Below are 57671 nucleotides of genomic sequence, written 5' to 3'. Positions count from 1 at the left end.
CCTGTACAAATCCAATGTGGGAGCGAGCTTGCTCGCGATGGCGGACTAACAGACACACAGATGTCGAGGTGAACATGTACAACTGGATCGACGCCCTCGCCGACCTGCAAAACCGGGGTGAACCCTGCGTGCTGGTGACCATCATCGAAGAGCTCGGCTCGACGCCGCGCAATGCCGGCTCGAAGATGGTCATCAGCGCGAACCAGAGCTTCGACACCATCGGTGGCGGGCACCTGGAATACAAGGCCATGAAGATCGCCCGCGAGATGCTCGCCAGCGGCAAGCAGGACACGCATCTGGAGCGCTTCAGCCTCGGCGCCAGCCTCGGCCAATGCTGCGGCGGTGCCACGGTATTGCTGTTCGAACCGATGGGCCAGGTACAGGCACAGATCGCCGTATTCGGCGCCGGCCACGTCGGCCGCGCGCTGGTGCCGCTGCTGGCCAGCCTGCCTTGCCGGGTGCGCTGGATCGACTCGCGGGAAGAGGAGTTCCCCGAACAGATCCCCCACGGCGTGCGCAAGATCGTCAGCGAAGAACCGGTGGATGAAATCGATGATCTGCCTGCTGGCAGCTACTGCATCGTGATGACCCACAACCACCAACTCGACCTAGAACTCACCGCTGCGATCCTCAAGCGCAATGACTTCGCCTACTTCGGCCTGATCGGTTCGAAGACCAAACGGGTGAAGTTCGAACATCGCCTGCGCGACCGTGGATTCGACAACAGCGTCGTGCAACGCATGCGCTGCCCGATGGGCATCGGCGAAGTCAAAGGCAAGTTGCCTGTGGAAATTGCCATCTCCATCGCTGGCGAGATCATCGCCACCTATAACGCGAATTTCGGCCAGCACACCGCCAGCGCCGGATCGATTGCCAAACTGCTGCCTGCGTCACGCCGCAGCCACGCTTCGAATTAAAGAGCCACAATTTGAGAACGCCCATGACTCTGACTCGCAAAGCTTACCGCGCCGCCATCCTGCACAGCATCGCCGACCCAGCCATCGTGGGCATCGAAGCCTCCTACGAGTATTTCGAAGACGGCTTGCTGGTTGTGGATAACGGCCAGATCAGCGCCCTGGGCCACGCCAGCGAACTGCTGCCGACCCTGCCGGCTGACGTCGAAATCACCCAGTATCAGGACGCACTGATCACCCCCGGCTTCATCGACACCCACATCCACCTGCCGCAAACCGGCATGGTCGGCGCCTACGGCGAGCAATTGCTGGACTGGCTCAACACCTACACCTTCCCGTGCGAAAGCCAGTTCGCCGACAAGGCCCACGCCGACCAGGTCGCGGACATTTTCATCAAGGAACTGCTGCGCAACGGCACCACCACGGCGCTGGTATTCGGCAGCGTGCACCCGCAATCGGTGAACTCGTTCTTCGAAGCCGCCGAGCAGCTCGACCTGCGGATGATCGCCGGCAAGGTGATGATGGACCGCAACGCCCCGGACTACCTGACCGACACCGCCGAATCCAGCTACGTCGAAAGCAAGGCATTGATCGAGCGCTGGCACGGCAAGGGCCGCTTGCACTACGCGGTCACCCCACGCTTCGCACCGACCAGCACCCCGGAACAGCTAACACTCGCTGGCCAGTTGCTGACCGAATACCCGGATCTGTACATGCAGACCCACATCAGCGAAAACCTCAAGGAAATCGAGTGGGTCAAGGAACTGTTCCCGGAGCGCAAGGGTTACCTGGACGTCTACGACCACTACCAGTTGCTCGGCGAGCGCTCGGTATTCGCCCACGGTGTGCACCTGTGCGATGACGAGTGCGCGCGACTGGCGGAAACCGGTTCGGCCATCTCGTTCTGCCCGACCTCGAACTTCTTCCTCGGCAGCGGCCTGTTCAACCTGCCGATGGCCGAGAAGCACAAACTCAATGTCGGCATCGGCACCGATGTGGGCGGCGGCACCAGTTTCTCGCTGCTGCAAACCCTCAACGAAGCCTACAAGGTCATGCAGCTGCAAGGCGCACGCCTGAGCCCGTTCAAGTCGCTGTACCTGGCCACCCTCGGCGGCGCCCGCGCACTGCGCCTGGAAGACAAGATCGGCACCCTGCAACCGGGCACCGACGCCGACTTCCTCGTGCTGGACTACAACGCCACGCCGCTACTGGGCTATCGCCTGAAGCAGGCCAATAACATCGCCGAGACGTTGTTTGTGTTGATGACCCTGGGGGATGACCGGACTGTTCAGCAGACCTATGCGGCGGGGAATCTGGTGCATCATCGCTAAGGTTTTTCCGGGCATAAAAAAATATCGCGGGCAAGCCCGCGATGGCGACGACGCGGTCTATCAGATTTTCGCCGGCGAACGCCCAGGCTTCTTGGTCTGCAACAAATGCGAGAACACCGCATGCAGATCATCCGAAGCACTTTCCTCGTCGAGGTTGAGCTTGCTGTCGATGTGATCCATGTGATGCATCATCAGGTTCACCGCCAGTTCAGCGTCGCGCTTTTCGATGGCGTCGATCAACTGGGTGTGCTCGTCGTAGGAGCAGTGGGAACGGTTGCCGCTTTCGTACTGGGCGATGATCAGTGACGTCTGGGACACCAGACTGCGCTGGAAGCTGATCAACGGCGCGTTTTTCGCAGCTTCGGCCAGTTTCAGGTGGAATTCGCCCGACAGGCGGATGCCGGCACCACGATCGCCACGGGAGAAGCTGTCGCGTTCGTCGTTGACCATCTGGCGCAATTCGGCAATCTGCTCGGCGGTGGCGTGCTGAACGGCCAGTTCAGTGATCGCTCGCTCCACCAGACGCCGGGCCATGAACACCTGGCGCGCCTCTTCGACGCTCGGGCTGGCGACCACGGCGCCGCGGTTCGGACGCAACAGCACCACGCCTTCATGGGCCAGGCGCGACAAGGCGCGGCGAATGATGGTGCGGCTGACCCCGAAAATCTCCCCCAGCGCTTCTTCGCTCAACTTGGTGCCGGGCGCCAGGCGCTGTTCGAGGATGGCCTCGAAGATATGCGCGTAGACAATATCGTCCTGGGTACCGCTGCGGCCGGCTTTGCCTGCTCGCGGTTGTTTCTTTAGGGGTTGCAACTGTTCGTTCATGGGCACTCGAGTCGGAAGAACTGCGGCGAATTGACCGCGACTGTAATACGGCACAGTGGGTCGCTGGCAAGTATCGCGTAAAAAACACTGCGATTGTACACAATGGAGGGTGGCAACACGACTGTACGGCTGATTGTTGCCTCGGCTGTATCGCAACGTCTGGTTACTTTTGAGTTTAGGCTTGTTCGCAGAATCCGCCTTTGTAACGCGATCCCACAGGGTTCAGCATTGCAGCGGACATCTTCATCCGTAAAAGGAACACCACCGTCATGAACGACGCCACCCACACGCAAATCCGCCCGTTGACCGACACCTCGCCCTCGGCCATCGTCGCCGGCTTCATCGCCATGATGACCGGCTACACCAGCTCCCTGGTGCTGATGTTTCAGGCCGGGCAAGCGGCGGGCTTGAGCAGCGGGCAGATTTCTTCGTGGATCTGGGCCATCTCGATCGGCATGGCGGTATGCTCCATTGGCCTGTCCCTGCGCTATCGCACGCCGATCACCATTGCCTGGTCGACCCCCGGCGCCGCGCTGCTGATCACCAGCCTGGGCGGCGTGAGCTATGGCGAAGCCATCGGTGCCTATATTACCTGCGCGGTGCTGGTGACGATTTGCGGGCTGACCGGCAGCTTCGAACGGCTGATGAAAAAGATTCCGGCCTCCCTGGCCGCCGCCCTGCTGGCAGGGATCCTGTTCAAGATCGGCAGCGAGATTTTCGTCGCGGCGCAACACCGCACCGCCCTGGTACTGGGGATGTTTGTCACTTATCTGGTGGTCAAGCGCCTGTCGCCGCGCTATGCGGTGTTGGCAGCATTGCTGATCGGCACGGCATTGTCAGGGTTCATGGGACTGCTGGACTTCAGCGGTTTTCACCTGGAGGTGGCGACGCCGGTCTGGACCACGCCGCAGTTTTCCCTGGCAGCGACTATCAGCATCGGCATCCCGTTGTTTGTCGTCGCCATGACCTCACAGAACATGCCCGGCATCGCCGTACTGCGCGCTGACGGTTACACGGTGCCAGCCTCGCCGCTGATCACCACCACCGGCATCGCCAGTTTGCTGCTGGCACCGTTCGGCTCTCACGGGATCAACCTGGCGGCGATCAGCGCGGCGATCTGCACCGGACCGCACGCCCATGAAGATCGCAACAAGCGCTACACCGCAGCCGTCTGGTGCGGGGTTTTCTACGGGATCGCCGGGGTGTTCGGCGCGACGCTCGCGGCATTGTTTGCCGCGCTGCCCAAGGAACTGGTGCTGTCGATTGCTGCGCTGGCGTTGTTCGGCTCAATCATCAACGGCTTGAGCATCGCCATGAGCGAAGTGAAGGAACGTGAAGCGGCGCTCATCACCTTCATGGTCACTGCATCGGGGCTGACGCTGTTTTCCATCGGCTCGGCGTTCTGGGGGATTGTCGCGGGGGTGGTGACGCTGATGATTTTGAACTGGCGCAAGGCCTGAAACCACAAACCATCGACATAAAAAAACGGCGACCCTTGGGTCGCCGTTCTTTCTAGAACATCAAGCTACCGGATTGATCGGCTTTTCCGGGTACCAGACGTCCAGCAGCGGGCTGACTTCAACGCTGGTCAGCTCGGTGCGGCCTTTGAGCCAGGCTTCAACGGCAGCGCGCTGTTCAGCACTGACCGAGCCACGCTTCTGCAGGCAAACCAGACCGTAGTCGTCGCCGCCAACATAGCCCAGACCGTTGGCTTCCATGGCTTCTTTGAGGAACGCATCGAGGAAAGCATCAATGGCTTCATCAGCCAAATCTTCTTTGAAATCCAGGTTCAGTTCGAAACCCAGCTCTTGAAATTCATCGACGCACAGTTTTTTGCGCAGACGCTGGGAACGGTTAGTCGCCATTGGAACAATCCTCTTAAGTAATAACGGGCGGCACTTTAGCAGTTTAAGCCGCCGATTGCCTGACTCTCTGGGCCACCACGCCTACCGTCGGTAAAAAAATAGCCGATCAGACAGCCCACGCACGGCACAAGCTGTGACACCTTGGGGCATAATGCCGACACTTTCATGACCATTGAGGGAATTTATCTCCATGCCCTCGTCTTATTTCCCCTCGGCTGTAGGGTTTTATTTCAGATGATCAAATCTTTGCGTCCATTGCTGTTGGCCGGTTTTCTTCTCCCCCTGGCCCTCTCCGTTTCCGCCGCTCCAATCAATACCGCGTTGTCGCCCAACGTTGAAAAAGCCCTGAAAGCCAGCAAGTTGCAGGACAACGCCCTGTCGCTGGTGATGATCCCGCTCACCGGTCCCGGTACCGCGACGGTGTTCAACGCCGACGTGTCGGTCAACCCGGCGTCGACCATGAAACTGGTCACCACCTACGCGGCCCTGGAAATGCTCGGCCCGAACCACCAGTGGAAAACCGAGTTCTACACCGACGGCACCCTCAGTGGCGGCATTCTCAACGGCAACCTCTACCTCAAGGGGGGCGGCGATCCGAAGCTGAACATGGAAAAACTCTGGCTGCTGATGCGCGACCTGCGTGCCAACGGCGTCACCCAGGTCACCGGCGACCTGGTGCTGGATAAAACCTTCTTCGTGCAACCGCAACTGCCGGAGTTCAATGACGACGGCAACGACGAGAACAAGCCGTTCCTGGTCAAACCCGACTCGCTGCTGGTCAACCTCAAGGCGCTGCGCTTCGTCGCGCGCAATGACTCGGGCAAAGTGCTGGTCTCGGTAGAACCGCCGATTGCAACCATCCGTATCGACAACCAGGTCAAGGCCCTCAATTCCAAGCAATGCACCGGTGGCGTGCGCTACAACCCGGTGGCACAGGCCGATGGCAGCGTGACCGTGACCGTCGGTGGCCAGTTGGGTGAAGGCTGCAGCTCGCAGACTTACCTGTCGCTGCTCGACCACGCGACCTACACCGCCGGCGCCGTCCGCGCGATCTGGAAGGAACTGGGTGGCAGCATTCAGGGCAAGGATGTGCTGGCGCCAACACCTAAAGACGCCAAGGTACTGGCCCGGGCGTTCTCGCCAGACCTGGCGGAAATCATCCGCGACATCAACAAGTACAGTAACAACACCATGGCCCAGCAGTTGTTCCTGAGCCTCGGCCAACGCTTCCGCACCGATGCCGATGGTGACGACGCCAAGGCCGCCCAGCGCGTCGTGCGTCAGTGGCTGGCGAAAAAGGGCATCACCGCGCCGCATCTGGTGATGGAGAACGGCTCCGGCCTGTCGCGTGCCGAGCGCGTCAGCGCCCGGGAAATGGCCTCGATGCTCGAAGCGGCCTGGCACAGCCCGTATTCCGCCGAATACATCAGTTCAATGCCGATTGCCGGCACCGACGGCACCATGCGCAAACGCCTGAAGACCACTGCGATGCGCGGTGAAGCCCATGTCAAGACCGGCACCCTGAACACCGTGCGCGCGATTGCCGGTTTCAGCCGCGACGTCAACGGCAACACCTGGGTGGTGGTGGCGATCCTCAACGACAAGGCCCCGTTCGGCGCCTCTTCGGTGCTCGATCAGGTGCTGCTGGACCTGTACCGCCAACCGAAAGTGCCACAGACGGCTTCGGTGTTGTAACCCGGATCTAAAGAACACAGTAAATCCCCTGTGGGAGCGAGCTTGCTCGCGATTGCGGAATGACAGTCAGCATCAATGTTGAATGTAAAACCGCTATCGCGAGCAAGCTCGCTCCCACAGGGTCAGTGGAGTGCCCGTCTAATTCATCTCCGCCTCAACCCGATCCCTTCCTGCCTGCTTCGCCGCATACACCCCCGAATCCGCGCGCAACAGCAAGGCATCGGCGCCCTCCCCGGCCCGCCAACTGGCAATCCCGAAACTGGCGGTGACCGTACCGACATCTTCAATGGGTGAACTGCGCAAGCCTTGCCACAATTGCCGGGCCAACATATAGGCATGTTCGCCGTTGATATCCGGGCACAGCACCATGAATTCCTCACCGCCCAGGCGGCAGAACACATCGGTACGGCGCAGCCGGCGACCGATCCGTTCGCACACTGCCTGCAACACCCGATCACCGATGGCATGGCCATGCAGGTCATTGATGCGTTTGAAATGGTCGATATCGAGCATGATCACCGACAGATCCCCACCGCCGCGCTCCACCCGGGCCATTTCGGTGGTCAGACGTTCCTGAAAATAACGCCGGTTGTGGATACCGGTCAGCGAATCGGTGACCGACAACGCGCGCAGTTCTTCTTCTACCCGCTTCATATCGGAAATGTCCGAGATGTAGCCATGCCATAACACACCGCCACCGGGCAGCTCCTCCGGAGTGGCTTCGCCGCGAACCCAACGCAAACCACGTTGCGGCAGTTGCACGCGGTACTCCTCGCGCCAGGGGCTGAGGGTGTCGGCCGAGGCGCGGATCGAGGCGCGGACACGGGTGGTGTCCAGAGGGTGAATCCGGGTGAAGATCGCTTCGGCATTGAGCACCAGCACGTCGGGTTCGAGTTCGTAGATCTCGCGAATGCCGTCGCTGGCGTAGATCACACTGAAGCGTCCGTCGAACTCCATCTTGAACTGGTAGATACCACCGGGCACGTGGGCGCTGAGTTTTTTCAACAGCAGGTCCCGTGCCGCGAGCGCCTCGTGGACTCGCTTGCGTTCGGTAATGTCGATGCACACCGCCAGGTGCCCGACCCACAGGCCTTGCTCGTCGAGCACCGGCGTGGCGAGCATGTTGACCATCAGATGGCTGCCATTGCCGCGCACCAGCGTCCACTCCCGCGCCTCATGGTTGCCCTCCACGTCGCCTTCGACCAGCATCGCTTGGCAGGTTGGAACCGGTTTGCCATAGCGTGCGCTCAACTCTGCCGAGCGAGCGACCAGTTCCCGGGGCAGGTGCAGGTTTTCCAGGGTCATGTGGCCGACCACTTCGGCACTGGTATAGCCGAGCATCTGCTCGGCACCGGCGTTGAAGGTGCTGATGACGCCGCGCAGGTCGGTGGCGATGATCGCAACCTGAGTGGCGGCATTCAGCACGCCACGCAACTGACCATGGGTACGGCGCAGCTCCTGTTCTCGATCGCGCAGCTCCTGGGTGCGTTGCTCGACCAGTTTCAACGCCCGCTGCCGCTGACTGACCAGCACGTACAGCAAGGCACTGAGCATCACGCTGAGCAATCCACCCAACACCACCACACTGGTCACGGAGGAGTGGTTGGCCTGCACGAACGCGTCGCTGGGCAGGATATCGACTTGATAGTCGTGGTCGGCCATGCGCAACAGGCGCGTGGCGGACAACTCGCTGATGGCCGGCGGGTTGGGCGACTCGAACAGCACCTCGTGCTGGTCGTCGGTCGACAAATCGAGGATGCGCACCGAGAGATAATCACGGCTCGCTTCCGGCAGTCCGTCCGCCAGCAACTGGCGCATGCTGATCACAGCCATGACATAACCGTAGGGCTTCGCGGTTTTGTGGTCCTGACTGTTGTGCTGCGAGACCGGCGCGACCAGCAGCACACCTCGCGCATAAGCCGGCTCGATGCTGACCAGATGCATCGGTTGCGACACTGCCATGCCACCACGCTGATCGGCCCGCTCGAGCGTGGCACGCCGCAGCGGCTGGGCCAGCAAGTCGTAACCGAGGGGAGCGCCGAGTTTGCTTTGAGTCTGGCTATACAGCACCGCCACGTACTCATCTCGCTCGCCAGCCAGTTGCAATTGGCCGTCGGCGTTGAGCTCTCTCAGGGTGAAGCTGTTCAAGCCTTCGCCACGCACCCGACGCTCGAACGCCGCCCGCTCTTCACGGGTGATCCGCTGGGCGTAGGAATAAGCCTGGGTTCGCAGCAGCAAAGGTTGGGTGTAGCCGTCGAATTCCGCTCGGGAAACCGAATCGGAATTGGCGAAAAACCGGCGCAAGCCATCGAGGCGCTGCTCCTGATCTTCGAAACGCTCTTCGATACGGCTGTAACGTTCACTGGCCAGCAGTTGGAAACGTTGCCGCAATTGATGGTGAAACAGATTAAGTGTCGACCACGCCAGCAACCCGGTGAGCACTCCACCGACCAGCAATACCAGCAACGCGACCAGCCAGGCCGAGACATCTTCGCTGATAAAACCCAGGATCTTGGGGCGCACGGCGTGCAACGACATAGAACGCAACTCAAAACGCCAGGTGCGGGGAAGCCCTTTGGCTGTGCGTTGAGTTATAGCTATTAGCCACTAATTTGACCAGCACTGATCGAGCCCTGCAGGAGCGAGCTTGCTCGCCCCTACAGTGAATCAGCGCAGCTATTTAGCGAGCCATGATTTTCCAGGCGCGATGGATCTTGGCGTTGCGGGAAAAATCCGGATCGATGGTCTGGGCGGTGATCTCCTCGACGGCATAACGTTCGCCGAGATTGGCCTCCAGTTCGAACTTGCGGAAGTTGTTGGAGAAGTACAACACGCCGCCGGGCGCCAGTCGCGCCATGGCCAAGTCGATCAGTTGCACCTGGTCGCGCTGCACGTCGAAGACACCTTCCATGCGCTTGGAGTTGGAGAACGTCGGCGGATCGATGAAGATCAGGTCGTACTCGTCACGACTGGCTTCGAGCCACGCCATCACATCGCCCTGCTCCAGGCGGTTCTTGTCGGAAAAACCGTTCAGCGACAGGTTGCGACGCGCCCAGTCCAGATAGGTTTTCGACAGGTCGACACTGGTGGTGCTGCGCGCGCCGCCCTTGGCCGCATGCACACTGGCCGTTGCGGTGTAGCAGAACAGATTGAGGAAGCGTTTGCCGGCCGCCTCTTTCTGGATACGCATGCGCATCGGCCGGTGGTCGAGGAACAGACCAGTATCGAGGTAGTCGGTGAGATTGACCAGCAGCTTCACGCCGCCTTCATTGACCTCGACAAACTTGCCCTGCGCCGCCTGGCGTTCGTACTGCTTGGTGCCGCTCTGACGCTCGCGGCGCTTGACCACCACACGGCTCTTGTCGATGTTCAATGCCTGCGGGATGGCTGCCAGGGCATCGAACATACGGGCCGAAGCCTTTTCCGGATCGATGGATTTCGGCGCGGCGTACTCCTGAACATGGACCCAATCCTGATACAGGTCGATGGCCATGGAATATTCCGGCATGTCGGCATCGTAGACGCGGTAGCAGTCGATGCCTTCACGCTTGACCCACTTGCCCAGGGCCTTGAGGTTCTTTTGCAGGCGGTTGGCGAACATCTGCCCACCTTCGCTCAGGCGCGGCTGCTCGACCACCGGAACCGGTGCCGGCGTCGGTTTGATCGGGTTGCCGTTTTTGTTGAACTTGCGTTCCTGCGGCTCGTTCGGCGCCTGATCGTAGGCGGCTTGCTCACGCTCGACCTGGCGCTGTTCCGGAGTACGACGCTCGCCGGTGACGAATTGATCCGGCAGCACCTTGATCAGCAGCAGCTTGCACGGCAAGGCGCCGTTCCAGAACGAATACTGTTTGTGGCTGCGGATACCCATGCGTTTGCCCAGGTCCGGCGCGCCGGTGAACACCGCCGCTTCCCAGTTCAGGCAGGCCTGACGCAGGCGTTCGCCGAGGTTCTGGTAGAGGTAGAGCAGGCTAGCCTCATCGCCCAGACGCTCACCGTACGGAGGGTTGCAGATCACCAGGCCTTTCTGGTTCTGGTCCGGACGTGGCTCGAACGTCGCGACTTCACCTTGGTAGATCTTGATCCACTCGCTCAGGCCGGCACGCTCGACGTTGTTACGACCCGGTTGAATCAGCCGCGGATCGGCTTCGTAACCGCGGATCCACAACGGTGGCTTGGCCAGGCCGGCCGCTGCGCGCTCGGAAGCTTCTTCGTGCAGTTTTTTCCACAGCGCCGGAACGTGACCGAGCCAGGCGGTGAAGCCCCACTGCTCGCGACGCAGATTCGGCGCGATGTCGGCGGCGATCATCGCCGCTTCCACCAGGAAGGTACCGACACCGCACATCGGGTCGGCCAGTGCACCGCCTTCGGCCGCGATACGTGGCCAGCCGGAACGGATCAGGATGGCGGCCGCGAGGTTTTCCTTCAGCGGTGCCGCACCTTGCTGCAGGCGATAGCCGCGCTGGTGCAGGCTGTGCCCGGACAGGTCAAGGGACAGGATGGCTTCGCCACGGTCCAGGCGCAGGTGAATGCGCAGGTCCGGGTTGAGCTTGTCGATGGACGGACGGTCGCCTTGCGGGGTGCGCAGTTTGTCGACGATGGCGTCCTTGACCTTCAGCGCGCCGAAGTGGGTGTTGTCGATACCCGAGCCATGGCCGCTGAATTCGACGGCCAGGGTGCCGTCATTGAGCATGTGGTCTTGCCACTCGATGTCCAGCACGCCGTGGTACAGGTCTTCGGCGTCCTTCATCGGGAAACGCTTGAGCACCAGCAGCACGCGGTTGGCCAGACGCGACCACAGGCACAGGCGATAAGCGGTTTCCATGGTGGCCATGCCGCGCACGGCAGAGGTGTGTTCCCGCGCTTCCTCAAGGCCAAGCCCGACGGCTTCCTCGATGAGCAGGCCTTCAAGGCCTTTTGGGCAAGTGAGGAAGAGTTCGAAACGATCGGACATGGGAATTCCAGAACCTTTAGCTGAGTGACCGGGCAACGCATTGCCGGTCCGGTTTTCAATCAGGCGCTTTTCTCGAAGAGCGCCCGCGTGGCACGAAGGTGTGCCGTTCCACCCTTGCTGCCCGGGTTAAATGAGCTTAGATGCAAGGACAGATAAAAAAGTTGATGCAACAAAATGTCATAAATCGACCCTTCGTCGAATAGTACTTCCCGGCAACGGGAGCCATTCTCACTAAAGGATTAAGCCCATCATCCAGCGCAGGGCCGATCATACCGGGGTTTGGCCAATAAATACGCTAAAAACACGCTGTTACTTATGGCCTTAGCACATTAATAGTTACGTCCTTATGACAAAACGATCATTCCCTCGATGTGACGCATTGGTTAGAACTCAATACAGGTTGGCGCCGCAACGACGCCAACACCTTGGCTCGTCACGCCGGCAACGAGCCCCCAACGGCAGAGTTTTTCTGCCAGACCTCAATAGAGGTCGACGCGATAAATACAGTCAACAAGTGAGGGCAACACCCTATGAGAAGACTTAAGCGTGATCCGTTGGAAAGAGCATTTTTGCGCGGATATCAATATGGCGTTGGTGGCAAATCCCGTGAGCTTTGCCCATTTACTCTACCGTCGGTACGTCAAGCCTGGATCAACGGCTGGCGAGAAGGACGCGGCGACAACTGGGACGGTATGACCGGCACTGCGGGAATCCACAAACTCAACGAACTTCACGCCGTCGGCTAATTACAGGGCAAAACACTCCGACACGACAATCTGATTTTGTACCGAATTAACCATGCGCGTCCCATCCGGACGGCGGGCTCCGGCCCAGGGGCTCCTTCAAGGAGCCCTTTTTTATGCCCGCTCAAATTCAGCGGCAAACCTTTGTGGCGGGGGGGCAAGCCCCCTCGCCACAAAAGCTCGCTAGCGTAGCGCTGCGATTGCGTCTACCGACTCACGAATCAGCGCCGGGCCTTTATAGATAAAGCCCGAATAGATCTGCACCAGGCTCGCGCCTGCGGTGATTTTCTCTGCGGCGTGCTTGCCTTCGGTAATGCCGCCAGCAGCGATGATCGGCAGGCGACCACCCAGCTCCGATGCCAGCACCGTCACGGTGTGGGTGCTCTTGTCGCGAACCGGTGCGCCGGACAAACCACCGGCTTCTTCGCCATGCTCCATGCCCTCGACGCCAACGCGGCTCAGGGTGGTGTTAGTCGCAATGACGCCATCCATTCCGGTTTCGATCAGCGCTTGCGCAACTTGTGCGGTTTCTTCGTCGCTCATGTCCGGCGCGATCTTGATCGCCAGCGGTACATGTTTGCCATGACGCAATGCCAGTTCCGCGCGGCGCTCGGCCAGATCGGCCAGCAACTGCTTGAGCGAGTCGCCAAATTGCAGGCTGCGCAGGCCCGGCGTGTTCGGCGAACTGACGTTGACCGTCACATAGCTGGCGTGGGCGTAAACCTTGTCCAGGCAGATCAGGTAGTCGTCCACGGCACGCTCGACCGGAGTATCGAAGTTCTTGCCGATGTTGATGCCCAGCACGCCCTTGTACTTGGCCGCCGCCACGCGGGCAAGCAGGTGATCGACGCCGAGGTTGTTGAAACCCATGCGGTTGATGATCGCCTCGGCGTCCGGCAAACGAAACAGACGTGGCTTCGGGTTGCCCGGCTGCGGACGCGGGGTGATGGTGCCGATTTCGACAAAACCGAAACCCAGTTGGGCGAAACCATCGATGGCCGCGCCGTTCTTGTCCAGGCCGGCGGCCAGGCCCACCGGATTCGGGAAGTCCAGGCCCATGACATTCACCGGCATCTTCGCCGGGGCCTTGCACAGCAAGCCGTTGAGCCCAAGACGCCCGCCCGCGCCGATCAGGTCCAGGGACAGATCGTGGGAGGTTTCCGGGGAGAGTTTGAACAACAGCTGACGGGCCAGAGTGTACATGGGCGGATTTGACTCGATTGGCGGCGAATTGAGGCGGCGATTATAGCCGGGCAACGGGGTGGCAAGCGAGGCGCGTGAGCAAATCAACGGTTAATGGCATATGCCTTGCACCACTCTGGACACCAGCACCCATGCCAACGACGGAATGTGTGCAAAGACAATGGCGTCGTCCCCGGCCTGCCCATGCACGGACCCGGGACGACGTTTTTTTTGCAAGGTGAACGTACGATGAACGAACCGTCAGCCGGCCCTCTGGCCTGGGTCAATGGCAGCGATGCCCCGGAAAAAACCGAAATCAATCTCGGCTTCATGGCCCTGAGCGACTGCGCCTCGGTGGTGGTCGCCGCCACCCAGGGCTTCGCCCAACCCCACGGTTTGACCCTGAACCTCAAGCGCCAATCGTCCTGGGCCAACCTGCGGGACAAACTGGTCAGCGGCGAACTCGATGCAGCCCACAGCCTCTACGGTCTGATTTACGCCGTTCACCTGGGCATCGGTGGTGTGGCGGCGACCGACATGGCGGTGTTGATGGGCCTGAATCAGAACGGCCAGAGCATCAATCTGTCCCGCGGTTTGCAAGCGCTTGGAGTGACCAGTCCTGAAGCACTGGATCGGCACGTGCACCAAACTCGCTCAAAACTCACCTTCGCCCAGACGTTTCCAACCGGCACCCACGCCATGTGGTTGTATTACTGGCTCGCCAGCCAGGGCATTCACCCATTGCAGGATGTCGACAGCGTGGTGGTGCCGCCACCGCAAATGATCGCGCACCTGCGAGCCGGGCGTATCGACGGCTTCTGCGTCGGCGAACCCTGGTCCGCCAGCGCCGTGCAACAGGACCTCGGCTTCACCCTGGCCACGACCCAGACTCTCTGGCCCGATCATCCGGAAAAAGTCCTCGGCTGCACCCGCGCGTTCGTCGAGCAATACCCCAATACTGCCCGGGCATTGGTGATGGCGGTTCTGGAGGCCAGTCGTTTCATCGAAGAAAGCACCGAGAATCGCCGCAGTACCGCACAATTACTCAGTGCCGATCAGTACCTTGACGCGCCACTGGAATGCATCGAACCGCGCCTGCTGGGCGAATACGCCGACGGCCTTGGCCATCGCTGGCAAGACCCACACGCACTGCGCTTGCACGGGGATGGCGAGGTCAACCTGCCGTACCTGTCCGACGGCATGTGGTTCATGACCCAGTTCCGCCGCTGGGGTTTGTTGCGCGATGACCCGGACTATCTCGCGGTGGCCCGACAGGTCCAGCAACTGGACCTGTACCGTGAGGCCGCCAGTGCCGTCGGCGTCGCTTCGTCAGCCGAGGAAATGCGCAGCAGTCAGTTGATCGACGGCAAGATCTGGGACGGCTCGGACCCGGCCGGTTATGCCCGCAGTTTCAAACTGCACGCCATGAGCGACAGCTCACACCGATCCGCCAGCCGCTGACAGGAGACCACGAACATGCTGCGTATCCTGCTGATCAACGACACCGCGAAAAAAGTCGGACGCCTGAAGGCCGCCCTGACCGAGGCCGGTTTCGAAGTGATTGATGAGTCCGGCCTGACCATCGACCTGCCCGAACGCGTCGAAACGGTGCGTCCGGATGTGATTCTGATCGATACCGAGTCACCGGGGCGCGATGTCATGGAGCAAGTGGTGCTGGTGACTCGCGACCAGCCACGACCGATTGTGATGTTCACGGACGAACACGACCCCGATGTGATGCGACAGGCGATCAAGTCCGGGGTCAGCGCCTACATCGTCGAAGGCATTCACGCACAACGCCTGCAGCCGATTCTCGATGTGGCCATGGCGCGCTTCGAAAGCGATCAGGCCTTGCGTGCCCAGTTACATGCCCGCGACCAGCAATTGGCCGAGCGCAAGCGCATCGAACTGGCCAAAGGGCTGCTGATGAAAATGAAGAACTGCAACGAGGAAGAGGCCTACACCCTGATGCGCCGCCAGGCGATGAGCCGCCAGCAGAAGCTGATTCAAGTGGCGGAGCAGATTATTGCCATGAGCGAATTATTGGGTTGAACAACAAATTTCCGATATGGCACAGATCTGGCTAGGTAATCGGTACAGGTAACCAACGGCGGTTGCCCCACCTACGACAAAGACGTCGCTCACTTCATTTGCCCTTGGCGAATCGGGTGGCGGCGTTTTTTCGTTTTGGCCCCACAGCACGGGGCCGGTGGTGCGGCCGTAACGGCGCCCCACCTGCAAGCTCATGACTCCTTCCGAGACTCTTCACAGCTGAGGTGCGCGATGAATTCAAGCTTCTGGAAATCCGGCCATACACCCACATTGTTCGCAGCCTTCCTCTATTTCGACCTGAGCTTCATGGTCTGGTACCTGCTCGGACCTTTGGCGGTACAGATCGCCGCCGACCTGCACCTGACGACACAACAACGGGGGCTGGTGGTCGCCACGCCGATTCTGGCCGGGGCGGTGTTGCGCTTCGTGATGGGGATGCTGGCTGATCGCCTGTCGCCCAAAACCGCCGGCCTGATCGGTCAGGTGATCGTGATCTGCGCGCTGTTCGGCGCCTGGAAACTCGGGATCCACAGCTACGAGCAAGCCTTGCTGCTGGGCCTGTTCCTCGGCATGGCCGGCGCTTCGTTCGCCGTCGCCCTGCCCCTGGCCTCGCAGTGGTATCCGCCGCAGCATCAAGGCAAGGCCATGGGCATCGCCGGCGCGGGTAACTCGGGCACAGTGTTCGCCGCATTGATCGCCCCGGTGCTGGCGGCAGCATTTGGCTGGAGCAACGTGTTCGGGTTCGCCCTGATTCCGCTGATCCTGACCTTGATCGTCTTTGCCTGGCTGGCCAAAAACGCCCCCGAGCGGCCAAAAGCCAAATCCATGGCCGACTACTTCAAGGCCCTGGGTGATCGTGACAGCTGGTGGTTCATGTTTTTCTACAGCGTGACGTTCGGCGGCTTCATCGGCCTGGCCAGTGCCCTGCCCGGTTATTTCAACGACCAGTACGGCTTGAGCCCGGTGACTGCCGGCTACTACACCGCTGCCTGCGTGTTCGGCGGCAGCCTGATGCGCCCTCTGGGTGGCGCGCTGGCCGACCGTTTCGGCGGCATTCGGACCCTGTTGGCGATGTACACCGTCGCGGCGATCTGCATTACCGCGGTCGGTTTCAACCTGCCGAATTCCTACGCCGCCCTGGCACTTTTCGTCTGCACCATGCTCGGTTTGGGTGCAGGCAATGGCGCGGTCTTTCAGTTGGTGCCACAGCGTTTTCGCCGGGAAATCGGCGTGATGACCGGCCTGATCGGCATGGCCGGCGGCATCGGTGGGTTTGCCCTCGCGGCCGGTATGGGCGCGATCAAGCAAAGCACCGGCAGCTATCAACTGGCGCTGTGGTTGTTCGCCAGCCTCGGCGTGTTGGCCTGGTTCGGTCTGCACGGCGTGAAACGGCGCTGGAGAACCACCTGGGGTTCGGCTGCCGTGACGGCTGCGCGGGTCTGACCTCCCGATGAGCCTGCAACTGAGTTTCGCCGAAGCCAGCGCCATCGGTCCTCGCGAGGAAAACCAGGATGCCCTGCGCCTGGTCACACCGGCTCCGGCGCTGGCGGCGAGCAAAGGTTATCTGTTCGCCATCGCCGACGGCGTCAGCCAGTGCGCCGATGGCGGTCTGGCTGCCCGCTCGACGCTGCAGGCCCTGGCGCTGGATTACTACGCCACGCCGGAAACCTGGAGCGTCGCGCAGGCACTTGATCGTCTGCTGCTGGCGCAAAACCGCTGGTTGCAGGCCAATGGCCGCGGACAACCGCTACTGACCACCCTCAGTGCGCTGGTCCTGCGCGGCCGGCGTTTTACCCTGGCGCATGTCGGCGATTGTCGGGTGTATCGCTGGCACGCCGATCGATTGCAGCGAATCAGCGAGGATCACGTCTGGGACCAGCCGGGCATGCAGCATGTGCTGAAACGGGCGCTGGGACTCGATCAGCATCTGGTGCTGGATTTTCTCGACGGCGAGTTGCGCCTCGATGAAAGCTTCGTCCTGCTCAGCGACGGTATCTGGGCCGTCCTGGGCGATACCGCCATTGCGGCGATCCTGCGCGATCAACCGGATTTGCACAGCGCTGCGCAAACCCTGGTCAATGCCGCGCACTTGGCGGGCAGTCAGGACAACGCCAGCGCCTTGCTGGTGCGGGTCGATGCCCTCGGTGAAACGAGCATTGGCGATGCCTTGATTCACTTACAGCAATGGCCACTGCCGCCTGCCCTGAAACCGGGTCAGGCGTTCGAGGGCTGGCAGGTCGAGGGGATCGTCGCGCAGAGTCAGCAATCGCTGCTTTATCGCGTGCGCGACAGTCAGCAACAACCCTGGCTGCTGAAAACCCTGCCGGGCCGCCTGCACGACGATCACCAGGCCGGGCAAGCGTTACTCTCGGAAGAGTGGTTTCTCAAACGCGTGGCCGGTCGACATTTTCCTGAAGTGCATGCCGCCAGTCAGCGTCAGCATTTGTACTACGTGATGCGTGAATATCCGGGCGTTACCCTGGCGCAACGGCATGAGCAAGGCGGACCGTTGCCGCTGCCCCAGTGGCAGGACATCGCCGAACGCTTGTTGCGAGCGGTCGGCCTGCTGCATCGACGGCAGATTCTGCATCGCGATATCAAACCGGAAAACCTGTTGCTGGGGGACGATGGTGAGTTGCGCCTACTGGATTTCGGCCTCGCCTACTGCCCCGGTCTCTCACAGGACCTGCCCTGGGCTCTGCCGGGTACACCCAGTTACATCGCGCCAGAAGCCTTTCGCGGCGAAGTGCCGACGCCACAGCAGGACTTGTACGCCGTCGGTGTGACCCTGTATTTCCTGCTCACCGGGCACTATCCCTATGGCGAAATCGAAGCGTTCCAGCGCCCGCGGTTTGGTCTCCCGGTCAACGCCAGCCGCTATCGCCCCGACCTGCCGGACTGGATCGCCCATAGCCTGGAGCGCGCCGTGGCGGCGGCCCCCGACCAGCGCTTCGAAACGGCGGAAGAATGGTTGCTGCTGATCGAACAGGGCGAACGGCGCAGCTTGAGCGTACGCCCCAAGCCCTTGCTGGAGCGCGAGCCGCTGAAAGTCTGGCGGACATTGGCGCTGGTATCGTTACTGGTGAATCTGGCACTGCTGTTTTTGTTGTTTCATAGCTGAGTTTTTTACTGCACCCAAAAGATCAAAAGATCAAAAGATCTTTTGATCTTTCTGCTTCAAAACCGGGCATCGCGCCTTGAACCGGTGCACGAAAACACCCTCATCCCATGACGAGAGCCCATAAATCAGGCCCTTGCGAGAGTTGGCACAACCACTGCATTACCCCTTTCAACAGACATAAAGCGCAGGCTTCAACGACGAAGGCTGCACTTCCCGAGAGAACGGGACCAGGACAAAGGCGTCCTCGCTAGGCAACTAGCGGGACGCCTTTTTTTGTTTGCGCAAAATTTGTCGAGCATGGCCTGAACCCTGATGAGGCAGGCCTGAGCTCCCCGGAGAACCTGATGAAAAAACTAAAACTGGTGATGATCGGCAACGGCATGGCCGGGGTCCGGACCCTGGAAGAACTGCTCAAACTGAGCACGGAGCTGTACGACATCACGGTCTTCGGTGCCGAACCGCACACCAACTACAACCGCATCCTGTTGTCGCCGGTGCTGGCGGGCGAACAGACCTTCGAAGAGATCGTGCTCAACGACCTGGACTGGTACCTGGAAAACAACATCAAACTGCTGCTCAACCGCAAAGTGGTGGAGATCGACCGGGTCAAGCGCCGGGTCATTGCCGAGGACGGCAGCGAGGCCGAATACGATCGCCTGCTGATCGCCACCGGCTCGACGCCCTTCATCCTGCCCATTCCCGGCAACACCCTTGAGGGCGTGATCGGCTACCGCGATATCGCCGACACCCAGGCCATGATCGACACCGCGAAAGTCTATCGGCACGCCGTGGTGATCGGTGGCGGCCTGCTCGGCCTGGAGGCCGCCAACGGCCTGATGTTGCGGGGCATGCACGTCACCGTGGTACATATCGGCGAGTGGTTGCTGGAGCGGCAACTGGACAAGACCAGCGGCCAGCTGCTGCAAACCGCCCTGGAGGCTCGCGGCCTGCACTTTCGCCTGTGCGAGCAGACCCAGGCTTTGCACGACGCGGGCAACGGCCGGGTCGGTTCGGTGCAATTCAAGAACGGCGACATCATCCCCGCTGACCTGGTGGTGATGGCCGCCGGCATTCGCCCCAATACCGAACTGGCGGAAAAATCCGGCATTCCGTGCAACCGCGGGATTCTGGTCAACGACACCCTGCAAACCTACGACCCACGGATCTATGCCATCGGCGAGTGCGCCAGCCACCGCGGCATCGCCTATGGTTTGGTGGCGCCACTGTTCGAACAGGCCAAGGTCTGCGCCAATCACCTCGCACAACTGGGTTTCGCCCGTTATCAAGGCTCGGTGACGTCGACCAAGCTGAAAGTCACCGGCATCGATCTGTTCTCCGCCGGCGACTTCATGGGCGGTGAAGGCACGGAAACCATCACCCTCTCCGACCCGATTGGCGGGGTCTACAAAAAACTGGTGATCAAGGATGACGTGCTGGTCGGCGCCTGCCTGTATGGCGATACGGCAGATGGCGGCTGGTACTTCCGGCAGATCCGTGAGAATCACGCCATCGGCGAGATCCGCGATCACTTGATGTTTGGCGAAAACGCCTTGGGCGACGTAGGACATCAGGGCCAGGATAAAGCCATGAGCATGGCCGACACGGCCGAAGTCTGCGGCTGCAACGGTGTGTGCAAAGGCACCATCGTCAAGGCGATTCAGGAACACGGGCTGTTCAGTGTCGACGACGTCAAGAAACACACCAAGGCGGCCAGCTCTTGCGGCTCGTGTGCGGGCTTGGTGGAACAGATCCTGATCAACACGGTGGGCGGCGCCGCCGACGTCAAACCGAAAAGCGAAAAAGCCATCTGCGGCTGCAGCGACCTCAACCACGGGCAAATCCGCCAGGCCATCCGCGAGCAGCACCTGCTGACCATCGCCGGCACCATGAGCTACCTGAACTGGCGCACACCCAACGGCTGCGCCACCTGCCGGCCGGCGCTCAACTACTACCTGATTTCCACCTGGCCAGGGGAAGCCAGGGACGATCCGCAATCGCGCCTGATCAACGAAAGAGCTCACGCCAACATTCAGAAAGACGGCACTTACTCTGTAGTCCCGCGGATGTGGGGCGGTGTGACCAATCCTTCGGAACTGCGGCGCATTGCCGACGTTGCCGACAAATACAACGTGCCGATGGTCAAGGTCACCGGTGGCCAGCGCATCGACTTGCTGGGCATCCGCAAGCAAGACCTTCCGGGAGTGTGGAAAGACCTGGACATGCCGTCCGGCCACGCCTACGGCAAATCCATCCGCACCGTGAAAACCTGCGTCGGCAGCGAGTTCTGCCGCTTCGGCACCCAGAACTCCACACAGCTCGGTATCGAACTGGAACATGACCTGTTCAACATGTGGTCGCCGCACAAGGTGAAACTGGCTGTCTCCGGTTGCCCGCGCAACTGTTCGGAAGCCGGTATTAAAGATGTGGGAATCATCGGTGTGGACTCCGGCTGGGAGATGTACATCGGTGGTAACGGCGGGATCAAAACCGAAGTTGCGGAATTCTTCGTCAAACTGAAAACCGCCGAAGAAGTCCGCGAATACAACGGTGCATTCCTGCAGCTCTATCGCGAAGAAGCCTTTTACCTCGAACGCACCGTGCACTACCTGCAACGGGTCGGCATGGACCACATCAAGAAAGCCGTGCTTGAGGACCCGGAGCGTCGCAAGGCACTCAACGATCGCCTGCAATTTTCCCTGTCGTTCGAACAGGACCCGTGGAAGGAACGCCTGGAACAGCCACAGCTGAAAAAAGAATTCGACGTCATCCCCGTGAAAAACCTGGAGGTGCTGGCATGAACTGGCTGGATATCTGCGCACTGGAAGAGATCAATGCCCTGGGCTCGCGGATCATCGCCGGGCCAAAGGGAGACATCGCGATTTTTCGTACCAGCGACGACGAAGTGTTCGCCCTTGACGACCGCTGCCCGCACAAGGGCGGCCCGCTGTCCCAAGGCCTGATCTACGGCAAACGGGTGGCCTGCCCGTTGCACAACTGGCAAATCGATCTGCAAAGCGGCGAAGCCCAGGCCCCGGACATCGGCTGTGCCCATCACCATCGTACCCGGGTGGAAAATGGCCGGGTCCTGCTGGCCCTGCGGGATGCAGGCTGATGGACCGCCAGATCACCGCGTCCACCTGCTGTTACTGCGGGGTCGGTTGCGGGGTGCTGATCGAGCACGACGGCGAGCGCATCCTCGGCGTCAGCGGCGATCCGGCGCACCCGGCCAATTTCGGCAAACTGTGCAGCAAGGGCTCGACCCTGCACCTGACCGGCGACGTGACGACGCGGGCGTTGTATCCCGAACTTCGCCTCGGCAAAGGCTTGGCACGCCACCGCACCGACTGGGACACCGCCCTCGATCACGCTGCCAGCGTTTTTGCCGCGACCATCGCCGAACATGGCCCGGACAGTGTGGCGTTCTATATTTCCGGGCAACTATTGACCGAGGACTACTACGCCTTCAACAAGCTGGCACGTGCCCTGGTGGGCACCAACAATATCGACAGCAATTCACGGCTGTGCATGTCCTCGGCGGTGGTCGGCTACAAGCGCAGCCTGGGTGCCGACGCCCCGCCCTGCAGCTACGAAGACCTGGAGTTGAGCGATTGCGTGATGATCGTCGGCAGCAACATGGCCTACGCCCATCCGGTGCTGTTTCGTCGGCTGGAGGAAGCCAAATCCCGTCGACCGCAGATGAAGGTCATCGTCATTGACCCACGTCGTACAGACACCTGCGATCTGGCTGACCTGCACCTGGCGATCTTGCCTGGCACCGATGTCGCCCTGTTCCATGGGATTTTGCATCTGCTGCTGTGGGAAGACTGGATCGATCGTGACTTCATCAAGGACCACACCGAAGGCTTGGCAGAGCTGAAAAGCCTGGTGCGTGACTACACCCCGCAAATGGTTTCGCAGCTTTGCGGAATCAGTGTCGGGCAATTGCAGGAATGCGCCGAGTGGATCGGCACTTCACCGAGCTTTCTGTCGCTCTGGTGCATGGGCTTGAACCAGTCCACCGCCGGCAGCGCGAAAAACAGTGCACTGATCAACCTGCACCTGGCCACCGGGCAGATCGGTCGTCCCGGCGCCGGACCTTTCTCCCTGACCGGTCAGCCAAACGCCATGGGCGGCCGGGAAACCGGCAGTTTGTCCAACCTGCTGCCCGGCCATCGTGATGCCGCCAATGCACAACACCGTGTGGAAGTGGCGTCCTATTGGGGCGTCGAGCAACTGCCGGAGAATCCCGGGCTCTCGGCGATTGAGCTGTTCGAGCAAGTGCGCAGCGGCAAGATCAAGGCGTTGTGGATCGCCTGCACCAACCCCGCGCAATCCATGCCGGACCAGACAGCCGTGCGCGCCGCCTTACAGGACTGCCCGTTCGTGGTATTGCAGGAAGCCTTTCGCACCACTGAAACCGCGAAGTTCGCTGACCTTCTGCTACCCGCCGCCAGTTGGGGGGAAAAGGAAGGTTGCGTGACCAACTCCGAGCGGCGCATTTCCCACGTCCGCCAGGCAATCGTCGCACCGGGTGAGGCACGGCCGGACTGGGCAATTACAGTGGATTTCGCACAACGCCTGGAAAAATACCTGCGTCCCGGTCAAACCAGCCTGTTTGCGTTTGATAACCCTGCTCAAGTTTTCGATGAATACAAACAACTGACTCGCGGTCGCGATCTGGACCTGTCCGGTATCAGCCATGCGCTGATCGATCGTCTCGGCCCGCAGCAGTGGCCCTTCCCTTCGGGTGCCGTTGAAGGCACGGCACGACTGTATGTCGACGGGGTATTTGCCACTGCCAATGGGCGCGCACGGTTCGTGGCCGATCCGTATCGCGCCGCCAAAGAACAACGCGATGCACGCTTCCCGCTGACCCTTATCACCGGCCGCCTGCGCGATCAATGGCACGGCATGAGCCGCACCGGCACCGCCGCGCAGTTGTTCGGTCATGTCAGCGAAGCGCAGGTGAGCCTGCACCCCGACGAATTGCGCCGCCATCGCTTGCAGCCGGGGGATCTGGTCAGCCTGAAAAGCCGGCGCGGTGCGGTCATCGTCGCGGTCGCCAGCGATGACAGCGTGCGTCCAGGCCAGGCTTTTTTGCCGATGCATTGGGGCGACCGTTTTCTCAAGGGCGGAGTGAACAGCCTCACTTTGTCCGCATTCGATCCTTTGTCGAAACAGCCCGAACTCAAACACAGCGGTGTACGCCTGGAGCCTGTGGATTTGCCCTGGAAACTGTTCGCACTGATCGAGGGTGATGTTCAACAGCATTTTGAGGCGCTGCGACCGCTCTGTGAGGCGTTTTCCTACGTCAGCCTCAGCTTGGTTGGTCGTGAGCGCCCTGCTCTGCTTGTACGGGCTGCCAATACTTCAGCGCCTTCGGCAGAGCTGCTGAGCGAAATCGATAAAAACCTGGAACTCAATGACGGCCCAGTGCTGGCTTACGACGACCCCCGACGGGCCATTGGCAAGCGGGTGCGAATCGAGAATGGCCGGATCACCGCCATTCGACTGGCCGGTGAAACCCTTGCCCAACACTGGTTGCAGGGGCTGTGGCTCGAAGGTCGCGCGGACGAGCAACTGCGGCGCTGGTTGCTGGCTCCGCTGAGCGCACCACCGGGCAACCTCGACGCGCCCGTCAACGCGAACAAAACCCTGTGCAATTGCAAAAACGTCAGCCAGGACGCGATCTGCGCCGGCATCAGCCGTGGCCTGGACTTGCAGGAACTGAAGCAAGAACTTGGTTGCGGCACGCAATGCGGGTCCTGCGTTCCGGAAATCAAACGCCTGCTGGCTGCCAAGGCGCGGCCAATCACCGTCATCTCGTGAGGAAAACACTATGAGTGCAAAAGTCTGGCTGGTGGGTGCAGGCCCGGGGGATCCGGAGTTGCTCACATTGAAAGCGGTTCGTGCCTTGCGGGAAGCCGATGTGGTGCTGATCGATGATCTGGTCAATGTCGCGGTACTGGAACATTGTCCCCGGGCGCGGATCATCCCGGTGGGCAAGCGCGGCGGCTGCCGCTCTACCCCGCAAGCGTTTATCCATCGCCTGATGCTTCGTTATGCCCGGCAGGGTAAATGCGTGGCGCGGCTCAAGGGTGGCGATCCGTGCATTTTCGGCCGCGGTGGTGAAGAGGCGCAGTGGTTGCGTGAGCGCGGGGTCGAAGCCGAGTTGGTCAACGGCATCACTGCCGGACTGGCGGGGGCAACACAGTGCGATATTCCGCTGACCTTGCGCGGTGTGGCCCGCGGCGTGACGCTGGTCACCGCACACACCCAGGACGACAGCCAATTGAACTGGCAGGCGCTGGCCCAAGGCGGAACGACGCTGGTGATTTACATGGGAGTGGCCAAGCTCGGTGAAATCCGCGAGCAGCTATTGGCCGGCGGCATGGCGGCGGATACGCCCGTGGCCATGATTGAAAACGCGTCCCTGCCCCATCAACGGGAATGTCGGAGCGACCTGACAGCCATGGAAGAAGATGCCTGCGACTTCCAGCTCAAAAGCCCGGCAATCCTCGTGATCGGAGCTGTAGCGGCCTGTGATGAGATCAAAAGATCGCAGACTGCATTGGCTCGGTGTTCATCCTTGTAGGGATTAAAAGATCGCAGCCTGCGGCAGCTCCTACAGGGATGAACGTCGAACCACTGTAGGAGCTGCCGCAGGCTGCGATCTTTTCGGAACTGCGCCAAACCCTCGCTGAAACCCAAATCGCAGACAAAGAAAAGCCCGGCCTGAGCCGGGCTTTTCTCAGAGCTGCGAGCTAATTACTTAGCGTGAGCTTCAACCTGCGCTTCTACGCGACGGTTAACAGCGCGACCAGCTTCAGTTTTGTTGTCAGCAACTGGGCGGGATTCGCCGTAGCCAACGGACTGAACGCGGGACGACTCAACACCGTACTGGTTGGTCAGAACTTGCTTAACGGCGCTTGCACGACGCTCGGACAGTTTCTGGTTGTAAGCGTCAGGACCGACGGAGTCAGTGTGACCTTCAACAGTAGTGGTGGTGGATGGGTACTGCTTCATGAAGTCAGCCAGGTTCTTGATGTCGCCGTAGCTGTTTGGCTTGACTGCTGCCTTGTCGAAGTCGAACTTCACGTCCAGCTCTACACGAACAACTTCAGCAACAGCCGGGCAGCCATCAGCGTCAACAGTTACGTTGGCTGGGGTGTCTGGGCACTTGTCAACGTTGTCGCAAACGCCGTCGTTGTCGCTGTCGGAGCAGACTTCTGGTGCTGGAACCGGAGCAGCGGCAGGCTTGTTGCCGCCACCGAAGTTAACACCCAGACCTACGGAAGGGATGTAGTCCCAACGGCCGTTGTCCAGTTTGTAGTCAGCTTCTACGCCAGCACGAGCGTAGACGTTTTCCAGGAAGTAGTACTTCAGACCAGCGCCAGCAGTCAGGAAAGTCGACTGGTCACGACCGGTGTGGCCGTCAGCGGCTACGTTGGTCAGGCTGCCGTGCTTGACACCACCTTGAACGTAAGGACGCAGAGCGTCGCCAGCGTTGTTGAAGTGGTACTGAGCGTTCAGACCAAACTGGTCGCCTTCGATTTTCTGATTGCCGGTGTTGTTGTTCGAACGGGTGTAGTCATCGTTGTTGTAGGTGAAGTTCAACGATACGTCGTCGGTCAAGAAGTAACCGATGGAGGCGCCAGGAGTGTAGCCGTCTTCAACGTTGTTAACGCTGTCGTTGTACTTCTTCCCGTAGTTGAGCTCGCCTTCAACTGCGCCTTGGCCTTGTGCCAGTGCGCCGAACGAAGTAGCGGCAATAAGAGTACCAATGGCCAAGCCCAAGGTGTTTTTCAGTTTCATCCGTTAAATCCCCATCTGGTGATTGTGAAGCAGTCCCGCAAACCGGGGGACAACTCGGCGGCAAGTCTAACAGAACTTGCCTACACGTAAGAGATATTTGCGCTGAACTAAGTTTCAGCAATGCCTGCAAATTTCTCACGCAATTTATCTAGAGCGCGTTTGTACCGCATTTTTGTTGCACTCAAACCCATATGCATGATGTCTGCGATCTCCTGAAACTCCAGCTCTGCGACAAAACGTAGCACCAGAATTTCGCGGTCAATCGGGTTCACATACACCAGCCAGCGATCAAGTCCGCCCTTTTCCTCAGGTTTCGGCGTCTTTTCTTCGGACGCTTCCTCAAGGGGGTCAAGACTCAATGCGTCCATCAAGCGACGCTTTCGCCGTTCCTTCCGATATTGTGTGATGCACTCGTTGTACGTGATGCTATATAGCCATGTCTTGAACTTCGATTTGCCTTCGAAGTTCTTCAGGCCATACAGCACCTTCAACATGACCTCCTGACAGACATCGTCTGCGTCGCGATCGTTCCCGAGATATCGTGCACACACGTTAAATAATGTTCGTTGGTAACGCCGCATCAGTTCTTCATAGGCGCGTGTTACGTGAAACAGTTCGGTATGCGAGCGCGCGACCAACTCCTCATCAGAGAGCTCGCGGGGGTCGTAGCGCATGGATAACGATTGGGCTTTATTCAAAACAAGTCGGGCCGACAGTCAGGTCAATGTCCGCCGCAGCCAGCATCAGCAGGCATTTTGCGGCGGCATACATTAGCAGGGTTTGCCGGGTTAGCGGCTACTCACATGCTGCTCAAGGAGGATCCGATTGGAAAGAGAGACTAGCTCACCCTCATCGGTCAGCAATGTGGTTTTAACCGTGCCGATCTCTTCGATCTGGCCTTCGACCTCGCCAACACGCACTTGTTGCCCAACCTGGTACAGCTCACGCACGTAGATTCCCGCAAGAATCTGGCCGGCAATTTCCCGGCTTCCCAACCCCATGGCCAGCGCTACCGCCAGACCAACGGTTATCAATACGATCACGATCACATGGTTCAGCAGGTCAGTCTTGACCTCCAACTGGCTGATCGCAACCGAAATACTGATGATGATCACCAGGCCCTGGGCAATTCGACCAAGCCCTGAAGCATAGTCCAGGCCCACGCCTTCTGCCGCTCCACGCACCAGCCCGTTGGCCAGTTGCGCCAGCAAAACACCTACCAGCAACACCAGCGCCGCGCCGAAAACCTTCGGCAGATACAACGCAAGCATATCCAGCGTAGCTGAAACTCGCTCAAGTCCAAGCGATTCTGCGGCGGAAACCAGAAAAATAAGCAGAATGAACCAATAGACGATCTTGCCGATCAGGGTCGAGATAGGCACTTGCAATCCAGCGCGGGACAGCAGCTTGGTCAGGCCAGTGCCGCCCATCAGGCGGTCAAGGCCCAATTTGGCGAGCAATTTGGAAAGCAAGGTGTCCAGCAGTTTGGCCACGACAAAACCCAACAGCAGCACAACCAGTGCGCCGAACAGGTTCGGAATGAAGTTCGCAACCTTGGTCCACAACGCAGTCATTGCAGTGACGAGGCTCTGAGTCCAGAGATCAAGTTCCATATTCAATCAGCCTTATCAGCAGTGCGAGCAGAAGGTTTACGAAGACGGGATACCGGCGCGACATGGGCCGATCCGTTATTCAGGGCGATCATCAGTGCGGGCAACCAGCGCCCCAGCAGGCTGAACAAATCACCGGCGCCAACCTGGCGGTTGGCGGTTTTCAGCACACGCCCCAGGCACGCATCGTCGTCCCGGGTGGACGGTGAGGCCTTGAGCATGTCGCGTAAAGACTGTTCAAACGGATCGTGCATACGCACCTCTCGTGATGTCTGTGGGAGACGCGGTCAGTTTTGGTCGGGTCACATGGTTTCCCTCAGACCCAGCGCAAACGTCGGAATAACCACCACTGCCCCAGCGCCACCGAGACCATCATCAGGCAGGCGATCAGAAAGCCATAAGGGCTGGCAGAGAATGGAATTCCACCGACGTTGATCCCCAAAAGCCCGGTCAGAAAACTCATCGGCAAAAAGATCCCGGTGATGATGCCAAAGCGGTACATCGTGCGGTTCATGCGCACGCTCAACCGGCGGTCTTCCGCTTCCAGGACCAGCCCCACCCGCTCCCGGGTCAATTCCAGCTCTTCGAGGTAGCGAGTCAGGCTGTTGTTCAATTCGTTCCAGTAATCACCATCGTCCTCGACGAACCAGGGCAACTTGATCCGCGTCAACTGCCCGAAAATATCCCGCTGCGGAGCGAGGAAACGCTTCAACGCGGCGGCGCGGCGACGGATCTGCAATACCGCACCGTGCTCCGGCGCATACCGTTCGTCGGCATCGAGCTTTTCTTCTTCCTCATCGACCACTTCCGAGAGGTCACTGACCAGATCCTGCACCTTGTTGGTGAGGTACTGCGCCATGCAAAGGATGAGTTCGGAGGCTGTTTTCGGACCCTTGCCTTCGGACAGTTGCACCAGCAACTCTTCAGTGGCACGCAACGGACGCAAACGCAGGGAAATGACACGCTGGGCAGAGCCGAAGATCCGCACCGACACCATGTCTTCCGGCTCGGCACCGGGGTTCAGGTTGACCCCGCGCAAAAATAGCAGCAGTTCGCTGTCGGAAAGCTGTAAAAGTCGCGGACGGGTGTTTTCTTCGAGTAACAGGTCACAGCTGAATTCGCTCAGACCGCTGGATTTGCGTAACCAGGTCCGGGTTTGCGGATGACTGCGATCCCAGTGCAGCCACAGGCTTTCGTGGGCCTGCAGCTGCAAGTCATCGAGTTCTGTCCGGGCTATCGAACGCGCGCCGCCTCTACCATCCAGCACCAGGGCATGCACCAGCCCCCACTGCGCGTTTTCTTCCTCGAACATCCTCACCCCTTTGGTTGGCTCAACGTTTTATTCAGGCATCTTCAGCGGGATTGGCGAGATGATCACGCCATTGTTGTCCGCATAAATGTATTCGCCTGGACGGAACGTCACACCGGCAAACGTCACCACAACGTTGAGATCGCCGAGCCCGCGCCTGTCGGATTTCCTCGGGTGGCTGGCGAGGGCCTGAACGCCCAGATCGGTCTGCGCGATGATATCGACGTCGCGGATGCAACCGTAGATCACCAGCCCTTCCCAACCGTTTTTCGCGGCTTTCTCGGCCAGCATGTCACCCAGCAACGCATGACGCAGGGAACCGCCACCGTCTACCACCAGCACTTTGCCATCCCCCTTGAGCTCGACCTGCTCCTTGACCCGCGAGTTATCTTCAAAGCATTTGATGGTCACGATTTCGCCGCCGAAGGAATCACGGCCGCCGAAATTGCTGAACATCGGTTCCAGCACCTGCACCAGCTCCGGATAGGCGTCGCACAGGTCAGGCGTGATGTAATGGTTCATCGAGAAACTCCTGTAAGAGGAAGACAATCGAGGATGTCGCAAAGTGACCGGAACAGCTCAATGCGTCATATCTTAGCCGCAAGCCGATCAGAGCGAAATGCCCTTGTTAGAGCGTCAGACTCAAACCGCCGCGGTCAAATCCCGCTGTTCTCCCAACAGCGGTGTCTGCTGATCCGCCAGCCAGCGGGTCACCAACGGCCAGACTTCGGCCTGAGCGGGTTTGCTGACGAGCATTTCAACATGGCCGAAATTGTCGGCGAAACCTTGGTCTCGACCCAGGTTGATAAATTGCTTGTGCTCGGAACCAAACTGCTCGAACAGTTTGCGGCACGCCCACGCAGGATCCTGATGATCACCCGCTGCGCTCACGGCGAGCACCGGCAACTTGACCTCGGCCAAACCCGCCCACCAGTTTTTATCGGCATCGCCAAAGCGCCCGAACAGGCCAAACCAACGCATGCTTTCCAGCGCCAGGCCGATCGGCTCGTCCTCCGGGCCGCGCTTGAGCCTTGAGCCGGACAACTGGGCGAAACGCTTGAGAATGAAGCGGCCGCCCCACTCCACCGGTGGAATCTTCAAGGGCCAGTAAGTGCGGCTGACCTGGGTGCCAAAAAACGCCGCCGAGGCCACGACCGGCTCACCGATGTACTCGCCACCCAGCGCCGCCGCCAGGGTAGTACCGCCCAGTGAGTGACCGATCCAGTGCGGGGCCTGCCCGCTCTGCTCGCGCACGAACGCCCCGATGGCCGGCAAATCATAGCGAGCGTAGTCGGAGACTCGGTTCTTGCGGTAGTCGTGGTTACGCTGGGACAAGCCGTGACCGCGCATTTCCGGAATCCACACGTCGAACCCCAATCGAGCCAGATAAGCGCCCAACCCCAGGCCCTTGGGAGAAAACCAGAACCGGCGATTGGAAAAGCTGCCGTGCAGCAGGATCACTGGCACGCCGCGGGAGGACGGTTCATCGGCCAAGCCGAGACGCGTCACAGCCAGCTCGACGGTGAAGTCAGGGCTGTTGCCGGGCTTCAAACGATACACATCTTCGCTCAGATCACCGCGCCGTTCGGCGCTGATCAGGGCGACAGGAAATAGGTTGCTGCTGCTTTGCATAAGCTCTTGCACAAAAAAGGGCGGCATCCAGAGGAGCCCGCCCTACTTCAATCTCAAAAAGACCGCTCCCTGCAGGAGCGAGCCCTGCTCGCGAAGAACTTCAGGACACCACGTTTATCCAGGATAAACGCGTTATCGTTGACGTCCATCGCGAGCAAGCTCGCTCCTACAGAGAGAGCGGCCCGTTTACACCGGATCAGGCCGAAGCTTGACCTTCTGCCAGGAAGAACCAGGTTTCCAGTACGGAATCGGGGTTCAACGAAACGCTTTCAATGCCCTGCTCCATCAGCCACTTGGCCAGGTCCGGGTGATCCGAAGGGCCCTGACCGCAAATGCCGATGTACTTGCCAGCCTTGTTGCACGCGGCAATGGCATTGGCCAGCAGCTTCTTCACCGCCGGGTTACGCTCGTCGAACAGGTGCGCAATGATCCCGGAGTCACGGTCCAGGCCCAGGGTCAGCTGGGTCAGGTCGTTGGAGCCGATGGAGAAACCGTCGAAGAACTCGAGGAATTCTTCAGCCAGGATGGCGTTGGACGGCAGTTCGCACATCATGATCACGCGCAGGCCGTTCTGGCCACGGGCCAGGCCGTTTTCTGCCAGCAGATCGACCACCTGGCTCGCTTCGCCCAGGGTACGGACGAACGGCACCATGATTTCGACGTTGGTCAGGCCCATCTCGTTGCGCACACGCTTCAGAGCGCGGCATTCGAGTTCGAAGCAGTCGCGGAACGATTCGCTGATGTAACGCGACGCACCGCGGAAGCCCAGCATCGGGTTTTCTTCTTCCGGCTCGTACAGCTTGCCGCCGATCAGGTTGGCGTATTCGTTGGACTTGAAGTCCGACAGGCGCACGATGACCTTTTTCGGCCAGAACGCAGCCGCCAGGGTGCTGATGCCTTCAACCAGTTTCTCGACATAGAAGCCGACCGGATCGTCGTAACCGGCGATGCGCTTGTCGACGCTTTCCTTGATGTCCTGCGGCAGACCGTCGTAGTTCAGCAGTGCTTTAGGGTGCACGCCGATCATGCGGTTGATGATGAACTCCAGACGGGCCAGGCCCACACCAGCGTTCGGCAGTTGCGCGAAGTCGAAGGCGCGGTCCGGGTTGCCGACGTTCATCATGATCTTGAACGGCAGCTCCGGCATGGCGTCCACGGAGTTCTTCTTGATGTCGAAGCCCAGTTCGCCTTCGAAGATGAAACCGGTGTCGCCTTCAGCGCAGGAAACGGTCACGCCTTGGCCGTCTTTCAACAGCTGGGTGGCGTTGCCGCAACCTACCACCGCTGGAATACCCAGCTCACGGGCGATGATCGCCGCGTGGCAAGTACGGCCGCCACGGTTGGTGACGATGGCGCTGGCGCGCTTCATGACCGGTTCCCAGTCCGGGTCGGTCATGTCGGAAACCAGTACGTCGCCTGGCTGGACCTTGTCCATCTCGGACACGTCCTTGATGATGCGGACCTTGCCGGCACCGATGCGCTGGCCAATGGCGCGGCCTTCCACCAGCACAGTGCCGGTCTCTTTCAGCAGGTAACGTTCCATGACGTTGGCCTGGGTGCGGCTCTTCACGGTTTCCGGACGGGCCTGCACGATGTACAGCTTGCCGTCGTCACCGTCCTTGGCCCACTCGATGTCCATCGGGCACTTGTAGTGCTTCTCGATGATCATCGCCTGCTTGGCCAGCTCGCTGACTTCGGCGTCGGTCAGGCAGAAACGCGCGCGTTCAGCCTTGTCGACATCGACGGTCTTGACCGAACGACCGGCCTTGGCCTCGTCGCCGTAGATCATCTTGATGGCCTTGCTGCCCAGGTTGCGGCGCAAGATGGCCGGACGACCAGCCGCCAGCGTGCCCTTGTGGACATAGAACTCATCCGGGTTCACCGCGCCTTGTACGACGGTTTCACCCAGGCCGTAGGCGCCGGTGATGAACACCACGTCACGGAAGCCCGATTCGGTATCGAGGGTGAACATCACGCCGGCGGTGCCGGTTTCGGAACGGACCATGCGCTGCACGCCAGCAGACAGGGCAACCAGCTTGTGGTCGAAGCCCTGGTGCACGCGATAGGAAATGGCGCGGTCGTTGAACAGCGAGGCGAACACCTCTTTGGCGGCGCGAATGACGTTTTCCACACCACGGATGTTCAGGAAGGTTTCCTGCTGGCCGGCGAAGGAAGCGTCCGGCAGGTCTTCGGCGGTGGCGGAAGAACGCACGGCCACGGCCATGTCAGGGTTGCCGGCCGACAGCGTGGCGAACGCGGTGCGGATCTCGGCGTTGAGCTTCTCGGGGAATTCAGCTTCCATGATCCATTGACGGATCTGGGCGCCGGTGCGGGCCAGGGCGTTGACATCGTCGACATCAAGGGCATCAAGGGCGGCGTGGATCTGATCGTTCAGGCCGCTCAGTTCCAGAAAATCACGATAAGCCTGAGCTGTCGTGGCGAATCCACCGGGCACCGATACACCGGCACCTGCAAGGTTACTGATCATCTCGCCCAGGGATGCGTTCTTGCCCCCCACATGCTCTACATCATGGACGCCGAGCTTATCGAGGGAAACTACGTACTCTACCAAGGTGATCTCTCCACTAACTGTGTTGGAAAAGCTCAGAAACCGGCTGCTTAAGTGAGCATTTGCCGGCTATATGGCCTGGACCTGGAAAATAAGTGAGAATGCGGGCCAATGGCGGCCGGCAAATCGCGCCTATCATATCCAAGATTCGTCACTAGCTTAAGGCCCAAGGTGCAAATGAAACGATCTGCTTTCTTTATCTCCGATGGTACCGGCATTACCGCCGAAACCCTCGGCCAAAGCCTTCTGGCGCAGTTCGAAAACATTACCTTCAGCAAAGTCACGCGGCCGTACATCGACAACGTGGACAAAGCGCGGGCCATGGTACAACAAATCAACAAAGCCGCCGAAACCGACGGCTTCCGTCCGATTATCTTCGACACCATCGTCAATCAGGACATTCGTGAGATTCTCGCAACCTCGAATGGTTTCATGATCGACATTTTCTCGACGTTCCTGGCACCGCTTGAACAGGAACTGACCGAGCATTCTTCCTACACCGTCGGCAAGTCCCACTCCATCGGCTCCAACACCAATTACATGGAGCGCATCGAAGCGGTGAACTTCGCCCTCGACAACGACGACGGCGCCCGCACGCACTATTACGACAAGGCCGACCTGATACTAGTGGGCGTGTCGCGATGTGGTAAGACGCCGACGTGCCTGTACATGGCCATGCAATTCGGTATCCGCGCAGCCAACTACCCGCTGACCGAAGACGACATGGAACGCCTGCAACTGCCAAACGCCCTGCGCGCCCACCAGCACAAGCTGTTCGGCCTGACCATCGACCCGGACCGCCTCACCGCGATCCGCAACGAGCGCAAGCCCAACAGCCGCTATTCGAGCTACGCCCAGTGCGAGTTCGAAGTGCGCGAGGTCGAGAACCTGTTCCGCCGCGCAAACATCCCGCACATCAACTCCACGCATTTTTCCGTGGAAGAAATCTCCGCGAAGATTCTCGTGGAGAAAGGTGTGGAGCGGCGGTTCAAGTAACCCTCTATCGCCTGTTCTGGCCTCATCGTCGGAACGCCGCCCGGAGCAAGCTCGCTCCCACAGGTTTTGCTGGTGTTCGCAAATTTTGCATTCACAACAGAAACCTGTGGGAGCGGGCTTGCCCACGATGAACGATGACGCGGTCTAACTAAATAACAAACAAATCCACAAACCGGTTCACTGGTGTCGCCTCAAGCTTCTGCTGATCCTTGCACAGCGCGAAAATCTCTTCGCTACGCTGACCGGTGAATCGTGTCAGCAAGTTCGCCCTGAATTTCTCCTCCAGCAACGGAATACCTTCAGCCCGACGCCGACGATGCCCAATCGGGTATTCCACGACGACGTTTTCCGTGCTCGAACCGTCCTTGAAAAACACCTGCAGCGCATTGGCAATCGAGCGCTTGTCGGCCTCCAGATATTCCCGGGTGTAACGTGGTTCCTCGACGATAACCATCTTGTCACGCAGCACATCGATGATCGGATGCGCCGTGTGGAAATCGTCCTCGTAGTGCTCCGCCACAAGATTGCCGAAGGCCAGCGGCACGGCGGTCATGTACTGGATGCAATGGTCGCGGTCGGCGGCGTTGGCCAGCGGCCCGACCTTGGAAATGATGCGGATCGCCGACTCGTGGGTGGTGATGACGATTCGGTCGATTTCATGCAGACGATTGCGCACTTGCGGATGCAAGGTCACCGCCGCTTCGCAGGCCGTTTGCGCATGGAACTCGGCCGGAAAACTGATCTTGAACAGCACGTTTTCCATCACATAACTGCCAAACGGTCGAGAAAAACTGAATGCACGTTTGTCTTCAGGCTTGAGCGCCAGGTCATTGTTGGTGTGGCTGAACAATACGTCGTAAAAGCCCCACTGCCTGGCACTCAACACGCCGGGAATACCCATCTCGCCACGCATCGCAATATCCGCCAGGCGCACGCCACGACTGGACGCATCACCCGCCGCCCAGGACTTGCGCGAGCCGGCATTCGGCGCATGCCGATACGTGCGCAAGGCCTGACCATCAGCGAACGCGTGGGACAACGCCGACAACATCTGCTCGCGATTGGCGCCCATCAGCTTGGCGGTGACCGCGGTTGAGGCGACTTTGACCAGAATCACGTGATCGAGGCCGACACGGTTGAACGAGTTTTCCAGGGCGATCACGCCCTGGATCTCGTGGGCCATGATCATTGCCTCGAGCACCGTGCGAACGGTCAGCGGCGCATCGCCATTGCCCTGGCGTTTTTGCGACAGGTGATCGGCCACCGCGAGAATGCCGCCAAGGTTGTCCGACGGATGCCCCCACTCGGCGGCGAGCCAGGTGTCGTTGTAGTCGAGCCAGCGCACGATGCAGCCGATGTCCCACGCCGCCTTGACCGGATCCAGCCGAAAAGACGTACCGGGAACCCGGGCGCCGAACGGCACCACGGTGCCTTCGACCACGGGCCCCAGGTGCTTGGTGCATTCGGGGAAACGCAGGGCCAGCAAGCCGCAACCCAAGGTATCGATCAGGCAGTTGCGCGCGGTATCCAGCGCCTCTTCGGACTCGATCTTGAAGTTGAGAACGTAATCGGCAATGTCCTGCAGGACCTTGTCGTAGTCCGGACGGTTGTTCAGGTCGACGTTGGCACTCATGTTCGATTCACTCTATGAAGTGGGTCGTTGATGGGACCTCGGTTCAGGGCAATGTAGGGGTTCGGTGCCGGATTAGAACGAGTCGCCTGGCACGCGAACGAAACCTTCCATCAACACCCGCGCACTGCGACTCATGATCGCCTTGTTCACGGTCCATTCGCCGTTGATCTGGCTGGCCTCGGCGCCGACGCGCAGGGTGCCGGACGGATGACCGAAGCGCACCGCGTTGCGTTCGATACCGCCCGCCGCGAGGTTCACCAAAGTGCCGGAAATCGCTGCGGCCGTACCGATCGCCACTGCCGCCGTGCCCATCATCGCGTGGTGCAATTTGCCCATGGACAGTGCACGCACCAGCAGGTCGACATCGCCTGCGGCAATCGCCTTGCCGCTGGACGCCACGTAGTCCGCCGGCTTGGCGACGAAAGCAACTTTCGGAGTGTGTTGGCGCTTGGCCGCTTCGTCGACGTTGGAAATCAGGCCCATGCGCAATGCGCCGTAAGCGCGGATGGTTTCGAACATCAGCAAGGCTTTCGGGTCGCCGTTGATCGCGCCCTGCAACTCGGTGCCCTTGTAGCCGATGTCTTCGGCATTGACGAAAATCGTCGGGATGCCGGCGTTGATCATGGTCGCCTTGAAGGTACCGACGCCGGGCACTTCCAGGTCATCCACCAGGTTGCCGGTAGGGAACATCGAACCGCCGCCACCCTCTTCGTCCGCCGCCGGATCGAGGAACTCGATCTGCACTTCGGCCGCCGGGAAGGTCACGCCGTCGAGTTCGAAATCACCGGTTTCCTGCACTTCACCATTGGTGATCGGCACATGGGCGATGATGGTCTTGCCAATGTTGGCCTGCCACACGCGAACCACCACCACGCCGTTGTGCGGGATGCGGCTGGCGTCCACCAGACCATTGCTGACGGCGAACGAACCGACCGCCGCCGACAGGTTGCCGCAGTTGCCGCTCCAGTCCACGAACGGCTTGTCGATCGACACCTGACCGAACAGGTAGTCGACATCGTGATCGGCCTTGATGCTTTTCGACAGGATCACGGTTTTGCTGGTGCTGGAGGTCGCGCCGCCCATGCCGTCGATTTGTTTATCGTACGGATCCGGGCTGCCGATCACGCGCAGCAGCAAAGCGTCGCGGGCCGGGCCTGGGACCTGTGCCGCTTCAGGCAAATCCTTCAGGCTGAAAAACACGCCTTTGCTGGTGCCGCCGCGCATGTAGGTGGCGGGAATCTTGATCTGCGGTGCGTGAGCCATGGTGCTCCTTACTCCTTGAAATGAGACACGGGACCCAAGGTCCCGTGTCCGTACAGCCTGTGTTAAACGGCAACCGCCGACTCTTCGAGGAAGTCCTGGGCGAAGCGTTGCAGCACGCCACCGGCCTCGTAGATCGACACTTCTTCGGCGGTGTCGAGGCGGCAGGTCACCGGCACATCGACGCGCTCGCCATTCTTGCGATGGATCACCAGTGTCAGCTCGGCACGCGGGGTGCGGTCGCCAATCACGTCGTAGGTTTCGCTGCCGTCGATGGCCAGGGTATGGCGGTTGGTGCCCGCTTTGAATTCCAGTGGCAACACGCCCATGCCCACCAGATTGGTGCGGTGAATACGCTCGAAACCTTCGGCGGCAATCGCTTCCACACCCGCCAGGCGCACGCCCTTCGCTGCCCAGTCGCGGGACGAACCCTGACCGTAGTCGGCACCGGCGATGATGATCAGCGGCTGTTTGCGATCCATGTAGGTCTCGATGGCTTCCCACATGCGCATCACTTTGCCTTCCGGCTCGACACGGGCCAGCGAACCCTGCTTGACCTTGCCGTTTTCCTGAACCATTTCGTTGAACAGTTTCGGGTTGGCGAAGGTCGCGCGCTGCGCGGTCAGGTGGTCACCACGGTGAGTCGCGTAAGAGTTGAAGTCCTCTTCCGGCAGGCCCATTTTCGCCAGGTATTCGCCAGCGGCGCTGTCGAGCATGATGGCGTTGGACGGCGACAGGTGATCGGTGGTGATGTTGTCCGGCAGCACTGCCAGCGGGCGCATGCCCTTGAGTGGACGGGCGCCGGCCAACGCACCTTCCCAGTACGGCGGACGGCGGATGTAGGTGCTCATCTCGCGCCACTCGTACAGCGGCGCGACTTTCGGACCGGTGTCTTCGTGGATGGCGAACATCGGGATGTAGACCTGACGGAACTGCTCAGGCTTGACCGACGCCTTGACCACTGCGTCGATTTCTTCGTCGCTCGGCCAGATGTCTTTAAGGCGGATTTCCTTGCCATCCACCACGCCCAGCACATCTTTTTCGATGTCGAAACGGATGGTGCCGGCAATGGCGTAAGCAACGACCAATGGCGGCGACGCGAGGAACGCCTGCTTGGCGTACGGGTGAATCCGGCCGTCGAAGTTGCGGTTACCGGACAACACGGCAGTGGCGTACAGGTCGCGGTCGATGATCTCTTGCTGGATCACCGGGTCCAGTGCGCCGGACATGCCGTTGCAGGTGGTGCAGGCGAAGGCCACGACGCCGAAACCGAGCTTGTCCAGCTCATCGGTCAAGCCGGCTTCGTCGAGGTATAGCGCGACAGTTTTCGAACCCGGCGCCAGGGAGGACTTGACCCATGGCTTGCGGGTCAGGCCAAGCTTGTTGGCGTTGCGCGCCAGCAGGCCGGCGGCGATCACGTTGCGCGGGTTGCTGGTGTTGGTGCAGCTGGTGATGGCGGCGATGATCACCGCGCCGTCCGGCATTTGACCCGGCACATCGTCCCATTGACCGGAGATGCCTTTGGCTGCCAGATCCGAAACCGCGACTCGGGCGTGCGGGTTGCTCGGGCCAGCCATGTTGCGCACCACCGAGGACAGGTCGAAGGTCAGACCACGCTCGTATTGCGCGCCCTTCAGGCTGTCAGCCCACAGGCCGGTCTGCTTGGCGTAGTTCTCGACCAACTGCACCTGCTCGTCTTCACGGCCGGTGAGCTTGAGGTAGTCGATGGTCTGCTGGTCGATGTAGAACATCGCCGCGGTGGCGCCGTATTCCGGAGCCATGTTGGAGATGGTCGCGCGGTCGCCGAGGGTCAGCGCGGAGGCGCCTTCGCCGAAGAACTCCAGCCACGCGCCAACGACTTTCTGCTTGCGCAGGAACTCGGTCAGCGCCAGCACCATGTCGGTGGCGGTGATGCCCGGTTGCAGCTTGCCAGTCAGTTCGACGCCAACGCTTTCCGGCAGACGCATCCACGATGCGCGGCCGAGCATCACGCTTTCGGCTTCGAGACCACCGACACCGATGGCGATCACGCCCAACGCATCGACGTGCGGGGTGTGGCTGTCGGTGCCGACGCAGGTATCGGGGAAGGCCACGCCGTCACGCACCTGGATCACCGGAGACATTTTCTCCAGGTTGATCTGGTGCATGATGCCGTTGCCCGGCGGGATCACGTCGACGTTCTTGAACGCCTTCTTGGTCCAGTTGATGAAGTGGAAACGATCTTCGTTACGACGGTCTTCGATGGCGCGGTTCTTCTCGAACGCTTCGGGATCGAAGCCACCGCGCTCGACGGCCAGGGAGTGGTCGACGATCAGTTGGGTCGGCACTACCGGGTTGACTTGCGCCGGGTCACCGCCTTGCAGGGCGATGGCGTCACGCAGGCCGGCGAGGTCGACCAAAGCGGTCTGACCGAGAATGTCGTGGCACACCACGCGAGCCGGGAACCACGGGAAGTCGAGGTCGCGCTTGCGCTCGATGAATTGCTTCAGGGATTCGGTGAGCGTGGCCGGGTCGCAGCGACGCACAAGGTTTTCCGCCAGCACACGGGAGGTGTACGGCAGGGTGTCGTAGGCGCCAGGCTGGATCGCCTCGACTGCCGCGCGGACGTCGAAGTAATCCAGGTGGCTGCCGGGCAGCGATTTGCGGAATTCAGTGTTCATCGGTCAGGACTCGGTCACGGTAGTTACAAAAGGTGGGGCCTGGCACCAGACTTGAAGTTCACACCATCCACTGTGGGAGCGAGCTTGCTCGCGATAGCGATGTAACTGCCGACATTGATGTTGAATGTCAGCCCGTCATCGCGAGCAAGCTCGCTCCCACAGGGATCGGCGTTGATTTCAGATCCCGGTGCCGACCTCCACCATTCAGCGTTGTTCGATTGGTACGAACTTGCGCTGTTCAACGCCGGTGTACTCGGCGCTTGGACGGATGATGCGGTTGTTGGCACGTTGTTCGTACACGTGGGCGGCCCAGCCGGTCAGGCGCGAGCAGACGAAAATCGGTGTGAACAACTTGGTCGGGATGCCCATGAAGTGGTACGCCGAGGCATGGTAGAAGTCGGCGTTCGGGAACAGCTTCTTCTGCTCCCACATGGTCTTGTCGATGGCTTCGGACACCGGGAACAACACCTTGTCGCCCACTTCGTCAGCAAGCTTTTTCGACCAGCCCTTGATCACCTCGTTGCGCGGATCGTTGTCCTTATAGATCGCGTGGCCGAAGCCCATGATCTTGTCCTTGCGCTCGAGCATGCCGAGGGTGCCCTTGATCGCGTCTTCCGGCGACGAGAAACGCTCGATCATTTCCATCGCCGCTTCGTTGGCGCCGCCGTGCAGCGGGCCGCGCAGCGAGCCGATGGCCGCGGTGATGCACGAATACAGGTCGGACAGGGTCGACGCGCAAACACGTGCGGTGAAGGTCGACGCGTTGAATTCGTGCTCCGCGTAGAGGATCAGCGAAACGTTCATCACCTTGACGTGCAGCTCGCTCGGTTTCTTGCCGTGCAGCAGGTGCAGGAAGTGGCCGCCGATGGACGGCTCGTCGCTCACGCAATCGATGCGCTTGCCTTCGTGGCTGAAGTGATACCAATAAGTCATGATCGCCGGGAACGCGGCCAGCAGGCGGTCGGTCTTGTCGTGCTGCTCGGAGAAGTCGTTCTCCGGTTCCAGGTTGCCCAGGAACGAGCAACCACTGCGCATAACGTCCATCGGGTGGGCGTCGGCGGGGATGCGTTCCAGCACTTCTTTCAGCGCTTGCGGCAGGTCACGCAGCTTGCCCAGCTTGGCGATGTAGGCGTTCAGTTGTGCTTTGCTCGGCAGTTCACCGTACAGCAGCAGGTAGGCGACTTCTTCAAACTGCGCGTCTGCCGCCAGTTCACGAACGTCGTAACCGCGATAAGTCAGACCGGCACCCGACTGGCCCACGGTGGACAGTGCGGTTTGCCCGGCTACCTGGCCACGGAGCCCGGCGCCACTGAGTACTTTTGCTTCGGCCATTTCTGCCTCCAATTTCTTGAATTTATTAGGGAGTTATTCGACTTACTTTTTCGCGGCGAACAACGCATCGAGCTTCTGCTCGAAGGTGTGGTAGTCGATGCGATCGTAAAGCTCCATGCGGGTCTGCATGGTGTCGATGACGTTCTGTTGCGTGCCATCGCGACGGATCGCGGTGTAGACGTTTTCTGCAGCCTTGTTCATGGCGCGGAACGCCGACAGCGGGTACAGCACCAGCGATACGTCGGCAGCGGCCAGTTGCTCGGTGGTGTACAGCGGTGTCGCGCCGAATTCGGTGATGTTGGCCAGGATCGGCGCTTTCACGCGGTTGGCGAACAGCTTGTACATGTCCAGCTCGGTGATGGCTTCCGGGAACACCATGTCGGCACCGGCCTCGATGCACGCGGCGGCGCGATCCAGGGCAGACTCCAGGCCTTCCACCGCCAGGGCGTCGGTACGGGCCATGATCACGAAGCTGTCATCGGTACGCGCATCGACGGCGGCCTTGATGCGGTCGACCATTTCCTGCTGGGTCACAATCTCTTTATTAGGACGGTGACCGCAGCGCTTGGCGCCGACCTGGTCTTCGATGTGAATTGCCGCGGCGCCAAACTTGATCATCGACTTGACGGTGCGAGCGACGTTGAACGCCGAGGAACCGAAACCGGTGTCCACGTCCACCAGCAATGGCAGGTCGCAAACATCGGTGATACGGCGCACGTCGGTCAGCACGTCATCCAGGCCGGTGATGCCCAGGTCAGGCACGCCGAGGGAGCCGGCAGCCACCCCGCCACCCGACAGGTAGATCGCCTTGAAACCGGCGCGCTTGGCCAGCAACGCGTGGTTGGCATTGATCGCGCCGACCACTTGCAGTGGGTGTTCGCTGGCGACCGCATCGCGGAAACGCTGGCCTGGTGTGCTCTTGTTCAAACTCATGACTCACCTCGTTTGGCTGTCGGGTTAACGCCGTCCTGGTAGTGACGGGCGATATTGCGTTTGGAGGCGCCGATGTGACGGCGCATCAACAACTCGGCCAGTTCACCGTCACGGTCGGCGATGGCATCGAGAATGCGGTGGTGCTCGGCGAACGCCTGGTGCGGGCGATTGGGCGTGGTCGAAAACTGGATGCGGTACATGCGCACCAGTTGATAGAGCTCGCCGCAGAGCATTTGGGTCAACGTGCGGTTGCCGCTGCCCTGGATGATTCGGTAATGGAAGTCGAAATCGCCTTCCTGCTGGTAGTAGCCTCTCCCGGCCTGAAACGCCTCATCGCGCTCATGGGTTTCCAGGACCCGACGCAGCTCGTCGATTTCTTCGAGGCTCATGCGCTCGGCGGCCAGGCGACAGGCCATGCCTTCCAGGGATTCGCGGATTTCGTATAGCTCAATCAGTTCGGCGTGGTTGAGCGACACCACCCGTGCGCCGACATGCGGCACGCGAACCAGCAGGCGCTGGCCTTCCAGACGGTGGATGGCCTCGCGCAACGGGCCACGGCTGATGCCGTAGGTACGCGCCAGTTCCGGCTCGGAAATTTTGCTTCCCGGCGCGATCTCGCCTTTGACGATAGCCGCCTGAATGCGTCGGAAGACGTTCTCGGACAGGGTCTCCGTATCGTCTTGCGCTAAAACCGGGGGATCGAGTTGATCCAGCATATTGTCGACACCTTGTGAGCCAATGCCGCAAAAACTAACGAATACAGGCGACACAGTCAAAGGTTAAATCGATATTGTCGACAATCTTCTGATAACCGGCTGCACCATAACGAAGCAACCCATCTATTTATAGCCACCGGCCAGCGCTGGCGCCATCAAACCACCGTGCTAGAATGCCGCCCGCATTTGTTTGTCACATCTGCACTGCCTGTCATAAAACCCTGCCAGGCATACGAGGGAGCTTGCGCAGCGATGCCAGGGCCTTGAATCAAGTCGGACCGCTGCGCACCAGGATTTATGAGACTCAAGCCCTTCCCTGCCTTCCTTTATTTCCTTTGCCTGCCCGGCTTCGCAATGGCCGGGGAAAAGACCGTGTATGGCCTGAATGAGTACGCATCGCTCAATGGTATTGATCTGGAAGTGGCGGCCAAACTCGACACCGGGGCGAAAACCGCTTCCCTGAGTGCACGGGATATCAAGCGTTTCAAACGCAACGGCGAGTCGTGGGTGCGTTTTTATCTGGCCATCGACGCCGCCCATTCGCACCCGATCGAACGCCCGCTGGCCCGCGTCAGCAAAATCAAGCGCCGGGCCGGCGACTACGACCCGGAGGAAGGCAAAAAGTACACCGCCCGTCCGGTGATCGAGCTGGACATCTGCATGGGCTCGGCCCTGCGCAGCATCGAAGTGAACCTGACCGACCGCAGTGCTTTCCAATATCCGCTACTGATTGGCTCCGAAGCGCTCAAACGCTTCGATGCACTGGTTGACCCCAGCCTTAAATATGCTGCCGGCAAACCCGCCTGCACCACCGACGCTCATACCGCCGAGTAATTTAAATGCGCTCTCTTACCCTTCATCTGAAACTGCTGATCGCCATCCTGGTGGTGCTGGGCATTTCAGTTACGGCCTATCAGATCTTCGTGCTGGGCATCCCGGTGACCGAAGACGCCACTGACGACCTGTGGAACATCGACGCCAAGGTCGAGTTCGTCGCCAGCGCCAAGGATCCGGTCAAGATCCAGATGTTCGTTCCTCCGCTGAGCCGCGACTTCGTCAGCCTCAACGAGAGCTTCATCTCCAATAACTACGGCGTGGCCGTGAACCGGGTCGATGGCAACCGCAAGGTCACCTGGTCGGCACGCCGGGCCAAAGGCAATCAGACGCTGTATTACCGCCTGGTGCTGACCAAGCGTTATTCCGGTGAGAAAGCCAAGATCAAAGGCCCAACCTTTCGCGACAGCATGACCATCGAAGGCCCGGAAAAAATCGCCGCCGAAGCCCTGCTCGCACCGATTCGCCAGCACTCGGCCGACGTCGAAACCTTCGTCGGCGAATCCATCAAGCGGGTCAACAACCTCAACGACGACAACGTGAAGCTGTTGCTGGCCGGTGATCCGTCCACCGCGCACAAGGCAAAAATCGTCGAGTTGCTGCTGTCCATCGCCCACGTGCCGATCGAGAAGGTCCACACCATCCGTCTGGTGGCCGACCAGCCGCAAATACCGGAACTGTGGCTGCGCAGTTTCAATGGCACCGACTGGCTGTACTTCAACCCGGAAACCGGTGAACAGGGCCTGCCGACCGATCGCCTGCTGTGGTGGACCGGTGACGAAAACCTGATCACCGTCGACGGCGGCAAGAAAGCCAACGTGACCTTCAGCCTGAACAACAGCGAAATGAACGCCATTCGCCTGGCCAAGCTGACCGACGAAAACACCGACGCCAACTTCCTCGAGTACTCGCTGTACGGCCTGCCGCTGCAAACCCAGCAGACCTTCATGATCATGGTGATGATCCCGATCGGCGTACTGGTGATCCTGATCCTGCGCAACCTGATCGGCATCCAGACCCTGGGCACCTTCACCCCGGTGCTGATCGCCCTGGCCTTCCGCGAAACCCAGCTCGGCTTCGGCATCGCGCTGTTTACCATCATCACGGCGCTGGGCCTGTCGCTACGCTCCTACCTCGAACACCTGAAGCTGCAAATGCTGCCGAGGCTGTCGGTGGTGCTGACCTTTGTGGTGGTGTTGATTGCGGCGATCAGCCTGTTCAGCCATAAACTCGGCCTGGAGCGCGGCTTGTCGGTGGCGCTGTTCCCGATGGTGATCCTGACCATGACCATCGAACGCCTGTCGATTACCTGGGAAGAACGCGGCGGTGGCCATGCCATGAAAGTGGCGATCGGCACGCTGTTCGCCGCGTCCCTGGCGCACCTGATCATGACCGTGCCGGAACTGGTGTACTTCGTGTTCACCTTCCCGGCGATCCTGCTGATCCTGGTGGCCTTCATGCTGGCCATGGGTCGTTATCGCGGTTATCGCCTGACCGAACTGGTGCGTTTCAAGGCCTTCCTGAAAAAGGCTGACGCCTGATGTTCGGCCTCTGGAAGACCTGGAAGGCCCTGGAAGCCCGGGGCATCATGGGGATCAATCGGCGCAACGCAGACTACGTGCTCAAGTACAACAAGCGCAGTCTGTACCCGATCGTCGATGACAAGATCATCACCAAGGAACGCGCCATCGCCGCCGGCATCCATGTGCCCGAGTTGTATGGCGTGATCTCCACCGAGAAGGAAATCGACAATCTCGAAGAGATCATCGGCGGGCGCAGCGACTTCGTGATCAAACCGGCCCAAGGCGCCGGTGGCGACGGCATCCTGGTCATCGCCGACCGCTTTGAAGGCCGATATCGCTCGGTGTCCGGCCGGATCATCAGCCATGAAGAAATCGAGCATCAGATTTCCAGCATCCTGACCGGCCTGTACTCCCTGGGCGGGCACCGCGACCGGGCGCTGATCGAATACCGCGTGATTCCGGACCAGATCTTCAAGAGCATCAGCTATGAAGGCGTGCCGGACATTCGCATCATTGTTTTGATGGGCTACCCGGTGATGGCCATGTTGCGCCTGCCGACGCGTCAGTCCAACGGCAAGGCCAACCTGCACCAGGGCGCCATCGGTGTCGGCGTGGACCTGGCCACCGGCCTGACCCTGCGCGGCACCTGGCTGAACAACATCATCAACAAACACCCGGACACCACGAATGCAGTGGATGGCGTGCAACTGCCCTACTGGGACGGTTTCATGAAACTCGCCGCTGGCTGTTATGAGCTGTGCGGGCTGGGCTACATCGGTGTCGACATGGTCCTGGACCAGGAAAAAGGCCCGCTGATTCTGGAGCTCAACGCCCGGCCGGGGCTGAATATCCAGATTGCCAATGACTGCGGGCTGACGTTGCGTACTCATGCGGTGGCACCACAGGAGTGTGCGGCCACATGCTTCTTTCCGACATCCCTCTAGGACCAAATCCTACAGAGGTCTACAATCGCCACCCCGCCTCGACGGCTGATCTCCCCCGCCCATGCTGACCTGTTCCGTACACCCGCTGCCCTATCGCGCCAACCCCGCCCAATACTTCGCGGCGATTCGCCATGCCCCCGGTGCCGTGCTGCTCGACAGTGGCCGCCCCAGCGCCGACCGCGGTCGCTATGACCTGCTCAGCGCCTGGCCACTGGAACAACTGACGGTATCGCCCGATGAAAGTGGCGACGCGTTCCTGCAACGCCTGCGCGACAACCTGACACGCCTGGGCGATGCCATTCTGCCAGCACCTTATGAGTTGCCGTTTGCCGGTGGATTGATCGGCTACCTGAGTTACGACTTCGGCCGGCATCTGGAGCGCCTGCCGAGCCAGGCCCGTGACGACCTGCAACTGCCTGACGCGCGTTTCGGTTTGTACAGCTGGGCATTGGTCAGCGATCACCTTTCGCTGACCAGCCAGTTGGTGTTCCACCCGACACTGCCCGTCAGCGAGCGCCAGCGCCTGATCGATCTGTTCAGCCAGCCCGCACCGGAAGTGGTCGTTCCATTCAAACTGCTCACCCCGATGACTGCCGACTTGAGCGCTGACCAGTATCAACAGGCCATCGAGCGCATCCAGCAATACATTCAGGCCGGCGACTGTTATCAGGTCAACTTCGCCCAGCGTTTTCGTGCGCCCTGCCAGGGTGATCCCTGGACCGCTTACTGCGCACTGCGCGCAGCGTGCCCGACGCCTTTTTCCGGTTTCCAGAGCTTGCCTGACGGCGATGCCGTACTCAGCCTGTCGCCGGAACGCTTCGTCAAAGTCAGCCAGCGCCATGTGGAAACCCGCCCGATCAAGGGCACTCGACCTCGGGGCCTGACGCCTGAGCAAGACGCCGCGAACGCCGCCGAACTGCTGGCCAGCCCCAAGGACCGCGCGGAAAACCTGATGATCGTCGACCTGCTGCGCAATGACCTCGGTCGTACCTGCCGCACAGGTTCAGTACGGGTGCCGGAATTGTTCAGCCTGGAAAGCTATCCGAACGTGCACCACCTGGTGAGCAGCGTCACCGGTGAACTGGCGGATGAGCGCGATGCCCTGGACCTGATCGCCGGCAGCTTCCCGGGAGGCTCGATTACCGGCGCGCCAAAGATTCGCGCCATGCAGATCATCGACGAGCTGGAACCGACCCGGCGCGGACTGTATTGCGGTTCATTGCTCTACCTGGACGTGCGCGGCGAGATGGACAGTTCCATCGCCATCCGCAGTTTGCTGGTCAAGGACGGACAGGTGTGTTGCTGGGGTGGTGGCGGGATTGTCGCGGATTCCGAGTGGCAGGCCGAATATCAGGAGTCGATCACCAAGGTGAAGGTGCTGCTCGAAACCCTGCAAAACCTCTGAAACCCTCCGCAGTAGGAGCTGTCGAGTGAAACGAGGCTGCGATCTTTTGATCTTGTTTTTTAAGATCAAGATCAAAAGATCGCAGCCTGCGGCAGCTCCTACAGAGATCGGGTTTACAGGCTCAAAGTGCGGTTCGAAGCCTTGATGAACTCCTGCTTCAACGCCTCAAACGTGTGCACCGCCGGGAACTGCGGGAACTGCGCAATCACGTTATCCGGCGCATGGAACAGAATCCCGGCATCGGCCTCGCCCAGCATCGTGGTGTCGTTGTAGGAATCCCCCGCCGCGATCACCCGGTAGTAGAGGCTCTTGAAGGCCAGGACCGACTGACGCTTGGGATCTTTCTGACGCAGTTGATAGTCAATGACTCGCCCGCTGTCGTCAGTAATCAGACGGTGGCAGAGCAAGGTCGGGAAGCCCAGTTGGCGCATCAATGGCTGGGAGAACTCATAGAAGGTGTCCGACAGGATCACCACCTGGAAGCGCTCGCGCAGCCAGTCGACGAACTCGATGGCGCCGTCCAGCGGCTTGAGCGTGGCGATCACTTCCTGAATGTCGGAGAGCTTCAGGCCGTGCTCGTCGAGAATCCGCAGGCGCTGCTTCATCAGCACGTCATAGTCGGGAATGTCCCGGGTAGTGGCCCTGAGGGATTCGATCCCGGTTTTTTCGGCGAAGGCGATCCAGATTTCCGGGACCAGCACACCTTCAAGATCCAGACAGGCAATTTCCACAAGACACTCCCATTTGTATTGATTATTGAGTCGAGCGAGCAAAAAGACTGCCGAACTCTAGCGACTCGGGCCGGCCTGCGCAACGCAGAGGATGCCCCGGCCCGTGCAGCTTTTTGTTACCATCGACCCATATAGAGCGCCCAGCGCCACCGACCTGTAGGAAGCCGCCCTGATGAGCCCAACGTTCGACGTCGTGGAACTCGCCACGACCTATGCCAACAAATCCGCCCAGGACATCCTGAAGCTCGCGTTTGCCGAGTTCGGCGATGACCTGTGGATATCTTTCAGCGGTGCCGAGGACGTGGTGCTGGTGGACATGGCCTGGAAGCTGAACAAGAACGTCAAAGTGTTCAGCCTCGACACCGGCCGCCTGCACCCCGAGACCTACCGCTTCATCGATCAGGTGCGCGAGCACTACAAGATCGACATCGAACTGGTGTCGCCGGACCACACGAAACTCGAACCCTTCGTGAAGGAAAAAGGCCTGTTCAGCTTCTACAAGGACGGCCATGGCGAATGCTGCGGCATCCGCAAGATCGAACCGCTGCGCCGCAAGCTGTCCGGCGTGAAAGCCTGGGCCACCGGCCAGCGTCGGGACCAGAGCCCCGGCACCCGCAGCGCCGTCGCGGTGATGGAAATCGACACCGCGTTCTCCACCCCGGAACGCACCCTGTACAAGTTCAACCCGCTGGCGCAAATGACCAGCGAAGAAATCTGGGGCTACATCCGCATGCTGGAACTGCCGTACAACAGCCTGCATGAGCGCGGTTTCATCAGCATCGGCTGCGAACCCTGCACCCGCCCGGTGCTGCCAAACCAGCATGAGCGTGAAGGCCGCTGGTGGTGGGAAGAAGCGACGCAGAAGGAATGCGGGTTGCATGCGGGGAATATCATCAGCAAGGGGTAGGAGCGAGCTTGCTCGCGATGGTCGTCAACGAAAACGCTGTAAACCTGATTCCCCCGCGACGCTCTCGAGTTTTTCGCGAGCAAGCTCGCTCCTACAGAGTCAATATGCCACAACCAAAATGTGTACACAGGAATGTCACCATCGGTGCCATTTATGTGTGCACTTTTCGTTTCTGCGCCCCCAAAAGTTACATTCCTCCGCCTGACTTGCGCCGCCACACCCTCCTGAATCCCCTTCTTGAAATAAATACCTGTTCAATCGGTCAATTTATATTGTCTATTTTTCAGTAACTTGGCGAAAAGCCATAACAAAACGAAATGAGCAGAGCATTTCATAGAACGCTCGACTGGCATGGATCTGGCTTAAGTGCATACATGTTTTGTATACAATCAAATCAAAACATACACACACTTTAGATCCGCAAGCCTGAAGCGCCCTATCCCGTACAGGCTGCAGATGCCCCGTAACCAATGATATTCGCCACCCGCGACGAAGATTTGTCGAGCCAATGCTCATGCACAGTCATCGCGGCGTCGAGCATCAGGAGCCTGCCGGAATGCGTACTAGTCTCTCCAATAACAACATCGCGCTGGATCTACCCTCCTCCCATTCCACTCACACGACCGACAATCAAGCACATCACTCCCCCGTCGTGCTCAGTCCCCGACTGCACAACAAGGATCTGGCGCCAACCAAGGCCGAAGGCCGGCGCTGGGGCCGCTACAGCATCTTTGCCCTGTGGACCAACGACGTGCACAACATCGCCAACTACTCGTTTGCCATCGGCCTGTATGCCCTGGGCCTGGGCGGCTGGCAGATCCTGTTGTCCCTGGGGATCGGTGCGGCGCTGGTGTATTGCTTCATGAACCTGTCCGGCTACATGGGACAAAAGACCGGGGTGCCGTTTCCGGTCATCAGCCGGATCAGTTTCGGCATTCATGGGGCGCAGATTCCTGCATTGATCCGTGCGGTGATCGCCATCGCCTGGTTCGGTATCCAGACGTATCTTGCGTCCGTGGTCTTTCGCGTGTTGTTGACGGCGGTCCATCCCGGGTTCGCCGACTACGACCACAACTCGATCCTCGGCCTGTCGACCCTGGGCTGGGTGTGTTTCGTCGCGATCTGGTTCGTGCAACTGGCGATCCTCGCCTACGGCATGGAGATGGTGCGGCGCTACGAGGCGTTTGCCGGCCCGGTGATTCTGCTGACCGTCGCCGCACTCGCCGCGTGGATGTACACCCAGGCCGATGCGACCATTGCCTGGTCGATCCGTGAGCCGCTGACTGGCGGTGAGATGTGGCGCAACATCTTTGCCGGCGGCGCGTTGTGGCTATCGATCTACGGCACGCTGATCCTCAACTTCTGCGATTTCGCCCGCTCTTCGCCGTGCCGTAAAACCATCAAGGTCGGAAATTTCTGKGGCTTGCCGGTGAACATTCTGGTGTTCGCCAGCATCACCGTCCTGCTGTGCGGCGCGCAATTTCAGATCAATGGCCGGATCATCGAAAGCCCGACCGAAATCATCGCCTCGATCCCCAACACCTTCTTCCTGGTACTCGGCTGCCTGGCGTTCCTGATCGTCACCGTGGCGGTGAACATCATGGCCAACTTCGTCGCCCCGGCGTTCGTACTCAGCAACCTGGCGCCCAAGTACCTGACCTTCCGCCGTGCCGGGCTGATCAGCGCGACCATCGCCGTGCTGATCCTGCCGTGGAACCTCTACAACAGTCCGTTGGTGATCGTGTATTTCCTGTCCGGCCTCGGTGCCCTGCTCGGCCCGTTGTACGGGGTGATCATGGTCGACTACTGGCTGGTACGAAAAGGCCAGGTCAACGTGCCGCAGCTGTACAGCGAAGACCCGAACGGCGCGTATTACTACAGCCACGGGGTCAATTTGCGCGCCGTGGCGGCGTTCATTCCCGCCGCCCTGATCGCCATCGTCCTGGCCCTGGTGCCAGGGTTCCACAGCGTATCGCCGTTCTCCTGGCTGATTGGTGCCGGCATCGCCGGGATGCTCTACCTGATCATTGCCAAGCGCCAACCGCACTATGCCGATGTCAGCGGTGAAGCCATCGCGGTCGACAACGTCAGCCACTGATCCTGTCGCGGCCCGGCGTTGTCGGGCCGCAGAACCATCTGCAATAAGGACTCCCCATGCGCATTCTCGTGGTCAACGTCAACACCACCGAATCCATCACCCAGGCCATCGCCCGCTCGGCGCAAGCCGTGGCATCGCCCGGCACGGAAATCGTCGGCCTCACCCCGCACTTTGGCGCCGACTCCATCGAGGGCAATTTCGAAAGTTACCTGGCGGCCATCGCGGTCATGGATCGGGTGATGTCCTACGACCAGCCTTTCGACGCCGTGATCCAGGCTGGCTACGGCGAACACGGCCGTGAAGGCTTGCAGGAACTGCTCAATGTACCGGTGGTGGACATCACCGATGCCGCCGCCAGCACAGCGATGTTTCTCGGTCACGCTTACTCCGTGGTCACCACCCTCGACCGCACCGTGCCGCTGATTGAAGATCGCCTCAAGCTCTCCGGCCTCTGGGACCGTTGCGCCTCAGTGCGGGCCAGCGGCTTGGCAGTGCTGGAACTGGAGCACGAGCCGCAGCGCGCACTGGAAGCCATCGTGCATCAGGCCGAACTGGCGGTGACTCAGGACAAGGCCGAAGTGATTTGCCTGGGCTGCGGCGGCATGGCCGGGCTGGACGAGCAGATTCGTCGACATACTGGCGTACCGGTGGTGGACGGCGTGACGGCGGCGGTGACCATTGCCGAGTCGCTGGTGCGACTGGGGTTGTCGACATCAAAGGTGCGGACGTATGCGATGCCGCGGCCGAAAAACATCATTGGCTGGCCGGCGCGGTTCGCCCGGTAGACCGCGGTGCCCCAATCGCGAGCTTGCCCGCGATGGCCGCGCCTCGGTCTTGAGGCTGACTCAAACAGCACTAAACCTCTGCCCCAACCCCCGCTCGGTAAACTGCTCAATGATGAAATCGACAAACGCCCGGGTCTTGCCGGGCAGCAGTTTGTGTTCGGCGTAATAGATGGAGGTGTAGCCGTCATCGATGTACCAGTCCGGTAGCACCCGCTGCAGCCTGCCCGACTCCAGATAGCCCGCGGCAAACGGCATGCTCACCAGCGCAATGCCCAGACCTTGCGCGGCCGTGGCGCAGGCGGCCTCGGAATCGCTCATGGTCATCCGCGCCTTGAGCGTCAACGGGCTGTGTTGCTGATTGCGATGGGTCAACTGCCAGGAGCGCACCCGACCGGTCTGCGGCGAGCGGATCAGAATTCCGTCATGGTGCTTGAGGTCATCCGGCTCGCTGATCGCCGCATGTGTCTCCAGGTAGTCCTGCGTAGCCACCAACACCCGATGCGCCGGGCTCAGCCGACGTGCCACCACACCCTGGGGCAATTCGAAGCCGCCGCCGATTGCCGCGTCGAAACCCTGCCCGATCAGATCGACCTGGCGGTTGTCGAAGTGCCAGTCCGGGTTGATCGCCGGGAATCGTCGCAGAAACTCGCCGAGCATCGGCACAATGTACAGGCAGCCGAATACCGTCCCCATGCTGACTTTCAGGGTGCCCGCCGGTTGCCCTCCGGCGCTGGCGAGATTGGCCACGGCATTCTGGATCGTGTGCAGGCTGCCGCTGACTTCGCCGAGAAACAACTGACCGGCTTCCGTCAGCGTCAGGCTGCGAGTGCTGCGCTGGAACAATCTGACGCCCAGGCGCGCCTCGAGCTTGGCAACGCTCTTGCCCACCGCCGCCGGCGTCAGGCTCAAGCGGCGCGCCGCTTCGGCAAAGCTGCCGACCTCGGCACTACGCACAAAGCATTCGATACTGCTGAAGGTTTCCATAGTCGCCACTATAAACTTTTGGTTTACACAGACTATCGTAATTATGGTCTACACAGCAGGTAATCCTGAATCGATACTAGGCTCCATCAACCGGGACATCTCGCCTCGGGATTTGGAGATCGACATGACTACTCAGAACCTCAGCGGCAAAGTGGCATTGATTCAAGGCGGTTCCCGCGGTATCGGCGCAGCCATCGTCAAGCGCCTGGCTGCTGAAGGCGCGACCGTTGCCTTCACTTATGTCAGCTCCACGGCCAAGGCCGAAGAACTGCAAGACAGCATTACCGCCAAGGGCGGCAAGGCCCTGGCCATCAAGGCCGACAGCGCCGACGCCGACGCCATCCGCGGCGCCGTGTCCGCCACGGTGGAAGCCTTCGGTCGCCTGGATATCCTGGTCAACAACGCTGGCGTACTGGCCGTCGCACCGCTGGCCGAGTTCAAACTCGAAGACTTCGACCAGACCCTGGCCATCAACGTGCGCAGCGTATTCATCGCCACCCAGGCCGCCGCCAAACACATGACCGAAGGCGGACGCATCATCAACATCGGCAGCACCAACGCCGACCGCATGCCCTTCGCCGGTGGCGGGCCATATGCCATGAGCAAGTCGGCACTGGTCGGCCTGACCAAAGGCCTGGCCCGTGATCTCGGTCCGCAAGGCATCACCATCAATAACGTGCAACCGGGCCCGGTCGACACCGACATGAACCCGGCACACGGTGACTTTGCGGAAAGCCTGATCCCGTTGATGGCCGTGGGCCGTTACGGCAAGGCCGAAGAAATCGCCAGCTTCGTTGCCTACCTCGTCAGCCCTGAAGCGGGCTACATCACGGGTGCCAGCCTGACCATCGACGGTGGCTTCGGCGCCTGATGCTTCTCGGTCCTGTGGGAGCGAGCAGGTTCGCTCCCACATTTTCAGCCGTCAGTTCCTCTCAAGCGCCGGTAACCCACAAGTGCCCGGCTCAAACGCTTTCAGCGTACGAAGAATGCCATCAGCGTGTGCGTACCTGGCGTCGGCCATTGCCGCATCCGGAATTGCAATCGCCGTCATCCCCGCCGCTTTCGCTGCGGTGACACCGAAGGGCGAATCCTCGAACACCAGGCAACTTTCGGGCGCAATGCCCAGACGCCGCGCCGCCGTCAGGAAAATATCCGGTGCCGGTTTGGCCGCGCCCACCTCGGGGTCATCGGCGGTGACGATGAAGTCGAACAAGGCGAACCAGTCGCGGTGCAATGTGGTTTTCTGGCCGAACGACTGGCTCGAAGAACTGGTTCCCACGGCAATGGGAATGTTGTTGGCCTTCAGATGCCGTACCAGTTCCTGTGCGCCGGGCATCGCTTGCGCTGTAGGAAAACGCTCGCGCATCAGCGGCTCGCGGATCACCAGGAACTCTTCGGCGGTAATCGGCAAGTCCAGCGCTTCAACCACATAGCGCGCCAGATCTCCCGCGCCCCGGCCAATGATGTTCTGTTTGATGCTCCAGTCGAACGTCCGGCCGTAACGCGCGGCAATGATGGACGTGACTTCGGTGTAGATGCCCTCTGTGTCCAGCAACAAGCCGTCCATATCGAAAATCACGGCCTTGATCGGGCCGAATGCTTTCAGTGGTGCATTCATCGCATCTGATCCGTTTTTCAGGGCATCCCGGGCAGCTCAGGTACGGCGGATGCCCGGGGGGGTTAAAGGATTCAGCAGCATAGCGAGAGCCACTGCCTTGGAGCAACGATGAAATCCCGATCCACGCCGAATGGCTCTCCGTGATTTAGCGAATCGCCCTACACCAAACGCCAACTCTCCCGACTTCTTTCCTTGCAGATTCCCCGCAGAGTTTCGCGCTCTACATTCCGCCAAGCGAAAGACTGCAGATGTTCGATCCCCAAAAGGTATTGGCCCTGAACAACTGCTCGGTGTCGATGGTTACCGGCGAAGAACTGCTGACCCTGACCGACGGCACCCTCGACGGGATCCTGCCGTTCGACTTTACCCGCCTCTATCGAACCAATGCCGTCGAACTCGACAGCGGCCTCGGTTTTGGCTGGAGCCATTCGCTGTCCCAGCACCTGGAACTTCACGGCGAGCATGTGCTGTGGACCGACCCGGAAAACCGCCGCACGCCGTTTCCACGGCCGACGGCGGCGCGTCCGGTGATCCACAACAGCCTGTCGCGGGCGGCGATTTACCTCGGCGAGGAGCCGGACGAACTGATCCTCGCCCTGGTGGGCGACCGCGCGCGGTTCTACCACTTTCATGACGGCCGGCTCAGCGCGATCAGCGACGCCTACGGCAACCGCCTGACGGTGCAGCGGGACCGCTTTGACCGGATCCAGCGCCTGGACAACGGCGCCGACCGCGCCTTGTTGCTGCGTTACGACCTCAAGCACCTGGTGGCCGTCGACTATCAGGTGTTTCAGCGCAGCGATCCCGAGGCGTACACCTGGCGCACCGAACAGACACTGGTCAGCTACCGCTACGACGCCCGCCAGCGTTTGATCGAGGCGACCAACGCCGCGGGTGAAAGCGAGTGCTATGACTACGACGAGCAGCACGTCATCCTGCAACGGCAACTGGCCGGCGGCGCGAGTTTCTTCTGGGAGTGGGAACGCTCCGGCAAGGCGGCCCGCTGCATCCATCACTGGGCTTCGTTTGCGCAGATGGAGGCGCATTACGTCTGGGACGATCAAGGCTGCGTGACGGTGAACAACGCCGACGGTAGCGAAGAGGCTTACGTTCATGACGACCGCGCACGGTTGGTGCGCCAGGTCGGGCGGGACGGCGGCAAGCAGCACAAGGCCTATAACGATCAGGGCCGTCTGATCGCCGAGCAGGACGCCCTCGGCGCCGTCATCGAACACCATTATGACGAAGTCGGCCGGCTGATCGCGCTGCTTGCGCCGGATGAGGCGCCCACGTCCTACGAGTATCGCCACGGTTTCCTGTACACCCGCACCCGCGGTCAGGCGAAGTGGACCTACCAGCGCAATGCCCAGGGCGACATCACTGCCATCACCAATCCCGACGGACAGATCACGCGCTATTTCTATGACACGCAGGGGCGCCTGCTGACGATCCGTTTCCCCGACCAGAGCGGTCACCGGTTTGTCTGGAACGCCTTGGGGCAATTGCTGGAAGAGACCCTGCCGGACGGTGCTCAGCGCACTTTTTCCTACGATGCGTTGGGGCGGCGGATTACCCGGCAGGACGAACACGGTACCGTCACCGGTTATGAGTGGGACGCCATGGATCGACTGACCCGGACCACGCTGCCCAACGGTGCCCGCCGTGCCTGTCGCTACAACGCCTACGGCCAGGTCACCGCCAACACCGACGAACTGGGACGGGTAACCCGTTACGAATACGCCGACGACCTGCACTTGGTCAGCCGTCGGATCAACCCCGACGGCAGCGCGCTGAAGTACCGCTACGACCATGGGCAATTGTTGCTCACCGAGATCGAAAACGAAGTCGGCGACACTTACCGGCTGGACTACACCCCGGGTGGATTGATCCGACAGGAAACCGGTTTCGATGGCCGTCGTACCGCCTACAGCTACGACCTCAATGGCCAGTTGCTGGAGAGAACCGAGTTTGGCGACGACGGTTCGCGGCTGGTTACCGGTTATCAACGTGACAGCGCTGGGCGGTTACTGGTCAAAACGTTGCCCGATGGGGTCAAGGTCGAATACCACTACGACAACTTCGGGCGACTGGTCAGCGTCGATGACGGCCAGGACCATCCGCTGGAGTTCGAATACGACCGCCAGGACCGGCTGATCACCGAGCATCAGGGCTGGGGCACCTTGAGCTACGGCTACGACGCCTGCGGTCGGCTCAAGCGCCTGCGACTGCCGGACGCCTGTGTCCTCGTCTACCACCACGCCAAGGGGGGCGCCCTCACTGCCATCGACCTCAACGGCACGCGCCTGACCAGCCATCGTTTTGTCAGCGGGCGCGAACAGCAACGCCAACAGGGCCTGCTGCTCAGCGATTACACCTACGACGAGCAAGGCCGTTTGCAAGCCCATGCCGTCAGCCAAAAGCAACGACCGCTGTACCGCCGCAAGTATGCCTACAGCATCAAGGGCAACCTCCTGCAGATTGCCGACAGCCGCCACGGTTCACGCCGCTACCAATACGATGCGCTCGACCGCCTGACCGGCGTACGTCACGCCCGCGACCAGTCCGCAGAGAACTTCACCCACGACCCGGCCGGTAACCTGCTGATCCACGACCGCCCCGGCCCGAGTGTGCTCCAGGGCAACCATCTGCACCGCCGTTACGACGGCCACTACGACTACGACGCCTTCGGCAACCTGAT

Annotated in this window: 43 protein-coding genes and 2 pseudogenes (1 of these 45 running past the window's edge); 23 read left to right on the top strand and 22 right to left on the bottom strand. The window is 60.4% G+C overall.

All coding sequences use genetic code 11. The annotated features are described in order from the left end of the window. Positions 1-74 precede the first annotated feature (74 nt). The gene (gene xdhC, locus AC1D1M_RS04570) at positions 75-917 is read left to right on the top strand and encodes a xanthine dehydrogenase accessory protein XdhC (protein ID WP_477774734.1); all 843 of its coding nucleotides are present in this window, start codon (positions 75-77) and stop codon (positions 915-917) included. A 23-nt stretch (positions 918-940) separates the two neighbouring features. Continuing rightward, positions 941-2245, top strand: a complete 1305-nt coding sequence (gene guaD / locus AC1D1M_RS04565; protein WP_477774733.1) for a guanine deaminase — start codon at positions 941-943, stop codon at positions 2243-2245. 60 nt (positions 2246-2305) lie between these two features. Here the strand turns inward: guaD and AC1D1M_RS04560 are convergent, their stop codons facing one another. After that, positions 2306-3070, bottom strand: a complete 765-nt coding sequence (locus AC1D1M_RS04560; protein WP_007971481.1) for a GntR family transcriptional regulator — start codon at positions 3068-3070, stop codon at positions 2306-2308. 269 nt (positions 3071-3339) lie between these two features. Between AC1D1M_RS04560 and AC1D1M_RS04555 the strand changes: the two genes are divergently transcribed. Then, positions 3340-4530 (top strand): benzoate/H(+) symporter BenE family transporter, encoded by a 1191-nt coding sequence (locus AC1D1M_RS04555; RefSeq protein ID WP_477774732.1) that lies wholly within the window; start codon positions 3340-3342, stop codon positions 4528-4530. Between the two features lie 60 nt (positions 4531-4590). Here the strand turns inward: AC1D1M_RS04555 and AC1D1M_RS04550 are convergent, their stop codons facing one another. Continuing rightward, on the bottom strand, positions 4591-4935 hold the full coding sequence (locus AC1D1M_RS04550; RefSeq protein ID WP_007971486.1) for a YggL family protein: 345 nt from the start codon (positions 4933-4935) through the stop codon (positions 4591-4593). Positions 4936-5169: 234 nt separating this feature from the next. Between AC1D1M_RS04550 and dacB the strand changes: the two genes are divergently transcribed. Continuing rightward, positions 5170-6630, top strand: coding sequence for a D-alanyl-D-alanine carboxypeptidase/D-alanyl-D-alanine endopeptidase (dacB, locus tag AC1D1M_RS04545; protein WP_477774731.1), 1461 nt, complete (start codon positions 5170-5172; stop codon positions 6628-6630). A 138-nt stretch (positions 6631-6768) separates the two neighbouring features. On the opposite strand, the gene AC1D1M_RS04540 is transcribed toward dacB, so the two are convergent. Then, positions 6769-9168 (bottom strand): sensor domain-containing diguanylate cyclase, encoded by a 2400-nt coding sequence (locus AC1D1M_RS04540; RefSeq protein WP_477774730.1) that lies wholly within the window; start codon positions 9166-9168, stop codon positions 6769-6771. Between the two features lie 142 nt (positions 9169-9310). Further along, positions 9311-11581 carry a bifunctional 23S rRNA (guanine(2069)-N(7))-methyltransferase RlmK/23S rRNA (guanine(2445)-N(2))-methyltransferase RlmL gene (gene rlmKL, locus AC1D1M_RS04535; RefSeq protein ID WP_477774729.1) on the bottom strand — a complete coding sequence of 757 codons (2271 nt, stop codon included), beginning with the start codon at positions 11579-11581 and terminating at the stop codon, positions 9311-9313. Positions 11582-12111: 530 nt separating this feature from the next. On the opposite strand from rlmKL, the gene rmf reads away from it, so the two are divergent. Next, positions 12112-12327: a ribosome modulation factor gene (gene rmf, locus AC1D1M_RS04530; protein WP_150745412.1), complete on the top strand. Its 216-nt coding sequence runs from the start codon at positions 12112-12114 to the stop codon at positions 12325-12327. 180 nt (positions 12328-12507) lie between these two features. On the opposite strand, the gene AC1D1M_RS04525 is transcribed toward rmf, so the two are convergent. Further along, positions 12508-13527: a quinone-dependent dihydroorotate dehydrogenase gene (locus tag AC1D1M_RS04525; protein ID WP_477774728.1), complete on the bottom strand. Its 1020-nt coding sequence runs from the start codon at positions 13525-13527 to the stop codon at positions 12508-12510. 228 nt (positions 13528-13755) lie between these two features. Here AC1D1M_RS04525 and AC1D1M_RS04520 point away from each other — a divergent pair, with 228 nt between their 5' ends. The 8 genes from AC1D1M_RS04520 to cobA all read left to right on the top strand — a co-directional run bounded on the left by AC1D1M_RS04520 (position 13756) and on the right by cobA (position 25274). After that, positions 13756-14967 (top strand): CmpA/NrtA family ABC transporter substrate-binding protein, encoded by a 1212-nt coding sequence (locus tag AC1D1M_RS04520; protein ID WP_477774727.1) that lies wholly within the window; start codon positions 13756-13758, stop codon positions 14965-14967. A gap of 15 nt (positions 14968-14982) precedes the next feature. Continuing rightward, positions 14983-15558 (top strand): ANTAR domain-containing response regulator, encoded by a 576-nt coding sequence (locus AC1D1M_RS04515; RefSeq protein ID WP_277536143.1) that lies wholly within the window; start codon positions 14983-14985, stop codon positions 15556-15558. A gap of 231 nt (positions 15559-15789) precedes the next feature. Next, positions 15790-17001 (top strand): nitrate/nitrite transporter, encoded by a 1212-nt coding sequence (locus tag AC1D1M_RS04510; protein WP_007971497.1) that lies wholly within the window; start codon positions 15790-15792, stop codon positions 16999-17001. 7 nt (positions 17002-17008) lie between these two features. Beyond that, a complete protein-coding gene (locus AC1D1M_RS04505; protein WP_477774726.1) occupies positions 17009-18679 on the top strand; it encodes a bifunctional protein-serine/threonine kinase/phosphatase in 1671 nt (556 codons plus the stop codon). A 344-nt stretch (positions 18680-19023) separates the two neighbouring features. After that, positions 19024-21477, top strand: a complete 2454-nt coding sequence (nirB, locus tag AC1D1M_RS04500; RefSeq protein WP_477774725.1) for a nitrite reductase large subunit NirB — start codon at positions 19024-19026, stop codon at positions 21475-21477. Then, positions 21474-21791 (top strand): nitrite reductase small subunit NirD, encoded by a 318-nt coding sequence (gene nirD / locus AC1D1M_RS04495; RefSeq protein WP_477774724.1) that lies wholly within the window; start codon positions 21474-21476, stop codon positions 21789-21791. The genes nirB and nirD overlap by 4 nt, the downstream gene beginning before the upstream one ends. Then, on the top strand, positions 21791-24508 hold the full coding sequence (locus AC1D1M_RS04490; protein WP_477774723.1) for a nitrate reductase: 2718 nt from the start codon (positions 21791-21793) through the stop codon (positions 24506-24508). Before nirD ends, AC1D1M_RS04490 begins: the two co-directional genes overlap by 1 nt. Before the next feature lie 10 nt (positions 24509-24518). Continuing rightward, a complete protein-coding gene (gene cobA, locus AC1D1M_RS04485) occupies positions 24519-25274 on the top strand; it encodes a uroporphyrinogen-III C-methyltransferase (protein ID WP_477774722.1) in 756 nt (251 codons plus the stop codon). 173 nt (positions 25275-25447) lie between these two features. Here cobA and AC1D1M_RS04480 read toward each other — a convergent pair whose 3' ends face one another. The 8 genes from AC1D1M_RS04480 to ppsA all read right to left on the bottom strand — a co-directional run bounded on the left by AC1D1M_RS04480 (position 25448) and on the right by ppsA (position 33617). Next, the gene (locus AC1D1M_RS04480; RefSeq protein ID WP_477774721.1) at positions 25448-26494 is read right to left on the bottom strand and encodes an OmpA family protein; all 1047 of its coding nucleotides are present in this window, start codon (positions 26492-26494) and stop codon (positions 25448-25450) included. 107 nt (positions 26495-26601) lie between these two features. Then, positions 26602-27192 (bottom strand): RNA polymerase sigma factor SigX, encoded by a 591-nt coding sequence (sigX, locus tag AC1D1M_RS04475; RefSeq protein ID WP_015096065.1) that lies wholly within the window; start codon positions 27190-27192, stop codon positions 26602-26604. A gap of 90 nt (positions 27193-27282) precedes the next feature. Further along, positions 27283-28107: a mechanosensitive ion channel family protein gene (locus AC1D1M_RS04470; RefSeq protein WP_007996721.1), complete on the bottom strand. Its 825-nt coding sequence runs from the start codon at positions 28105-28107 to the stop codon at positions 27283-27285. A 2-nt stretch (positions 28108-28109) separates the two neighbouring features. Further along, positions 28110-28358 carry a CrfX protein gene (locus AC1D1M_RS04465; RefSeq protein WP_477774720.1) on the bottom strand — a complete coding sequence of 83 codons (249 nt, stop codon included), beginning with the start codon at positions 28356-28358 and terminating at the stop codon, positions 28110-28112. Positions 28359-28420: 62 nt separating this feature from the next. Continuing rightward, positions 28421-29416 (bottom strand): zinc transporter ZntB, encoded by a 996-nt coding sequence (locus AC1D1M_RS04460; RefSeq protein WP_477774719.1) that lies wholly within the window; start codon positions 29414-29416, stop codon positions 28421-28423. Between the two features lie 27 nt (positions 29417-29443). Beyond that, positions 29444-29935: a ribonuclease E activity regulator RraA gene (gene rraA / locus AC1D1M_RS04455; protein ID WP_477774718.1), complete on the bottom strand. Its 492-nt coding sequence runs from the start codon at positions 29933-29935 to the stop codon at positions 29444-29446. Positions 29936-30055: 120 nt separating this feature from the next. Further along, positions 30056-31045: an alpha/beta fold hydrolase gene (locus tag AC1D1M_RS04450; RefSeq protein WP_477774717.1), complete on the bottom strand. Its 990-nt coding sequence runs from the start codon at positions 31043-31045 to the stop codon at positions 30056-30058. Between the two features lie 196 nt (positions 31046-31241). Continuing rightward, positions 31242-33617, bottom strand: coding sequence for a phosphoenolpyruvate synthase (ppsA, locus tag AC1D1M_RS04445; RefSeq protein WP_477774716.1), 2376 nt, complete (start codon positions 33615-33617; stop codon positions 31242-31244). 174 nt (positions 33618-33791) lie between these two features. Between ppsA and ppsR the strand changes: the two genes are divergently transcribed. Beyond that, positions 33792-34610 carry a posphoenolpyruvate synthetase regulatory kinase/phosphorylase PpsR gene (gene ppsR / locus AC1D1M_RS04440; RefSeq protein ID WP_223462935.1) on the top strand — a complete coding sequence of 273 codons (819 nt, stop codon included), beginning with the start codon at positions 33792-33794 and terminating at the stop codon, positions 34608-34610. 148 nt (positions 34611-34758) lie between these two features. Here ppsR and prpD read toward each other — a convergent pair whose 3' ends face one another. The 6 genes from prpD to AC1D1M_RS04410 form a co-directional block, all read right to left on the bottom strand. Next, positions 34759-36243 (bottom strand): 2-methylcitrate dehydratase, encoded by a 1485-nt coding sequence (gene prpD, locus AC1D1M_RS04435; protein ID WP_477774715.1) that lies wholly within the window; start codon positions 36241-36243, stop codon positions 34759-34761. A 72-nt stretch (positions 36244-36315) separates the two neighbouring features. Next, positions 36316-37506, bottom strand: coding sequence for a 2-methylaconitate cis-trans isomerase PrpF (gene prpF, locus AC1D1M_RS04430; protein ID WP_477774714.1), 1191 nt, complete (start codon positions 37504-37506; stop codon positions 36316-36318). Between the two features lie 62 nt (positions 37507-37568). Further along, positions 37569-40163: a Fe/S-dependent 2-methylisocitrate dehydratase AcnD gene (gene acnD, locus AC1D1M_RS04425; protein WP_477774713.1), complete on the bottom strand. Its 2595-nt coding sequence runs from the start codon at positions 40161-40163 to the stop codon at positions 37569-37571. A 204-nt stretch (positions 40164-40367) separates the two neighbouring features. Beyond that, positions 40368-41495 (bottom strand): bifunctional 2-methylcitrate synthase/citrate synthase, encoded by a 1128-nt coding sequence (gene prpC, locus AC1D1M_RS04420; protein ID WP_477774712.1) that lies wholly within the window; start codon positions 41493-41495, stop codon positions 40368-40370. A 42-nt stretch (positions 41496-41537) separates the two neighbouring features. Further along, positions 41538-42428: a methylisocitrate lyase gene (gene prpB / locus AC1D1M_RS04415; protein ID WP_108218923.1), complete on the bottom strand. Its 891-nt coding sequence runs from the start codon at positions 42426-42428 to the stop codon at positions 41538-41540. After that, positions 42425-43144: a GntR family transcriptional regulator gene (locus AC1D1M_RS04410; protein WP_477774711.1), complete on the bottom strand. Its 720-nt coding sequence runs from the start codon at positions 43142-43144 to the stop codon at positions 42425-42427. The genes prpB and AC1D1M_RS04410 overlap by 4 nt, the downstream gene beginning before the upstream one ends. Positions 43145-43441: 297 nt before the next feature. Here AC1D1M_RS04410 and rloA point away from each other — a divergent pair, with 297 nt between their 5' ends. The 4 genes and pseudogenes from rloA (at position 43442) to pabB (ending at position 47850) form a co-directional block, all read left to right on the top strand. Further along, complete coding sequence (gene rloA, locus AC1D1M_RS04405; protein ID WP_217837642.1) at positions 43442-43978, top strand: retropepsin-like aspartic peptidase RloA; 537 nt, start codon at positions 43442-43444, stop codon at positions 43976-43978. Positions 43979-43983: 5 nt separating this feature from the next. Then, positions 43984-45519: an osmotic stress tolerance membrane protein RloB gene (rloB, locus tag AC1D1M_RS04400; protein WP_116261800.1), complete on the top strand. Its 1536-nt coding sequence runs from the start codon at positions 43984-43986 to the stop codon at positions 45517-45519. Beyond that, positions 45519-46397: pseudogene (locus tag AC1D1M_RS04395) on the top strand (alpha-L-glutamate ligase-like protein); the annotation flags it as partial. The gene rloB and the pseudogene AC1D1M_RS04395, both read left to right, overlap by 1 nt. Before the next feature lie 109 nt (positions 46398-46506). Then, a complete protein-coding gene (gene pabB / locus AC1D1M_RS04390; RefSeq protein ID WP_477774710.1) occupies positions 46507-47850 on the top strand; it encodes an aminodeoxychorismate synthase component I in 1344 nt (447 codons plus the stop codon). A 113-nt stretch (positions 47851-47963) separates the two neighbouring features. Here pabB and thrH read toward each other — a convergent pair whose 3' ends face one another. Beyond that, positions 47964-48581, bottom strand: a complete 618-nt coding sequence (gene thrH, locus AC1D1M_RS04385; RefSeq protein ID WP_477774709.1) for a bifunctional phosphoserine phosphatase/homoserine phosphotransferase ThrH — start codon at positions 48579-48581, stop codon at positions 47964-47966. A gap of 172 nt (positions 48582-48753) precedes the next feature. On the opposite strand from thrH, the gene AC1D1M_RS04380 reads away from it, so the two are divergent. The 3 genes from AC1D1M_RS04380 to AC1D1M_RS04370 all read left to right on the top strand — a co-directional run bounded on the left by AC1D1M_RS04380 (position 48754) and on the right by AC1D1M_RS04370 (position 52371). After that, positions 48754-49488: a phosphoadenylyl-sulfate reductase gene (locus AC1D1M_RS04380; RefSeq protein WP_477752589.1), complete on the top strand. Its 735-nt coding sequence runs from the start codon at positions 48754-48756 to the stop codon at positions 49486-49488. A gap of 556 nt (positions 49489-50044) precedes the next feature. Continuing rightward, entirely contained in the window at positions 50045-51586 is a 1542-nt protein-coding gene (locus AC1D1M_RS04375; RefSeq protein ID WP_477774708.1) for an NCS1 family nucleobase:cation symporter-1, read from the top strand. A gap of 56 nt (positions 51587-51642) precedes the next feature. Continuing rightward, positions 51643-52371 carry an aspartate/glutamate racemase family protein gene (locus AC1D1M_RS04370; protein WP_477774707.1) on the top strand — a complete coding sequence of 243 codons (729 nt, stop codon included), beginning with the start codon at positions 51643-51645 and terminating at the stop codon, positions 52369-52371. Positions 52372-52431: 60 nt separating this feature from the next. Here the strand turns inward: AC1D1M_RS04370 and AC1D1M_RS04365 are convergent, their stop codons facing one another. Beyond that, complete coding sequence (locus tag AC1D1M_RS04365; RefSeq protein ID WP_477774706.1) at positions 52432-53355, bottom strand: LysR family transcriptional regulator; 924 nt, start codon at positions 53353-53355, stop codon at positions 52432-52434. 124 nt (positions 53356-53479) lie between these two features. On the opposite strand from AC1D1M_RS04365, the gene AC1D1M_RS04360 reads away from it, so the two are divergent. After that, entirely contained in the window at positions 53480-54226 is a 747-nt protein-coding gene (locus AC1D1M_RS04360) for a 3-oxoacyl-ACP reductase family protein (protein WP_477774705.1), read from the top strand. A 51-nt stretch (positions 54227-54277) separates the two neighbouring features. Here AC1D1M_RS04360 and AC1D1M_RS04355 read toward each other — a convergent pair whose 3' ends face one another. Next, positions 54278-54973 carry an HAD-IA family hydrolase gene (locus AC1D1M_RS04355; protein ID WP_477774704.1) on the bottom strand — a complete coding sequence of 232 codons (696 nt, stop codon included), beginning with the start codon at positions 54971-54973 and terminating at the stop codon, positions 54278-54280. Between the two features lie 278 nt (positions 54974-55251). On the opposite strand from AC1D1M_RS04355, the pseudogene AC1D1M_RS04350 reads away from it, so the two are divergent. Further along, positions 55252-57671, top strand: a pseudogene (locus AC1D1M_RS04350) (RHS repeat-associated core domain-containing protein); its annotated part runs 739 nt beyond the window's last position; the annotation flags it as partial.

The sequence above is a fragment of the Pseudomonas sp. P1_F7 genome, from assembly GCF_056405655.1.
Note: the sequence above shows the minus strand (reverse complement) of the source record. Positions and strands in the feature narration are given on the sequence as shown.

What these genes read in the sequence shown, in the direction of transcription:
- AC1D1M_RS04460 (WP_477774719.1), bottom strand. Translation starts at nt 29,416, where the DNA reads ATGTTCGAGGAAGAAAACGCGCAGTGGGGGCTGGTGCATGCCCTGGTG.
- rloB (WP_116261800.1), top strand. Translation starts at nt 43,984, where the DNA reads ATGCGCTCTCTTACCCTTCATCTGAAACTGCTGATCGCCATCCTGGTG.
- AC1D1M_RS04515 (WP_277536143.1), top strand. Translation starts at nt 14,983, where the DNA reads ATGCTGCGTATCCTGCTGATCAACGACACCGCGAAAAAAGTCGGACGC.
- AC1D1M_RS04480 (WP_477774721.1), bottom strand. Translation starts at nt 26,494, where the DNA reads ATGAAACTGAAAAACACCTTGGGCTTGGCCATTGGTACTCTTATTGCC.
- AC1D1M_RS04470 (WP_007996721.1), bottom strand. Translation starts at nt 28,107, where the DNA reads ATGGAACTTGATCTCTGGACTCAGAGCCTCGTCACTGCAATGACTGCG.
- nirB (WP_477774725.1), top strand. Translation starts at nt 19,024, where the DNA reads ATGAAAAAACTAAAACTGGTGATGATCGGCAACGGCATGGCCGGGGTC.
- prpF (WP_477774714.1), bottom strand. Translation starts at nt 37,506, where the DNA reads ATGGCTCACGCACCGCAGATCAAGATTCCCGCCACCTACATGCGCGGC.
- nirD (WP_477774724.1), top strand. Translation starts at nt 21,474, where the DNA reads ATGAACTGGCTGGATATCTGCGCACTGGAAGAGATCAATGCCCTGGGC.
- AC1D1M_RS04555 (WP_477774732.1), top strand. Translation starts at nt 3,340, where the DNA reads ATGAACGACGCCACCCACACGCAAATCCGCCCGTTGACCGACACCTCG.
- cobA (WP_477774722.1), top strand. Translation starts at nt 24,519, where the DNA reads ATGAGTGCAAAAGTCTGGCTGGTGGGTGCAGGCCCGGGGGATCCGGAG.
- rloA (WP_217837642.1), top strand. Translation starts at nt 43,442, where the DNA reads ATGAGACTCAAGCCCTTCCCTGCCTTCCTTTATTTCCTTTGCCTGCCC.
- AC1D1M_RS04520 (WP_477774727.1), top strand. Translation starts at nt 13,756, where the DNA reads ATGAACGAACCGTCAGCCGGCCCTCTGGCCTGGGTCAATGGCAGCGAT.
- acnD (WP_477774713.1), bottom strand. Translation starts at nt 40,163, where the DNA reads ATGAACACTGAATTCCGCAAATCGCTGCCCGGCAGCCACCTGGATTAC.
- AC1D1M_RS04550 (WP_007971486.1), bottom strand. Translation starts at nt 4,935, where the DNA reads ATGGCGACTAACCGTTCCCAGCGTCTGCGCAAAAAACTGTGCGTCGAT.
- AC1D1M_RS04490 (WP_477774723.1), top strand. Translation starts at nt 21,791, where the DNA reads ATGGACCGCCAGATCACCGCGTCCACCTGCTGTTACTGCGGGGTCGGT.
- dacB (WP_477774731.1), top strand. Translation starts at nt 5,170, where the DNA reads ATGATCAAATCTTTGCGTCCATTGCTGTTGGCCGGTTTTCTTCTCCCC.
- AC1D1M_RS04465 (WP_477774720.1), bottom strand. Translation starts at nt 28,358, where the DNA reads ATGCACGATCCGTTTGAACAGTCTTTACGCGACATGCTCAAGGCCTCA.
- ppsR (WP_223462935.1), top strand. Translation starts at nt 33,792, where the DNA reads ATGAAACGATCTGCTTTCTTTATCTCCGATGGTACCGGCATTACCGCC.
- prpD (WP_477774715.1), bottom strand. Translation starts at nt 36,243, where the DNA reads ATGAGTGCCAACGTCGACCTGAACAACCGTCCGGACTACGACAAGGTC.
- AC1D1M_RS04360 (WP_477774705.1), top strand. Translation starts at nt 53,480, where the DNA reads ATGACTACTCAGAACCTCAGCGGCAAAGTGGCATTGATTCAAGGCGGT.
- rlmKL (WP_477774729.1), bottom strand. Translation starts at nt 11,581, where the DNA reads ATGTCCGATCGTTTCGAACTCTTCCTCACTTGCCCAAAAGGCCTTGAA.
- AC1D1M_RS04540 (WP_477774730.1), bottom strand. Translation starts at nt 9,168, where the DNA reads ATGTCGTTGCACGCCGTGCGCCCCAAGATCCTGGGTTTTATCAGCGAA.
- prpB (WP_108218923.1), bottom strand. Translation starts at nt 42,428, where the DNA reads ATGAGTTTGAACAAGAGCACACCAGGCCAGCGTTTCCGCGATGCGGTC.
- AC1D1M_RS04355 (WP_477774704.1), bottom strand. Translation starts at nt 54,973, where the DNA reads ATGAATGCACCACTGAAAGCATTCGGCCCGATCAAGGCCGTGATTTTC.
- AC1D1M_RS04410 (WP_477774711.1), bottom strand. Translation starts at nt 43,144, where the DNA reads ATGCTGGATCAACTCGATCCCCCGGTTTTAGCGCAAGACGATACGGAG.
- AC1D1M_RS04505 (WP_477774726.1), top strand. Translation starts at nt 17,009, where the DNA reads ATGAGCCTGCAACTGAGTTTCGCCGAAGCCAGCGCCATCGGTCCTCGC.
- guaD (WP_477774733.1), top strand. Translation starts at nt 941, where the DNA reads ATGACTCTGACTCGCAAAGCTTACCGCGCCGCCATCCTGCACAGCATC.
- AC1D1M_RS04510 (WP_007971497.1), top strand. Translation starts at nt 15,790, where the DNA reads ATGAATTCAAGCTTCTGGAAATCCGGCCATACACCCACATTGTTCGCA.
- AC1D1M_RS04450 (WP_477774717.1), bottom strand. Translation starts at nt 31,045, where the DNA reads ATGCAAAGCAGCAGCAACCTATTTCCTGTCGCCCTGATCAGCGCCGAA.
- AC1D1M_RS04370 (WP_477774707.1), top strand. Translation starts at nt 51,643, where the DNA reads ATGCGCATTCTCGTGGTCAACGTCAACACCACCGAATCCATCACCCAG.
- rraA (WP_477774718.1), bottom strand. Translation starts at nt 29,935, where the DNA reads ATGAACCATTACATCACGCCTGACCTGTGCGACGCCTATCCGGAGCTG.
- prpC (WP_477774712.1), bottom strand. Translation starts at nt 41,495, where the DNA reads ATGGCCGAAGCAAAAGTACTCAGTGGCGCCGGGCTCCGTGGCCAGGTA.
- pabB (WP_477774710.1), top strand. Translation starts at nt 46,507, where the DNA reads ATGCTGACCTGTTCCGTACACCCGCTGCCCTATCGCGCCAACCCCGCC.
- AC1D1M_RS04380 (WP_477752589.1), top strand. Translation starts at nt 48,754, where the DNA reads ATGAGCCCAACGTTCGACGTCGTGGAACTCGCCACGACCTATGCCAAC.
- rmf (WP_150745412.1), top strand. Translation starts at nt 12,112, where the DNA reads ATGAGAAGACTTAAGCGTGATCCGTTGGAAAGAGCATTTTTGCGCGGA.
- xdhC (WP_477774734.1), top strand. Translation starts at nt 75, where the DNA reads ATGTACAACTGGATCGACGCCCTCGCCGACCTGCAAAACCGGGGTGAA.
- AC1D1M_RS04560 (WP_007971481.1), bottom strand. Translation starts at nt 3,070, where the DNA reads ATGAACGAACAGTTGCAACCCCTAAAGAAACAACCGCGAGCAGGCAAA.
- AC1D1M_RS04525 (WP_477774728.1), bottom strand. Translation starts at nt 13,527, where the DNA reads ATGTACACTCTGGCCCGTCAGCTGTTGTTCAAACTCTCCCCGGAAACC.
- AC1D1M_RS04365 (WP_477774706.1), bottom strand. Translation starts at nt 53,355, where the DNA reads ATGGAAACCTTCAGCAGTATCGAATGCTTTGTGCGTAGTGCCGAGGTC.